This window comes from Rhodococcus sp. YL-1 (assembly GCF_001942025.1).
GTDB lineage: Bacteria > Actinomycetota > Actinomycetes > Mycobacteriales > Mycobacteriaceae > Rhodococcus_F > Rhodococcus_F qingshengii.
This window is the reverse complement of record NZ_CP017299.1, coordinates 518,458-576,128: the sequence shown is the minus strand read 5'-3', so window position 1 is coordinate 576,128 and position 57,671 is coordinate 518,458. Positions and strand designations below refer to the sequence as shown.

56 protein-coding genes and 1 tRNA gene (2 of these 57 only partly in view) are annotated in these 57,671 nt (G+C 62.8%); 27 read left to right on the top strand and 30 right to left on the bottom strand.

Annotated elements, in window-relative coordinates; all coding sequences use genetic code 11:
* Together BH682_RS02730 and ssd are read right to left on the bottom strand one after the other, a co-directional pair.
* Nucleotides 1-254, bottom strand: partial view of a TadA family conjugal transfer-associated ATPase gene (locus tag BH682_RS02730; RefSeq protein ID WP_075831975.1) — the 5' portion only. It extends 928 nt beyond the left edge of the window; 254 of the gene's 1,182 nt are visible here — the first part of the coding sequence; its start codon is at nt 252-254; the stop codon falls past the left edge of the window.
* Nucleotides 251-1,345 carry a septum site-determining protein Ssd gene (ssd, locus tag BH682_RS02725; protein WP_042446709.1) on the bottom strand — a complete coding sequence of 365 codons (1,095 nt, stop codon included), beginning with the start codon at nt 1,343-1,345 and terminating at the stop codon, nt 251-253. The genes BH682_RS02730 and ssd overlap by 4 nt, the downstream gene beginning before the upstream one ends.
* A gap of 312 nt (nt 1,346-1,657) precedes the next feature.
* On the opposite strand from ssd, the gene BH682_RS02720 reads away from it, so the two are divergent.
* Nucleotides 1,658-2,476 (top strand): HAD-IB family hydrolase, encoded by an 819-nt coding sequence (locus tag BH682_RS02720; RefSeq protein WP_003946123.1) that lies wholly within the window; start codon nt 1,658-1,660, stop codon nt 2,474-2,476.
* A gap of 391 nt (nt 2,477-2,867) precedes the next feature.
* Here the strand turns inward: BH682_RS02720 and BH682_RS02715 are convergent, their stop codons facing one another.
* From BH682_RS02715 to BH682_RS02695, 5 genes are all read right to left on the bottom strand, one after another.
* Nucleotides 2,868-3,617: a hypothetical protein gene (locus BH682_RS02715; protein ID WP_003946100.1), complete on the bottom strand. Its 750-nt coding sequence runs from the start codon at nt 3,615-3,617 to the stop codon at nt 2,868-2,870.
* 56 nt (nt 3,618-3,673) lie between these two features.
* A complete protein-coding gene (locus BH682_RS02710) occupies nt 3,674-5,398 on the bottom strand; it encodes a dipeptide ABC transporter ATP-binding protein (protein WP_087503825.1) in 1,725 nt (574 codons plus the stop codon).
* Nucleotides 5,399-5,403: 5 nt separating this feature from the next.
* Nucleotides 5,404-6,360, bottom strand: a complete 957-nt coding sequence (locus BH682_RS02705) for an ABC transporter permease (protein WP_019746638.1) — start codon at nt 6,358-6,360, stop codon at nt 5,404-5,406.
* Complete coding sequence (locus BH682_RS02700; RefSeq protein WP_003946101.1) at nt 6,353-7,279, bottom strand: ABC transporter permease; 927 nt, start codon at nt 7,277-7,279, stop codon at nt 6,353-6,355. Before BH682_RS02700 ends, BH682_RS02705 begins: the two co-directional genes overlap by 8 nt.
* Nucleotides 7,280-7,404: 125 nt before the next feature.
* Nucleotides 7,405-9,021 carry a peptide ABC transporter substrate-binding protein gene (locus BH682_RS02695; RefSeq protein WP_037132624.1) on the bottom strand — a complete coding sequence of 539 codons (1,617 nt, stop codon included), beginning with the start codon at nt 9,019-9,021 and terminating at the stop codon, nt 7,405-7,407.
* Nucleotides 9,022-9,385: 364 nt separating this feature from the next.
* Here BH682_RS02695 and acs point away from each other — a divergent pair, with 364 nt between their 5' ends.
* Entirely contained in the window at nt 9,386-11,317 is a 1,932-nt protein-coding gene (acs, locus tag BH682_RS02690; RefSeq protein WP_075831973.1) for an acetate--CoA ligase, read from the top strand.
* Nucleotides 11,318-11,354: 37 nt separating this feature from the next.
* Here acs and BH682_RS02685 read toward each other — a convergent pair whose 3' ends face one another.
* Nucleotides 11,355-11,780: a MarR family transcriptional regulator gene (locus BH682_RS02685; RefSeq protein WP_042446697.1), complete on the bottom strand. Its 426-nt coding sequence runs from the start codon at nt 11,778-11,780 to the stop codon at nt 11,355-11,357.
* Nucleotides 11,781-11,887: 107 nt separating this feature from the next.
* Here BH682_RS02685 and BH682_RS02680 point away from each other — a divergent pair, with 107 nt between their 5' ends.
* From BH682_RS02680 to BH682_RS02660, 5 genes are all read left to right on the top strand, one after another.
* Nucleotides 11,888-12,967: a substrate-binding domain-containing protein gene (locus tag BH682_RS02680; protein ID WP_075831971.1), complete on the top strand. Its 1,080-nt coding sequence runs from the start codon at nt 11,888-11,890 to the stop codon at nt 12,965-12,967.
* A gap of 122 nt (nt 12,968-13,089) precedes the next feature.
* The gene (locus BH682_RS02675; protein WP_003946099.1) at nt 13,090-13,710 is read left to right on the top strand and encodes an AmiS/UreI family transporter; all 621 of its coding nucleotides are present in this window, start codon (nt 13,090-13,092) and stop codon (nt 13,708-13,710) included.
* A 26-nt stretch (nt 13,711-13,736) separates the two neighbouring features.
* Entirely contained in the window at nt 13,737-14,774 is a 1,038-nt protein-coding gene (locus BH682_RS02670; RefSeq protein WP_003946093.1) for an aliphatic amidase, read from the top strand.
* Nucleotides 14,775-14,784: 10 nt separating this feature from the next.
* Nucleotides 14,785-15,837, top strand: a complete 1,053-nt coding sequence (locus tag BH682_RS02665; protein ID WP_075831969.1) for an AAA family ATPase — start codon at nt 14,785-14,787, stop codon at nt 15,835-15,837.
* 135 nt (nt 15,838-15,972) lie between these two features.
* Nucleotides 15,973-17,658, top strand: coding sequence for a purine-cytosine permease family protein (locus BH682_RS02660; RefSeq protein WP_003946122.1), 1,686 nt, complete (start codon nt 15,973-15,975; stop codon nt 17,656-17,658).
* A gap of 55 nt (nt 17,659-17,713) precedes the next feature.
* On the opposite strand, the gene BH682_RS02655 is transcribed toward BH682_RS02660, so the two are convergent.
* The gene (locus tag BH682_RS02655; protein ID WP_075835112.1) at nt 17,714-19,105 is read right to left on the bottom strand and encodes an MFS transporter; all 1,392 of its coding nucleotides are present in this window, start codon (nt 19,103-19,105) and stop codon (nt 17,714-17,716) included.
* Nucleotides 19,106-19,278: 173 nt separating this feature from the next.
* Here BH682_RS02655 and nhaA point away from each other — a divergent pair, with 173 nt between their 5' ends.
* From nhaA to BH682_RS02640, 3 genes are read left to right on the top strand one after another with little or no spacing between them, the layout of a single operon-like run.
* Entirely contained in the window at nt 19,279-20,613 is a 1,335-nt protein-coding gene (gene nhaA / locus BH682_RS02650) for a Na+/H+ antiporter NhaA (protein ID WP_007732414.1), read from the top strand.
* Nucleotides 20,610-21,119 (top strand): phage holin family protein, encoded by a 510-nt coding sequence (locus BH682_RS02645; RefSeq protein WP_007732413.1) that lies wholly within the window; start codon nt 20,610-20,612, stop codon nt 21,117-21,119. The genes nhaA and BH682_RS02645 overlap by 4 nt, the downstream gene beginning before the upstream one ends.
* A 15-nt stretch (nt 21,120-21,134) precedes the next feature.
* Nucleotides 21,135-22,070 (top strand): alpha/beta fold hydrolase, encoded by a 936-nt coding sequence (locus BH682_RS02640; protein WP_042922851.1) that lies wholly within the window; start codon nt 21,135-21,137, stop codon nt 22,068-22,070.
* 3 nt (nt 22,071-22,073) lie between these two features.
* Here BH682_RS02640 and BH682_RS02635 read toward each other — a convergent pair whose 3' ends face one another.
* Genes BH682_RS02635 through nth form a run of 4 tightly spaced genes read right to left on the bottom strand, consistent with a single transcriptional unit; the run spans nt 22,074 to nt 25,422 of the window.
* Nucleotides 22,074-23,264, bottom strand: coding sequence for a MarP family serine protease (locus BH682_RS02635; RefSeq protein ID WP_003946095.1), 1,191 nt, complete (start codon nt 23,262-23,264; stop codon nt 22,074-22,076).
* Complete coding sequence (locus BH682_RS02630; protein ID WP_058038253.1) at nt 23,261-23,980, bottom strand: NUDIX hydrolase; 720 nt, start codon at nt 23,978-23,980, stop codon at nt 23,261-23,263. The genes BH682_RS02635 and BH682_RS02630 overlap by 4 nt, the downstream gene beginning before the upstream one ends.
* Nucleotides 23,977-24,630, bottom strand: coding sequence for a TlpA family protein disulfide reductase (locus BH682_RS02625; protein ID WP_003943500.1), 654 nt, complete (start codon nt 24,628-24,630; stop codon nt 23,977-23,979). The genes BH682_RS02630 and BH682_RS02625 overlap by 4 nt, the downstream gene beginning before the upstream one ends.
* Nucleotides 24,631-24,636: 6 nt before the next feature.
* Complete coding sequence (gene nth / locus BH682_RS02620; RefSeq protein ID WP_003943471.1) at nt 24,637-25,422, bottom strand: endonuclease III; 786 nt, start codon at nt 25,420-25,422, stop codon at nt 24,637-24,639.
* A gap of 80 nt (nt 25,423-25,502) precedes the next feature.
* Here nth and BH682_RS02615 point away from each other — a divergent pair, with 80 nt between their 5' ends.
* The 6 genes from BH682_RS02615 (at nt 25,503) to BH682_RS02590 (ending at nt 30,237) form a co-directional block, all read left to right on the top strand.
* Nucleotides 25,503-25,775 carry a hypothetical protein gene (locus BH682_RS02615; RefSeq protein ID WP_019746620.1) on the top strand — a complete coding sequence of 91 codons (273 nt, stop codon included), beginning with the start codon at nt 25,503-25,505 and terminating at the stop codon, nt 25,773-25,775.
* Between the two features lie 255 nt (nt 25,776-26,030).
* Entirely contained in the window at nt 26,031-26,705 is a 675-nt protein-coding gene (locus BH682_RS02610) for a Crp/Fnr family transcriptional regulator (RefSeq protein ID WP_003943506.1), read from the top strand.
* Nucleotides 26,706-26,835: 130 nt separating this feature from the next.
* A complete protein-coding gene (locus BH682_RS02605) occupies nt 26,836-27,306 on the top strand; it encodes a nuclear transport factor 2 family protein (RefSeq protein WP_054827457.1) in 471 nt (156 codons plus the stop codon).
* A 15-nt stretch (nt 27,307-27,321) separates the two neighbouring features.
* Complete coding sequence (locus BH682_RS02600; RefSeq protein WP_075831967.1) at nt 27,322-27,882, top strand: TetR/AcrR family transcriptional regulator; 561 nt, start codon at nt 27,322-27,324, stop codon at nt 27,880-27,882.
* A gap of 85 nt (nt 27,883-27,967) precedes the next feature.
* Nucleotides 27,968-29,260 carry a carboxylesterase family protein gene (locus BH682_RS02595; protein WP_075831965.1) on the top strand — a complete coding sequence of 431 codons (1,293 nt, stop codon included), beginning with the start codon at nt 27,968-27,970 and terminating at the stop codon, nt 29,258-29,260.
* Between the two features lie 50 nt (nt 29,261-29,310).
* Nucleotides 29,311-30,237 carry a LysR substrate-binding domain-containing protein gene (locus BH682_RS02590; protein ID WP_003943516.1) on the top strand — a complete coding sequence of 309 codons (927 nt, stop codon included), beginning with the start codon at nt 29,311-29,313 and terminating at the stop codon, nt 30,235-30,237.
* 58 nt (nt 30,238-30,295) lie between these two features.
* On the opposite strand, the gene BH682_RS02585 is transcribed toward BH682_RS02590, so the two are convergent.
* From BH682_RS02585 to BH682_RS36275, 9 genes are all read right to left on the bottom strand, one after another.
* Nucleotides 30,296-31,654: an MFS transporter gene (locus BH682_RS02585; protein ID WP_042446679.1), complete on the bottom strand. Its 1,359-nt coding sequence runs from the start codon at nt 31,652-31,654 to the stop codon at nt 30,296-30,298.
* Nucleotides 31,655-31,838: 184 nt separating this feature from the next.
* Entirely contained in the window at nt 31,839-32,834 is a 996-nt protein-coding gene (locus BH682_RS02580) for an amidohydrolase family protein (protein WP_042922846.1), read from the bottom strand.
* Nucleotides 32,835-32,837: 3 nt separating this feature from the next.
* Nucleotides 32,838-33,359 carry a 3-hydroxyanthranilate 3,4-dioxygenase gene (locus BH682_RS02575; RefSeq protein WP_042446673.1) on the bottom strand — a complete coding sequence of 174 codons (522 nt, stop codon included), beginning with the start codon at nt 33,357-33,359 and terminating at the stop codon, nt 32,838-32,840.
* On the bottom strand, nt 33,356-33,808 hold the full coding sequence (locus tag BH682_RS02570; RefSeq protein WP_003943520.1) for a RidA family protein: 453 nt from the start codon (nt 33,806-33,808) through the stop codon (nt 33,356-33,358). Before BH682_RS02570 ends, BH682_RS02575 begins: the two co-directional genes overlap by 4 nt.
* Nucleotides 33,805-34,578: a 2-keto-4-pentenoate hydratase gene (locus BH682_RS02565; RefSeq protein ID WP_042446669.1), complete on the bottom strand. Its 774-nt coding sequence runs from the start codon at nt 34,576-34,578 to the stop codon at nt 33,805-33,807. The genes BH682_RS02570 and BH682_RS02565 overlap by 4 nt, the downstream gene beginning before the upstream one ends.
* Before the next feature lie 42 nt (nt 34,579-34,620).
* On the bottom strand, nt 34,621-36,096 hold the full coding sequence (locus BH682_RS02560) for a 2-hydroxymuconic semialdehyde dehydrogenase (protein WP_042446666.1): 1,476 nt from the start codon (nt 36,094-36,096) through the stop codon (nt 34,621-34,623).
* Between the two features lie 126 nt (nt 36,097-36,222).
* Nucleotides 36,223-37,008 (bottom strand): MBL fold metallo-hydrolase, encoded by a 786-nt coding sequence (locus tag BH682_RS02555; RefSeq protein ID WP_007732381.1) that lies wholly within the window; start codon nt 37,006-37,008, stop codon nt 36,223-36,225.
* Complete coding sequence (locus BH682_RS02550; protein ID WP_003943508.1) at nt 37,008-37,478, bottom strand: RidA family protein; 471 nt, start codon at nt 37,476-37,478, stop codon at nt 37,008-37,010. The genes BH682_RS02555 and BH682_RS02550 overlap by 1 nt, the downstream gene beginning before the upstream one ends.
* Before the next feature lie 5 nt (nt 37,479-37,483).
* Complete coding sequence (locus BH682_RS36275) at nt 37,484-37,648, bottom strand: hypothetical protein (protein WP_003943454.1); 165 nt, start codon at nt 37,646-37,648, stop codon at nt 37,484-37,486.
* Between the two features lie 53 nt (nt 37,649-37,701).
* Here BH682_RS36275 and BH682_RS02545 point away from each other — a divergent pair, with 53 nt between their 5' ends.
* Together BH682_RS02545 and BH682_RS02540 are read left to right on the top strand one after the other, a co-directional pair.
* Nucleotides 37,702-38,715 carry an ArsA family ATPase gene (locus tag BH682_RS02545; protein ID WP_037130910.1) on the top strand — a complete coding sequence of 338 codons (1,014 nt, stop codon included), beginning with the start codon at nt 37,702-37,704 and terminating at the stop codon, nt 38,713-38,715.
* The gene (locus BH682_RS02540; RefSeq protein ID WP_007732380.1) at nt 38,715-39,893 is read left to right on the top strand and encodes an ArsA family ATPase; all 1,179 of its coding nucleotides are present in this window, start codon (nt 38,715-38,717) and stop codon (nt 39,891-39,893) included. The genes BH682_RS02545 and BH682_RS02540 overlap by 1 nt, the downstream gene beginning before the upstream one ends.
* 18 nt (nt 39,894-39,911) lie before the next feature.
* Here BH682_RS02540 and BH682_RS02535 read toward each other — a convergent pair whose 3' ends face one another.
* A complete protein-coding gene (locus tag BH682_RS02535) occupies nt 39,912-40,235 on the bottom strand; it encodes a WhiB family transcriptional regulator (protein WP_007732375.1) in 324 nt (107 codons plus the stop codon).
* Between the two features lie 291 nt (nt 40,236-40,526).
* Here BH682_RS02535 and BH682_RS02530 point away from each other — a divergent pair, with 291 nt between their 5' ends.
* The gene (locus tag BH682_RS02530; RefSeq protein ID WP_075831963.1) at nt 40,527-42,896 is read left to right on the top strand and encodes a penicillin-binding protein; all 2,370 of its coding nucleotides are present in this window, start codon (nt 40,527-40,529) and stop codon (nt 42,894-42,896) included.
* A 95-nt stretch (nt 42,897-42,991) separates the two neighbouring features.
* Here the strand turns inward: BH682_RS02530 and BH682_RS02525 are convergent, their stop codons facing one another.
* Nucleotides 42,992-43,468, bottom strand: coding sequence for a GatB/YqeY domain-containing protein (locus BH682_RS02525; RefSeq protein ID WP_003943491.1), 477 nt, complete (start codon nt 43,466-43,468; stop codon nt 42,992-42,994).
* A 132-nt stretch (nt 43,469-43,600) separates the two neighbouring features.
* Between BH682_RS02525 and BH682_RS02520 the strand changes: the two genes are divergently transcribed.
* From BH682_RS02520 to BH682_RS02510, 3 genes are all read left to right on the top strand, one after another.
* On the top strand, nt 43,601-44,569 hold the full coding sequence (locus BH682_RS02520; protein ID WP_075831961.1) for a metallophosphoesterase: 969 nt from the start codon (nt 43,601-43,603) through the stop codon (nt 44,567-44,569).
* Between the two features lie 54 nt (nt 44,570-44,623).
* Nucleotides 44,624-44,697 (top strand) — tRNA-Pro (locus BH682_RS02515).
* A 74-nt stretch (nt 44,698-44,771) separates the two neighbouring features.
* Nucleotides 44,772-45,095, top strand: coding sequence for a hypothetical protein (locus tag BH682_RS02510; protein WP_075831959.1), 324 nt, complete (start codon nt 44,772-44,774; stop codon nt 45,093-45,095).
* Nucleotides 45,096-45,152: 57 nt separating this feature from the next.
* Here BH682_RS02510 and BH682_RS02505 read toward each other — a convergent pair whose 3' ends face one another.
* Together BH682_RS02505 and BH682_RS02500 are read right to left on the bottom strand one after the other, a co-directional pair.
* Complete coding sequence (locus tag BH682_RS02505; RefSeq protein ID WP_143542548.1) at nt 45,153-46,544, bottom strand: SIR2 family protein; 1,392 nt, start codon at nt 46,542-46,544, stop codon at nt 45,153-45,155.
* A 224-nt stretch (nt 46,545-46,768) separates the two neighbouring features.
* Nucleotides 46,769-48,325, bottom strand: coding sequence for an acyl-CoA synthetase (locus tag BH682_RS02500; protein ID WP_075831955.1), 1,557 nt, complete (start codon nt 48,323-48,325; stop codon nt 46,769-46,771).
* Nucleotides 48,326-48,514: 189 nt separating this feature from the next.
* Here BH682_RS02500 and BH682_RS02495 point away from each other — a divergent pair, with 189 nt between their 5' ends.
* Entirely contained in the window at nt 48,515-49,546 is a 1,032-nt protein-coding gene (locus tag BH682_RS02495; RefSeq protein ID WP_075831953.1) for an ABC transporter substrate-binding protein, read from the top strand.
* 57 nt (nt 49,547-49,603) lie between these two features.
* Here BH682_RS02495 and BH682_RS02490 read toward each other — a convergent pair whose 3' ends face one another.
* Nucleotides 49,604-50,080 (bottom strand): MarR family winged helix-turn-helix transcriptional regulator, encoded by a 477-nt coding sequence (locus BH682_RS02490; RefSeq protein WP_003943458.1) that lies wholly within the window; start codon nt 50,078-50,080, stop codon nt 49,604-49,606.
* 120 nt (nt 50,081-50,200) lie between these two features.
* Between BH682_RS02490 and BH682_RS02485 the strand changes: the two genes are divergently transcribed.
* Both BH682_RS02485 and BH682_RS02480 read left to right on the top strand, forming a co-directional pair.
* Entirely contained in the window at nt 50,201-51,817 is a 1,617-nt protein-coding gene (locus BH682_RS02485) for a DHA2 family efflux MFS transporter permease subunit (RefSeq protein ID WP_042446649.1), read from the top strand.
* Between the two features lie 89 nt (nt 51,818-51,906).
* Nucleotides 51,907-52,575, top strand: a complete 669-nt coding sequence (locus tag BH682_RS02480; protein ID WP_063315195.1) for a DUF6891 domain-containing protein — start codon at nt 51,907-51,909, stop codon at nt 52,573-52,575.
* Between the two features lie 5 nt (nt 52,576-52,580).
* On the opposite strand, the gene BH682_RS02475 is transcribed toward BH682_RS02480, so the two are convergent.
* The 3 genes from BH682_RS02475 to BH682_RS02465 all read right to left on the bottom strand — a co-directional run bounded on the left by BH682_RS02475 (nt 52,581) and on the right by BH682_RS02465 (nt 55,933).
* The gene (locus tag BH682_RS02475; RefSeq protein WP_058038264.1) at nt 52,581-54,326 is read right to left on the bottom strand and encodes a cholesterol oxidase substrate-binding domain-containing protein; all 1,746 of its coding nucleotides are present in this window, start codon (nt 54,324-54,326) and stop codon (nt 52,581-52,583) included.
* Nucleotides 54,327-54,444: 118 nt separating this feature from the next.
* Nucleotides 54,445-55,248: a metal-dependent hydrolase gene (locus BH682_RS02470; protein ID WP_075831951.1), complete on the bottom strand. Its 804-nt coding sequence runs from the start codon at nt 55,246-55,248 to the stop codon at nt 54,445-54,447.
* Between the two features lie 220 nt (nt 55,249-55,468).
* The gene (locus BH682_RS02465; protein WP_003943487.1) at nt 55,469-55,933 is read right to left on the bottom strand and encodes a hypothetical protein; all 465 of its coding nucleotides are present in this window, start codon (nt 55,931-55,933) and stop codon (nt 55,469-55,471) included.
* A gap of 167 nt (nt 55,934-56,100) precedes the next feature.
* Here BH682_RS02465 and BH682_RS02460 point away from each other — a divergent pair, with 167 nt between their 5' ends.
* Both BH682_RS02460 and BH682_RS02455 read left to right on the top strand, forming a co-directional pair.
* Nucleotides 56,101-56,805: a response regulator transcription factor gene (locus tag BH682_RS02460; RefSeq protein ID WP_003943475.1), complete on the top strand. Its 705-nt coding sequence runs from the start codon at nt 56,101-56,103 to the stop codon at nt 56,803-56,805.
* Nucleotides 56,802-57,671, top strand: the 5' portion of a protein-coding gene (locus BH682_RS02455) for a sensor histidine kinase (protein ID WP_075831949.1). Its footprint extends 510 nt past the window's final position; the window shows 870 of its 1,380 coding nt (coding positions 1-870); the start codon lies at nt 56,802-56,804; its stop codon lies off the right edge, out of view. Before BH682_RS02460 ends, BH682_RS02455 begins: the two co-directional genes overlap by 4 nt.

Below are 57,671 nucleotides of genomic sequence, written 5' to 3'. Positions count from 1 at the left end.
CAGACCTGATCCGGCGCGGTCACCAGTACATCGGCGACCCCGGGTTCGTGCAGTAGAGGTTCGAGCGGCCCCGCGCCTGTCAGTTCCGTCTGGAGCACTCTGACGACCTCCAACAGATCCGTGTCCGCCAGAACGCCCGAGGACTCGGCTCGCACAGCATCGGCAACGGTGGCCGCCGTCGGCTCGGCGACCGACGACGCCGTCAATCGCTCGCGAACTCGGTCGAGCAGTTCGGCCGTGACCAACGCACTCATGCCGCAGCCCTGCGCGGGCGTGCGCCGGATTCGACGGCGTCGAGTACCGCTGTTGCCGCCACACTCAACGGACAACCGCGGGTCAATTCGAGGCCACCACGCTCGAGCATCGGCGCCAGCGATCGGTGGCCGCGCATCACGGCCGTCAGGGGCAGGCCGAGCATGTCTGCCACATCGGCGCCGCGTAGGCCTCCCGGTGCCGGCCCACGCACGACGAGCCCGACGTTGGAGTTGTGTCGCACCACCCAGGCTCCGACCTTCTCGGCCGCGACGCATGCGGCCACGGTGGCCGGAACCACCACGAGCACCGAATCCGACATCTCCAACACGGCCTGACCTACCTCGCTGGGATGACGTGGCACGTCGCAGACCACGAGCCCGCCGGAACTGCGACCTGCGTCCAGCACGGCGCGAACGGCGGTCACTGTCGGACCGTCGATCTCCCGGCGACTGCTCGCCAGAACCCTCAGAAACTTTCCCTTCGCCGGCAGTGCATCGCGCAGCGCCTCCGGGGACAACCGCCCGCCCTCGACGGTCAGTGCACCCCAACGTAATCCGGGAGCAGTCTCGATACCCAACAGCACGTCGGCGCCGGAACCGAGTGCGTCGACGTCCACCAACAGCGTCGGGACGTGACGTGCCGCCGACGTCAACGCGACAGCCGCAGCAGTTGCCGAGGCTCCGCCGCCGCCACAACCACCCACCACGCTCACGACGGTGCCGTCACCACTGACGTCGACGTGATCGGCCAGAACTGCGACCAGCGCGTTCTCTTCCTCGGGCAAGGACAGAACGCTGTCGGCTCCGATCGCGGTGGCGCTCTTCCAATCGTCGACGGTCGGTGTGCCGTCGCATACGAGGAACACTCGCGTTCGCTTGGGGGAACGAGCCAGAGCATCTCGCGCCGCCGACGCGTCCAGTACCACCGCCGAGGCCCGGTTCCACTGTTGCCGGGACACGGGATGTTCGGCCTCGTCCAGCCGGCGGTCCACCGCGGCAGCGACGCGTCGCACGCTCGCGAGGATTTTCGCGTCGTCGACGAGAACCAGAATGGGAGCCCCGGTTTCCTGAGAGCTGATCGTCGTGTTCATGACTGCAGAGCCTGAACGAGCACCGGCACCGAAAACAGTGGGCCGAACAACCCTGTGGACAACTGGGAGGTTGGGGAGAAACAGGCCTGAGACAGAGGACGACCCCCGCCAATGGGGGGAGGAGGCGGGGGCCGTCTGAGTTCAGCCCCGGGGGGTCGGGCTGAACAAGTTCGAACGAATCGAACAGCAACGATCTTACACCCGCCATCGGCGAGAAATGCAAGCCTGAGCTGCACTGAACTGCTGTTTTTCGCCGAAAGAGGACGCTTGCCGAAGAGCACACGAACCGCCTGTCGGACTATCCTCAATCCTGTGACCGACAAGCCTGCGAACGGACTGAATACCGGGCGGACAGCCGCTTTCTTCGATTTGGACAAAACGATCATCGCGAAGTCGAGCACCCTGGCGTTCAGCAAGCCATTCTTCGCACAGGGTCTGATCAATCGACGCTCGGTTCTCAAGAGCAGCTATGCGCAATTCCTGTTTCTACTGTCCGGCGCCGATCACGATCAGATGGAGCGCATGCGCGAGCATCTGACGGCGATGTGTGCGGGCTGGGACGTGGAACAGGTGAAGGCCGTCGTCGCGGAGACTCTGCACGACATCGTCGATCCACTCGTCTTCGCCGAGGCGGCCGATCTGATCGCAGATCACAAGCTGCGTGGACACGACGTCATCGTCGTGTCTGCTTCGGGTGAAGAGATCGTCGCACCGATCGCCCGCGCCCTCGGCGCCACCCATTCCGTCGCGACGTCGATGAGGGAGGAAGACGGCCACTACACCGGCGAGGTGGACTTCTACTGCTACGGCCCCGGCAAGGTCGAAGCCATGGAAAAACTCGCCGCGGAGTACGGTTACGACCTCGCCGCCAGTTACGCCTACTCCGACTCGGTGACGGATTTACCCATGCTCGAGGCTGTCGGACATCCGACCGCAGTCAACCCCGATCGAGCGTTGCGCAAGGAAGCGGCCGTAAACGGTTGGCCCATACTGACTTTCTCGAATCCGGTCTCACTTCGTGCCCGATTGTCGGCCCAGTCCACGACCACGGTGGCTACTACCGCTGCGGTGGGAATCGCAGCTCTGGTGGCCGGCGCCATGACCTTCGGGCTACTGCGCCGGAAACGCTGAAATCCAAGGCCCACAAACAAAAATTGGTACTTGCTGTGAGCCCGGACACAGGGTACAAAGGAGTTACGGAAGAACGGAAGGCCAGGAACGGCTCGGAAGAGAAGGACCGTTTCCCCAACCGAAATTCCTAGCACGGGCACTAGGGCACCCACGCGGAGCACAAGCCACTATAAGGGCAGAAGCGTTGTGGGCCTGCGAGATTCGTTCAATTTGAGCGAGGACCCCGCACAGGTTGCGGGGACGACCTCAGAAAGCGCGATCCCTCGCCGAGGCCACCCACACAACCCACCGAGCACGCTTGGTAACGAGTAGTCCGTGCTGACGGGCGGCGAAGTCGATTTATCGGCAGCGCCGCCCGTTCGTTATGTTCCGACAGGCGCAATTTGCCGGACTATCCGGTAGCGGCGTCGGCAATCGAAGTCGCCTCTCGCGCACCGGCTTCGAGAGCACCACAGCACAGAATCACCCAGCTGCCGACGCCCGCCGGATTTCCCGAAGCGAATCCTGCCGCGCCGTCCGTGTACGCCTGTGGCCGCCGAAGCCAACTGACCTCGGGGACCCCGAGATTGTGCGGATCCAGTCCCGACGAGACCGCAACCAGACGCGAGGCCGCGCGGGCGACGATGCCGTCAGCGGTGCCGAACGGGCTCAGCGCCAAGAGTTCTCCGTGTACGACGGCCGCCAGAACAGGTGCCGGTGCACTGGTTCCGCCTGTAACGAGTTGGGCGAGAGCGTCCAACCGCTCCCCCACTCCGCGATCCGACCGTGGCCGCCCCAGTTGATCTGCGTCCTCGACGAGATCCGCCGCGGCCAACAGGTGCAGCCGGGCCAGAGCCTGAAGTGGGGCGCGCTTCCACGTCGACTCCATGAGCGGAAGGCTGTCGCCGTCGAGAGCCTGAGCCACGCGCAGAGCACCCGCGAGAATCGGATCACCGGCCATGCCCTCGGTCGGCAATTCGGTGGTGCCACCGGCGAGCGATGCGGAAGCGCGCGCGGCACGAACCGCGGCTTCGGCGGCAGTGGTGGGCCAACCGCGACGGTTGGTCTTGTGCCGATGAACCTCACCCAGAGCATCGCGCGCATGATCGGCGGCGGCGCGTACGCCTGGAAGATCGACGAGGGGCTGCAAGGGGTCCGTCACGATCAACGACGGTACCCTTGCAGCCCCTCTGCGGACTTGCCTACCTACCTGTTGCGTCAGCTTCCCAGCTTGATGGACCCACCGGGAATCGCGTCGAGCAACTTGCGGGTGTAGTCCTGTTGCGGATTACCGAACACGTCGTCGATCGGTGCCGATTCGACGATCGAGCCACGCGACATCACCAACACGTTGTCCGCGATCTGACGAACCACGGCCAGGTCGTGCGTGATGAAGAGGTACGTCAACCCGAACTCTGCCTGCAGGTCGTTGAGCAGGGTCAAGATCTGATCCTGCACGAGCACGTCGAGAGCGGAGACCGCCTCGTCGCAGATCACGACCTCCGGTTGCAGTGCCAACGCTCGCGCAATTGCGACGCGCTGACGCTGTCCGCCGGAGAGCTCGTTCGGGAACCGTCGCATGACCGACTGGGGCAGACCGACCTTGTCGAGAAGTTCGCGGACGCGAGCCTCCCGTTCGGCTTTGGTCCCGACCTTGTGGGTACGCAGCGGCTCTTCGATCGTGCGGTAGATCGAGTACATCGGGTCGAGCGTGCCGTAAGGGTTCTGGAAGATCGGCTGCACTCGACGACGGAACGCAAATGTTTCCTTCGCACCGAGTTTCGACACGTCCTGACCGTCGAAGACCACGTTGCCTGCAGTGGGCTCGAGCAGACCGAGGACCATCTGTGCGACCGTCGACTTACCAGAACCCGATTCGCCGACGATTGCAGTCGTGGTTCCGCGGCGGACCTTGAAGGACACGTCGTTCACGGCTGTGAAGTCGGTGGTCTTGCGGAAACCCTTGCGCAGCTTGAACACCTTGGTCAGATGATCGACGACAAGAACGTCGTCGGTCACCTTGCCGAAGGACTCTGCCGCACTTTCCTCGGCCTTGACCGCTTCGGCGACCTCTTCTGCCTGTTCGCGAATCTCGGCGCGCGCCACCGACGAGCTGAGCCGCTTCGACGCCAACGACGGCGCAGCCGCGACCAGCTTCTGCGTGTACGGATGCTGCGGGCGCTTCAGAATCTCCAGTGCCGGACCGGATTCGACGATACGACCCTTGCTCATCACGATCAGATGCTCGGCGCGCTCGGCGGCCAGGCCAAGATCGTGAGTGATGAGCAGAACGGCGGTGCCGAGTTCCGTAGTCAGACCGTCGAGGTGGTCGAGGATCTGACGCTGGACGGTGACGTCGAGCGCCGACGTCGGCTCGTCCGCGATCAGGAGCTTCGGACGAGCGGACAACCCGATCGCGATGAGTGCGCGCTGACGCATACCGCCCGAGAACTCGTGCGGGTACTGCCCCAACCGGCTCTCGGCTTCGGCGAGTCCTGCCTCCTCGAGCAGTTCGGCGGCCCGAACCTTGGCTGCCTTGCCCTTGGCGATCCCGTTGGCGGCCAGTGCTTCCTCGATCTGGAAGCCCACTTTCCACACGGGATTCAGATTCGACATCGGGTCCTGCGGAACCAAACCGATCTGGCTTCCCCGGATGTGGACGAAGTCCTTCTCCGAGACCTTCGAGATGTCCTTGCCGTCGAAGATGATCTCGCCTGCCGTCACCTTGCCGGTGCCGGGAAGCAGATTGATGATCGAGTGGGCGGTGGTGGACTTACCCGAACCCGATTCGCCGACGATCGCGACCGTCTGACCCGGGTAGACGGTCAGGCTGACGCCTCGAACTGCCGGAACCGGACCGGAATTGGACTGGAAAGACACCTCGAGATCACGAATCTCGAGCAACGGAGTTTCCTCCGAGGTGAGAGTTTCCTTGGTGGTCATCGTGCTCACCGCTTCCGCGACTTGGGATCGAGGGCGTCGCGCAGAGCGTCACCCATCATGATGAATCCGAGAACGGTGATCGCCAAAGCCGTTGCCGGGTAGAACAGAATGGTCGAACCCTGACGCAGCGTCACCTGAGCGTTGCTGATGTCGCCGCCCCACGAAACCTCGGTGGACGGAAGACCGATACCGAGGAAGGACAGCGTCGCCTCGGCAACGATGTACGTACCGAGCGAGATGGTGGCGACCACGATGATGGGCGCCAACGAGTTCGGGATGACGTGGCGGATCAGTGTCTTGAGCTTCGAGACACCCAACGCTTCCGAGGCCATGACGTAATCGTTGTTCTTCGCCGAGATCACCGCGCCTCGAGCGATTCTTGCCATCTGCGGCCAGCCGAAGAGCGCCAGCACGCCGACGACGGTCCAGATGGTGCGATCGGTGAACAGCTGCATCAGGACGATGGCAGCCAGGATCAGCGGGATGCCGAAGAAGATGTCGGCGACACGGGAGAGGATCGAATCGGTCCATCCGCCGTAGAAACCGGACAGCGCACCGAAGATCACGCCGATCACCAGCACCGACGCCGTGACGCCGACGCCCACGAGTACGGATGCGCGAGCACCGTAGATGGTGCGCGAGTACACGTCACAGCCCTGGCGGTCGAAACCGAACCAGTGCCCTGAGGTCGGCCCCTGCATGCTGTAGGTCAGGTCGCAGAACCGCGGATCGGTGCTCGTGAACAAGCTCGGAAACGCTGCGATGACGATGACCGCGAGGATGATGATCGTCGAGATGATGAACAGGGGGCGCTTGCGTAGGTCGCGCCACGCATCGGTCCACATGCTGGTCGGCGCCTGATCGAGTTTGACGGCGTCCGTCTCCCCGGGTGCCGCAACTTCGGGCGGTGCCACGAAATGACTTTGCCGGACGGCGCGTCCGGTCTTCACGGTCTCAGACATAGCGGATCCTCGGGTCGAGCGCGGCGTACAAGAGGTCGACGAGCAGATTTGCGATCAGGTAGATCACGATGAGAATGGTGACGAACGAAACCACCGTCGGCGCTTCACCTCTGGTCACAGCCTGGTAGATCGTGCCGCCGACGCCGTTGATGTTGAAGATGCCCTCGGTGACGATGGCGCCGCCCATCAATGTTGCGAGGTCGGCGCCCAGGAACGTGACCACGGGGATCAGCGAGTTGCGCAACACGTGCACGCGAACCACTCGTCCACGGGAAAGTCCCTTGGCGGTGGCAGTGCGCACGTAGTCGGCACTCAGGTTCTCCGCCACGGATGTTCGGGTCAGTCGCAGGACGTACGCGAACGAGACCGAACCCAGAACCAGGGCGGGGAGCAGGAGATTCTTGAAGCTGGTGTTGCCACCGACCGTCGGCGGGACGATGCCCCATTTGACGCCGATGAAGAACTGAGCCAGGAAGCCGATCACGAAGATCGGGATGGCGATGAGAACGAGGCTGAACAGCAGGACGGTGCTGTCGAAGAATCCGCCCTTACGCAGGCCGGCGATGAGGCCGAAGCCGACACCGAAGACGGTCTCGACGATCAGTGCCATGAAGGCAAGTTTCATCGTGATCGGAAATGCCTGTGCCAGAACTTCACTGACAGGTCGTCCGGAGAACGACGTGCCGAAGTCCAGCGTGAAGATGCCCTTCAGGTACAGCAGGTACTGCTGATAGAAGGGGAGATCGAGGTGGTAGCGCTCCCGAAGCTGTGCTGCCACAGCCGGACTGAGCGCCTTGTCGCCCGCCAACGCGGCAATCGGATCACCGGGAAGCAGGAAGACCATGGCGTAGATCAGAAGAGTGGCCCCGAGAAAAACCGGGATCATTTGAAGCACTCGGCGACCGATGTACCAGAGCATCGGATCACCTCCTTGTCGATGATCGTGTACGTCAGCGGACAGTCCGGTGTGAACACGAGTTCGGGACGGCAGGCAGGGCGCCTGCCGCCCCGAACTCACGTTTCAGATGCGGATCGTTCTACGCGTCAGTTCTTTTCGATGTCTTCGTAGACCGGAATGCCGTTCCAGCTGATGGTCACGTTGGAAACGTTCTCCGACCATCCACTGGCTGCGTTGCGGTACCACGTCGGAATTGCAGGCAGGTCCTTGAGCAGCACTTCCTGAGCCTGATCGAGCAGTTCCTGAGCCTTCGCCTTGTCCGTCTGGCCGGCCGATTCGCGCAGGAGGCGGTCGAACTCGGGGTTGGAGTACTCACCGTCGTTGGAGCTGCCGCCGGTCTGGTAGTTCTGCGCCAGGAAGCCGTACTGCTGCGGGTAGTCACCCTGCCAGCCGGAGCGGAACGCGCTCTGGATGGTGCGGTCGGTGGCTTCGGTGCGGATCTGCGCAAAGGTGGCGTACTGCTTGCCCTTTGCGTCGATGCCGAGCGTGTTGCGGATGCTGTTCGCCGTGGCGTCGACCCATTCCTGGTGTCCGCCGTCGGAGTTGTATCCGATCTCGAAGCTGCCGGACCACGGAGCGATGGCGTCGGCCTTGGCCCAAGCGGCCTTGGCTGCCTCGGGGTCGAACTTCAGGTTGCCGTTACCGGTCAGCGAGTCGTTCCAACCCTCGATTGCGGGGCTGGTGAAGTCGAGTGCAGGCGTCCTGGTCTTGTTGAAGATCTGCTGCGTGATCTGATCGCGGTTGATCGCCATCGAGATCGCCTGACGGCGGAGCATGCCCTCTTCACCACTGAAGTGCGCCAGGCGCCCCGGGATCGTGAACGTCTCGATGGTTGCCGACGGCTGGTTGACCGTGCGACCGGCAAGATCCGACTCGAAGGTCGTGACCGCGCTCGGCGGGACCTGGTCGAGAACGTCGACGTTGTTGGCGAGGAGATCCGTGTACGCCGTGTCGAGGCTGTTGTACATGATGAAGTCGACGCCGGCGTTCTTCGGCTTGCGGTTGCCGTTGTAGTCCGGGTTCACGACCGTGTCGATGCGGACGTTGTGCTGCCACGCGCCGGCGCCGTCGAGCTTGTACGGGCCGTTGCCGACCGGGTTCTCGCCGAATGCGGTCATGTCCTTGAACGCGACCTCGGGCAGCGGGTAGTACGCCGTGAAACCGAGGCGATCGGGGAACGCCGACTCGGGCTGCTTGAGTTCGATGGTGAAGGTGGAGTCGTCCACAACCTTCAGACCCGACATCGTCTGAGCCGTCGGAACCTCGGCGGCCACTTCGTCGTAGCCCTTGATCGGATCGAAGAACGATGCCTGGATCTGAGCGTTGGTGGAGAGGGCTCCGAAGTTCCACGCGTCGACGAACGACTTCGCGGTGACGGGGGTGCCGTCCGTGAAGGTCCAACCGTCCTTGAGCTTGACGGTGAAGTTCTGACCGTCGGTGCTCTCGATGGACTCGGCAACCTCGTTCTCCGTGCCACCGTCGGCGGTGTACGAAACGAGACCGGCGAACAGGGAGTCGAGGACGCGGCCGCCCTGGTTCTCACTCGTGTTCGTGGGAATCAACGGGTTCTGGGGCTCGCCCGCCCAGGCGTTGACGACACCGCTGGACGATCCGCCCGACGAATCGCCGGACGAACATGCCGTGATCAGCACTGCCGTCATTCCGAGCGCGACCGCGCCGGTCGCTATGCGTGAGATACGCAAAGGAATTCCTTCCACATCTAAGTGACCCCGAGCATGCTCGCGGCCTGCCGACAGCCGTAACTGCCGGCGTCGTGTCGCCTACAACTGAAAGTGAACGTGACTTCGAGTTGTGGTCGAATAATGGTTTGACAATAGACACATCCGACGCGGGGCGCGCATCGCACCCATTGTCCGCAATTCCGAGGGAAATCTGTCCGCGCCCATTCACTCGTCGGCGGAAGCGACCACCCGTCGCATCAATTCGACCGATCATCGCAGGACAACGGGTTGCAACGTGATGCAACGGTGCGTTTACGCGAGCTTGTGACTACCCTCACACGGAGTCAGAAAAGTGTCGATCAAAGTGGAAAGAAGGCCGTCAGCCATGACAAGCGCAGCCGAAACAGACGTCCCCCAGGCATATCCGCCGAGCGCAGAGTTCGCTGCGGCCGCCAACGCGGGACCGGAGTTGCAGGCTGCCGCAGATACCGACCGCCTCGCTTTCTGGGCGAATCAGGCTGAGCGCCTTCACTGGCACGAGAAATGGACCGACGTCCTCGACTGGACCGACGCCCCCGTCGCCAAGTGGTTCGTCGGCGGAAAACTCAACGTCGCCTACAACTGCGTCGACCGCCACGTCCTCGCCGGCAACGGCGACCGCATCGCCATCCACTTCGAAGGCGAACCAGGCGATTCCCGCGACCTGACCTACAACGACCTCCTCGCCGAAGTCAGCCGCGCCGCAAATACTTTCACCGACCTCGGCCTCGTCGCCGGTGACCGCGTAGCGATCTACATGCCGATGATCCCCGAAGCGATCGTCACCATGCTCGCCTGCGCCCGCCTCGGCCTGACCCACTCGGTCGTCTTCGCCGGATTCTCCGCCACCGCCCTACGCTCACGCATCGACGACGCCCAAGCCAAACTCGTCGTCACCGTCGACGGGCAGTGGCGACGCGGCGCAGCAGCACCCATCAAAACAGCGGTCGACGAATCCGTCGCCGGCGCCGACTCCGTCCAGAACGTGTTGGTGGTCAACCGGACCGGCATCGACGTCGACTGGACCGACGGCCGCGACCTGTGGTGGCACGAAACCGTCGCACAGGCTTCACCCGAGCACGAGGCGCAGGCCTTCGACGCCGAACATCCCCTGTTCATTCTCTACACCTCCGGCACCACCGGAAAGCCCAAGGGCATCATCCACACCTCCGGCGGCTACCTCACCCAGGCCTCGTACACCCACCACAACGTCTTCGATCACAAAGCGGGACAAGACGTCTACTGGTGCACCGCCGACATCGGCTGGGTCACCGGACACTCCTACATCGTCTACGGACCCCTCTCGAACGGCGTCACCCAGGTCGTCTACGAAGGCACCCCCAACTCCCCGAACGAGCACCGCCACTTCGACATCATCGAGAAGTACGGCGTCTCCATCTACTACACCGCACCCACCCTCGTGCGGACGTTCATGAAGTGGGGCCGCGAGATCCCCGACGCCCACGACCTGTCCTCGATCCGCCTCCTCGGATCTGTGGGCGAGCCCATCAACCCCGAAGCGTGGCGCTGGTTCCGAGAGGTCATCGGCGGCAACAAAGCCCCCATCGTCGACACCTGGTGGCAGACCGAGACCGGCGCGATCATGATCTCCCCACTCCCCGGTATCACCGCCACCAAACCCGGATCCGCCATGGCACCACTGCCCGGCATCTCCGCCAAGATCGTCGACGACGACGCCAAGCCCCTCGGCCCCGGCGGCAACGGCTACCTCGTCCTCGACGAGCCGTGGCCGGCGATGCTCCGCGGCATCTGGGGCGACATGGACCGCTACCGCGACACCTACTGGTCCCGCTACGCCGAAGAAGGCTGGTACTTCGCCGGTGACGGCGCCAAGTACGACGACGACGGCGCACTCTGGGTCCTCGGCCGCGTCGACGACGTCATGAACGTCTCCGGTCACCGCATCTCCACCTCCGAAGTGGAATCAGCACTGGTGAACCATCACGGAGTCGCCGAAGCCGCCGTCGTCGGTGCCGCCGACGAGACCACCGGACAGGGCATCGTCGCGTTCGTCATCCTCCGTGAAGGCGTCGAGAACACCGGCGACGTCCTCATCGCCGAACTCAAGGCTCAGGTCTCCACCGACATCAGCCCCATCGCCAAACCGCGTCAGATCACGATCGTGCCGGAACTGCCGAAGACCCGGTCCGGCAAGATCATGCGCCGCCTCCTGCGCGACGTCGCCGAAGGCCGCGACCTCGGAGACACCTCGACCCTGGTCGACCCCAAGGTATTCGACGCCATCCGCGGCAAGTAGGGCCTTCGGCCCCTGTGCGCCTTTTTGGTAGTCCCCACTACCGGAAAGGCACACAGGGGCGAAGCCCCTCTCGCAACTTCACTTCCTCTTTCGACGTCAGCCAGGACTCCTCGGCTACGCGGATGTCTGCGGCAACCCTCTTGTGCAAGGACTTTCCGCGCGAGGAGAGAAACACGCGTACCTTCCGACGGTCGTCCTCACCGACCTCGCGGTAGATAAGCGCCAGCGAGACCAACTTGTCCGCAACTCGCGTCAGCGTCGGAGCCGGTGTTCCCGTTCGATCGCGCAGCTCAGCCATCGTCAGCCCCTCGGTCGACGCCAGGGCTTCGAGCGTCATCCAGTGATCAAGAGTGAGATTCTCTGCCGCCAGCGCCTTCTCCGCCGCTGCCGCGGCCATTCGAGCTGCTCGGACCAGCGCAGTCGTCAGCGACGCATCAAGAATTCCGGAGTCACTTTTTCCCACTGATCGCTCCCCCGCTGTTGCGCAGTTCACACTTCTCGGGCAATACTTTCAAATGAAATGATAGTAACCCAGGCCAGGCCGCTGACTCCCGATTCCGGCGGCGACGCATGAGCGCTACCGGCGCGCTCGAACGCGCGCGTAGCGCGGTGTGGCGCCTGGGCATGGTGGTTCCCCTTCAGGGGCCGGCCGGACTGTTCGGCCCCTCCTGCGAAGCAATCAGCGAGTTGGCCGCCCGCGACCTCAACAACTCCGGTGGCGTGCTGGGACGCGAAGTCCAGATCGAAGTGATCGACGGCGGCGCTTCGCCGAGCGTCGTCGCCGCCAGCGTGGGACAACTACTCGACGCCGGCGACATCGACGCCGTCAGCGGTTGGCACATCTCCTCTGTCCGCCACGCTCTTGCACCCGTGGTCGCGGACCGCATTCCGTACTCGTACACCTCGCTCTACGAGGGCGGCGAGGTCAGGTCCGGCATCTACTGCTCCGGCGAAACACCACGGCAGCAGATCGCGCCGGCGCTGAAGTGGCTGCGCGACAACGTCGGAGCGCGTAAGTGGTTTGTCGTCGGGGACGACTACATCTGGCCGCACAGCTCTCTCGGAGCCGTGAGGCAATTCGCCACCGAACTCGATCTCAGCCTTGTCGGCGGTTCGTTTGTCGACCTGGGGCGCGGCAACATGAAACAACTGGTCGAGACCGTCTCGAACTCCGGTTGCGACGGCGTGATCATGCTCCTCGTCGGCCAGGACGCCGTCGATTTCAACCGCGCCTTCGCCCGCCGCGGCCTCGACGAGTCGATGATCCGGTTCAGCCCGTTGATGGAAGAGAACATGCTGCTCGCGAGCGGGCCGAGGGCAACCCGCAACCTGTTTGCCTCCGCCGCGTACTTCCGTTCGATGGTCGACGGCAACTCCATGGATCTTCTCGGGCGCTACGTTGCACTGCACGGCGCGCACGCTCCGGCGCTGAACAATGCCGCCGAATCGTGTTACGAAGGGATACATACCCTTTCGGCCCTGGTGCGGCGCGCCGACAGCACTCATCCGCGTGACCTGGACGCCGTCGTCGAGGGTGCCGCGTACGACGGGCCTCGCGGAACCGTCGAGTTTCGTGATCGTGTTGCACGGCAGAAGATTCAGCTCGCCGTCGCCGACGGACTCGACTTCTCGATCATCGCAACGCTCTGAGATTTTCCCTGAGATCTCCCTCTTGACTTCTGTGGCGCGCATCACTTAGTTTCATTTGGAATCATTTCATTTGAAAGTAACCCGTTCCGAAGTAACCGTCCCGAAGTAACCGGAGGTGCCCGATGGGCAGTGTTGGTTTGCTTTACGTGGGAGCCGTCCTCTTCGTCAACGGACTGATGCTGCTCGGCACAGTTCCCGTTCGATCCGCCTCGGTCCTCAACCTCTTCGTCGGCGCACTTCAATGCGTCGTCCCCACCGTCATGTTGATTCAGGCTCAGGGAGATTCGAGCGCTGTCCTGGCGGCCTCAGGGCTCTATCTGTTCGGATTCACCTATCTCTACGTGGGCATCAGCAATCTCGCCGGCTTCGAACCGGAAGGAATCGGGTGGTTCTCACTGTTCGTCGCGTGCGCCGCGCTCGTGTACTCCTTCCTCTCTTTCACAGTGAGCAACGACCCCGTCTTCGGGGTCATCTGGCTCGCATGGGCAGCACTGTGGACGCTGTTCTTCCTGGTACTCGGGCTCGGCCGCGAGAATCTCAGTCGCTTCACCGGCTGGGCAGCGGTCCTCCTGAGCCAGCCCACGTGCACGGTCCCCGCATTTCTGATCCTGACCGACAACTTCCACACCACACCCGCCGTCGCGGCCGGTTGGGCCGGAGCACTTCTGGTTCTCCTGGGCCTGGCCAAGATCCTCGCTGCACCCAAAACCGCAGTACCCCAATCCCGTCCAGTCTTCAACTGATCGACACAACCAAGGAGTGAAAGACAATGCGACACGGTGACATCTCCTCGAGCAACGACACGGTCGGCGTAGCAGTGGTCAACTACAAGATGCCCCGCCTGCACGATCGCGCCGGTGTCCTCGAGAACGCGCGCAAGATCGCCGACATGATGATCGGCATGAAGACCGGCCTCCCCGGAATGGATCTGGTGGTCTTCCCCGAATACTCCACGCAGGGAATCATGTACAACGAGGAGGAGATGTACGCGACAGCAGCCACCATCCCGGGCGACGAGACCGCGATCTTCTCCGCAGCGTGCCGCGAAGCCGACACGTGGGGAATCTTCTCCATCACCGGCGAACAGCACGAAGACCACCCGAACAAGCCCCCGTACAACACGTTGATCCTCATCGACAACAAGGGCGAGATCGTTCAGAGGTACCGAAAGATCCTGCCCTGGTGCCCCATCGAAGGGTGGTACCCGGGAGACACGACGTATGTCACCGAAGGCCCGAAGGGGCTGAAGATCTCGCTCATCATCTGCGACGACGGCAACTACCCGGAGATCTGGCGCGACTGCGCGATGAAGGGTGCAGAACTGATCGTCCGTTGCCAGGGATACATGTACCCCGCCAAGGACCAGCAGGTGATGATGTCCAAGGCAATGGCCTGGGCCAACAATTGTTATGTGGCAGTTGCCAATGCGGCCGGATTCGACGGCGTCTACTCCTACTTCGGACACTCCGCGATCATCGGATTCGACGGCCGGACGCTGGGTGAAACCGGCGAAGAAGAATACGGAATCCAGTACGCGCAGCTTTCCGTCTCAGCCATTCGCGACGCACGCGAGAACGATCAGTCCCAGAACCACATCTTCAAACTCCTCCATCGCGGCTACTCCGGTGTCCACGCAGCAGGTGACGGAGACAAGGGCGTCGCGGACTGCCCGTTCGAGTTCTACAAGCTGTGGGTCACCGACGCCCAGAAGGCTCAGGAACGCGTCGAGGCCATCACCCGAGACACAGTGGGTGTAGCGGATTGTCGCGTCGGAAACCTGCCGGTCGAGAAGACAATCGAAGCGTAAGGATCTCACTGTGCCTTACATCACCGACATGCTCCATGACCGGAACAGTGCAGCACCACCGGCCGAGGAACGAACCGAACCCGTACCGGTCGGGGCCTTCGACGCTCGCAAGCTCTCGAAAGCCCTGAGTTCCAAGATCGTCGGACAACAGGCCGCCGTCGACGCAGTGGTTCGTGCGATTTCGATCGCGCATGTCGGTGCCACGGATCCGACGCGTCCGCTCGCAAACATCCTTCTCGTTGGCCCGACCGGCGTCGGCAAGACGGAATTGGTGCGGCGCGTGGCCGCAGAACTACGGTCAGGACCCGATGATCTGTGCCGCATCGACATGAATGCTCTTGCGCAAGAGCATTATGCGGCGTCGTTCTCCGGGGCTCCACCTGGATATGCCGGTAGCAAGGAGTCCTTCACGCTGTTCGACAAGAACACCGTCGAGGGCGATCCGTACACCCCCGGAATCGTCCTGTTCGACGAAGTGGAGAAGGCCGACCCCACCGTGCTGCGTGCGCTCCTGCAGGTCCTCGACAACGGCGAACTCCGGTTGGCGAACGGTCAGCAGAAGATCTCGTTCCGCAACAGCTACGTGTTCCTGACCTCGAATCTCGGCTCTGCTGCGGTGGCAGAACGTCGGCGATCTCACCTGCGGCAGCTCGCCGATCGCGTCCGGATCGATCGACCGCGCCATGGTCATCATCTGGTGCAACGCGCGTTGGAGAAGTTCTTCGACCCCGAATTCTTCAACCGCATCGACGAAACCGTGATCCTCGACGAGTTCGACGAACAGACCGCGGAACAAGTGACCCGTCTCGAGATCGAACTGATCACGACTCGGTTGGCCAGGAGAGGCATCGACGTCGAGGTGGAGGACAGCGCCGTCGCCCTGTTGCAACGGCGCGGGTCCGACCCGGTGTACGGAGCACGTGGCCTGCGCCGGACCATCCGGAACGTCTTGGCCGACCCGGTGGCCGCCGCCGTTCTCGACCTTCGGCCGGTCGGGACGCAACCACTCGCCTTGCAGGCGCGGGCAGTTGGTGATCAGATACAGGTAAAGAAAGTCCCATGAGTGCTCGCTCACGTTGCGGATCGAATCCGCAACGTGGGCGACACATTTCAAACATGTCCGCGTAACGCCACCTCCCTAGGTTGGGTGCCTGCACCACAAAGTGCACATGCACAGGCACCCAGGGGAAGTGACGTCATGACAGCAGTGAACGAGCAGGTGTCCGCCGGCGCACCGGACAGGGCAGATCTCGGTGAGAACGCCGCACTGAAGGAGACGCTGGAGGACTACACCCTCCGATTTGCGCCACGCAGCTACCGCAAATGGGGAACCGGCGTCGTCGCGACCTCCGCGCTCGGCGGAATCGCGTATCTCGCAGACTTCTCGATCGGCGCCAACATCGGCATCTCGTACGGCACCGGTAACGCACTTCTGGGCATCGCCGTGTTTGCCGTCGTCATCATGGCGACCGGCTTCCCACTCGCCTACTATGCCGCGCGATACAATATCGACCTCGATTTGATCACTCGCGGAAGCGGTTTCGGCTACTACGGCTCGGTGGTCACCAACGTCATCTTCGCGACGTTCACCTTCATCTTCTTCGCGCTCGAAGGTTCCATCATGGCCCAGGGTTTGAAACTGGGGCTCGGAATCCCACTCTCGATCGGGTACGCGGTTTCGACACTGATGGTCATCCCACTGGTCATTTACGGCATGAAGGCCCTGGCAAAGCTCCAGGTGTGGACGACGCCCTTGTGGCTCGTCATGATGGTGCTGCCGTTCCTGTATCTGCTGTTCAAGCACCCTGATTCGGTGAGCGCGTTCTTCGCCTTCGGCGGCGAGGACGGCGCAAACGGCAAGGGCGTCAACTTCGGTTCGGTGATGTTGGCCGCGGGTGTCTGCCTGTCGCTGATCGCGCAGATCGCCGAGCAGATCGACTACTTGCGCTTCATGCCGCCCAAGACGCCGGAGAACACCCGTCGTTGGTGGGCTGCAGTAATTCTCGCCGGCCCCGGCTGGGTCATCTTCGGTGCGTTCAAGCAGATCGTCGGACTGTTCCTCGCCGTGTACATCATCGCGAACGTCGTCGACGGATCTTCGATCGCCAACCAACCCGTGCACCAGTTCCTCGAGATCTACCAGGACATGATGCCGCACTGGCTGGCCATGACGCTGGCCGTGATCCTCGTGGTCATCAGCCAGATCAAGATCAACGTCACCAACGCGTACTCCGGCTCACTGGCCTGGACCAACTCGTACACCCGCGTCACCAAGACCTACCCCGGACGCATGGTCTTCGTTCTGGTCAACCTGGCGATCGCACTGATCTTGATGGAAGCCAACATGTTCGACTTCCTCAACACGATCCTGGGCTTCTACGCCAACTGCGGTATCGCCTGGGTCGTGGTCGTCGCCTCGGACATCGCGATCAACAAGTACTGGTTGAAGCTCTCCCCGAAAGTCCCCGAGTTCCGACGCGGGATGCTCTACGACGTCAACCCCGTCGGCTTCGTGTCGATGCTGCTGGCCGCGGGAGTGTCGATCCTGGTGTTCTTCGGCGCTTTCGGTTCGACGATCAAACCGTTCTCCCCGATCGTCGCGATCGTCATCGCACTGGTGATGCCGCCGGTCCTGGCCGTCGCCACCAAGGGAAAGTACTACCTACGACGCACCGACGACGGCATCGATCTGCCGATGTTCGACGAGTACGGGAACCCCTCCGGTGAAACGCTTCTGTGCTGCGTCAGCGGAATCGAATTCGAGCGTCCCGACATGCTCGCGTCGAACGTGCCCGGCCCGAACGGCGAGAAGCAGTACATCAGCTCCCTGGCCTTGAGCACCGACAAGACCGGTGAGCACGTCCTGCCTGCTCAGCTTCCCTGACAACTGCTGTGCGCCTTTATTAACCGCCGGGGGTTAATAAAGGCGCACAGCAGGGTTATGCCCCTACCTCGTCGAGCGACTCACCCTTCGTCTCACGCATGACCAGCAGCGCGACAAAAGTCAGCGTCGCCGCTACGAGAAGATAGATGCCGACCCAACCGACGCCGTAGTTCTTCGCGAGGTAGACGGCGATGAACGGCGCCACCGCTGCGCCCAGAATACTGGCCGTGTTGTACGCGATTCCCGAGCCCGTGTAGCGGACGTTGGTCGGGAAGAGTTCCGGGAGAACGGCACTCATCGGGCCGAAGGTCAGGCCCATGAGCAGCATGCCCACGATGAGGAACGCCAACATGCGACCGTCGTTCATTCCGTCCGGTTCGAGGAAGACACCGAAGGTCAAGCCGAACACCATGATCAGACCGGTGATGATCAGCAAGGTGATACGACGCCCGTAACGGTCGGCGAGCCAACCCGAGACCGGCACGGCGGCAGCGAAGAACACGACTGCGATCAACTGCAGGACAAGGAAATCGGTGTACTTGAAGCCCGCACCGGTTCCGCCGTCGGCCGCCGTCTTGCCGGTTCCGTGGCTGAGAACCCAGGTGGTCATGATGTAGAAGAGCGTGTACGTCGCGAGCATCACGAACGTACCGATGATCAGCTGACGCCAACTGGTCTTGAACACCTCGGCCACCGGGGTCTTGACCTTCTCGCCGCGCTCGACTGCACGCGCGAACACCGGGGTTTCCTCGAGCTTGAGCCGGACGTACAGGCCGATCATCACCATGATTGCGCTGAGCAGGAACGGAATTCGCCATCCCCAACTCAGGAAGGCACCCTCGAGGTCCGGGCTGGAATTGTCGTGGTTCATGAACAACGTGATGATCAGGAACAGTCCGTTGGCCATGAAGAAGCCGATGGGCGCACCGAGTTGCGGCCACATCGCCGCCCAGGCCCGCTTGCCTTCCTTGGCTGTCTCGGTCGCGAGCAGCGCCGCACCCGACCATTCGCCGCCGAGTCCGAGGCCCTGGCAGAAACGCATGAGCGCCAACAGCGCCGGGGCCAGTAGACCGATCTGGTGATAGGTGGGCAGCAGTCCGATGAGGAAGGTCGCGATACCCATCGTCAGCAGCGAGCCGACCAGAGTTGCCTTGCGTCCGACGCGGTCACCGAAGTGCCCGAAGAGAATCGAGCCGAGGGGACGGGCGACAAACGCGAGTCCGAACGTCGCCAACGACGCGAGAAGCGCGGTGGTGTCGTTGCCCTTCGGGAAGAACAGGTGCGGGAACACCGATACTGCCGCTGTTGCATAGATGTAGAAGTCGTAGAACTCGATGGACGTACCCACCATGCTGGCAACCACGATTCGGCTGCGCGGCACTCCGGCGACGGTATCTGCGTCGCCGCCCTCCGGCTTGGGTGGATTCTCACTGACTGACGTGCTCAAAACATGCTCCTGCGCCGTTATACGAAAGATGTCCAATTGGTGGGATAGTGTCCCAATCAGTAGGAATTGAACACCCGCGGGGTTTTCCGACGCAAATTCGGTTCGCGAATTCGGCTCAGCGGGCAATCCGCGATAAAATTCCGTAAAGGTGAGCCGGGAAGTCTGGTCGGCACGTGCATTCGATGCGTCACAACGTCGATCACGTTCATGTCTGTTGCATCCGAATTCGGTTGCACGAACAAAGGTCGTCCCCACGCGTGATCTCCACCCTGCGTTCCGAACTGTCCCGCTACCTCCGCACCGAAACGGTGGGCGGATCGATCCTCCTGATCGCTGCCGCCCTCGCTCTGATCTGGGTGAACTCTCCTTTCGGTGAGAGTTACATCGCACTACGTGACTTCCAGATCGGTCCGTCCGCACTCCATCTCGACCTCAGCTTGGGCACGTGGGCGCAGGACGGACTGCTTGCCGTCTTCTTCTTCGTCGCCGGCCTCGAACTCAAACGTGAACTGGTGGTCGGCGAACTCGCGGACCGCAAAGCCGCGATGCTCCCGATCATCGCGGCGTGCGGCGGCGTCCTGGTTCCCGCGATCATCGCGGCGTCCATCGGTTTCGGCACGCCCGGCATGGACAAGGGCTGGGCCATTCCCGTCGCGACGGACATCGCTTTTGCCCTCGGCGTGCTCGCGCTGACCGGCTCGAAGATCCCGGCGAGCGCCCGAGTTTTCCTGCTCAGCCTGGCCGTCGTCGACGATCTGCTCGCGATCATCCTCATCGCCGTACTGTTCACCGGTTCCCTCGCGATGTTGTGGCTGCTGACCGCGGCCGCAGCCCTGGCTGCCTACGCCTACGCCCAACACAAACGCATCACGACGCCGTTCCTCTACGTCCCGCTGGCACTACTGACCTGGTACGCGATGCACGAAGCGGGGATACACGCCACACTCGCGGGCGTCGCGCTCGGCTTACTCACCCGGGTGAGGCGCGATCCGGACGAGGAGTACGCGCCCGGTAGCCGTCTCGAGCACCGCATTCAGCCTTACTCCGCAGGCTTCTGTGTCCCCGTCTTCGCACTGTTCGCCTCCGGTGTTCCGATCAACGCGGCGGTACTCGGCGACATTTTCACCGACCCAGTAGGGCAATCGGTCGTCGTCGGTCTTCTGGTCGGCAAAACCGTCGGAATCTTCGGAATTTCCCTGCTCGCGATCAAATTGGGGATAGCAACCAAACCCAAGACACTGGAATTGAGAGACATGTTTGCCCTCTCAGTTCTCGGTGGCATCGGGTTCACCGTTAGCCTGCTTGTAGCAGACCTCGCATTGGACGGGGTCGGCGATGGCAGCGAGGCCGAGATAGCGAAGGCCGCAGTTCTCGTGACATCGTTGGTGGCATCGCTGATCGGATCAGCGCTGCTGTGGCGACGTGGACGAGTTCATGCGGCTCGAGACGACGCTTCCACCGCCATTGCCACGGACGCGAGAGAACTACCTGGAGAGGTCGACAAGTGAGCTTGACCAACGGAGAGAGCCAGCGCTTCACCGGAGATGGAGTACCGAACACGGTCTCTTCCATCCCTCTCACCGATGTGGACGCCCGCACGCCGGGCGAGGCCACCATCGGGGCCCTCGTCAAGGACGCGACCGCACAGGTCTCCACCCTCGTGCGCGCCGAGGTCGAACTTGCCAAGGCCGAGGTGACGGGCGAGGTCAAGAAGGGTCTGCAGGGCAGCGTCTTCTTCATCCTGGCCTTCACGGTTCTGCTGTTCAGCTCGTTCTTCTTCTTTTTCTTCCTGGCCGAGATGCTCGACACCTGGGTGCCGCGCTGGCTGGCGTTCCTCATCGTCTTCCTGATCATGGTGGTGACCACCGCGATTCTGGCGCTGCTCGGTTATCTGCGCGTGCGCAAGTTGAGGGCTCCGGAGAAGACGATCGAATCGCTCAAGCAGGCCAAGAACGTCATCCCCGGCAGCCATGACGACGCAAAGCCGTCTGTCGATTTCAACGCGCGCCGGTAGCGAGTCTGATCGAAAGTGGCAGCCCCAGATCCATCCACCGTCAGGTTCGACGGCCCCTGGATTCACCGGGACATTCACGCCAACGGCATCCGGTTTCACGTCGTCGAGGTAGGCGACGCGGAGCCGGATGCTCCGTTGGTGGTCCTGTTGCACGGATTCGCCGATTTCTGGTGGTCCTGGCGCCATCAGTTGACGGCACTGTCGGAGCAGGGATTCCGCGTCGTCGCCATGGATCTTCGTGGGTACGGCGATTCCGACAAGCCCCCTCGTGGCTACGACGGTTGGACGCTCGCCGGTGACGTAGCCGGCCTCATTCGTGCGATGGGTTACGGCAAGGCCACGCTGATCGGTCATGCCGACGGCGGGTTGGTGTGCTGGGCGACCGCGCTCCTGCATCCACGCCTGGTGCGGTCGATAGCGCTGATCTCGTCTCCACACCCGATGGCGCTCAAGAAAGCAGTCGTCCGCGACCCCTATCAGCGCCGCGCGCTTTTGCCCTCGTTCCTGGCCTATCAGGTACCGCTACGCCCGGAACGTCGGTTGACGGCCGACAACGGCGCCGAAGTGGAGCGTCTGGTTCGCTCGCGGTCCGGCCCCACCTGGCCGCAGCAACCCGAATTCGCGGACGTGATGACCAAGATGCGGGCCGCGATCCGGATCCCGGGCGTCGCGCATTCCACGTTGGAGTACCAGCGTTGGGCCTTCCGCAGCCAGCTCCGCCCCGAGGGTCGACGTTTCATGCGTTTGATGGATCAGGTTCTTCGCATTCCGATCGTCCAGATTCACGGCGAACTCGACCCGTACGTGCTCACCCGTACCGTGCGTCGCGACAAGCACTGGGCTCCCGGCGAGAAACTGCGCACCATTGCCGGAGTCGGTCATTACGCGCATCAGGAAGCCCCCGAGCGCGTCAATCGCGAACTCGGGGACTTCCTCCTTACGGAGAAGTGACCGCTACAGGATGCACGCGCCCGTCGGTACGGGCGTCGATGCCGAGGCAGCCGCGTTCAACTGGCGCGAGACTTCCTGCGCGGTGAGGACGAATCCGGTGTCACTGTCGTCGACGGCAGCGCCGAACACGACGCCGAGGACCCGCCCCTGATCGTCGACCATTGGTCCACCCGAGTTGCCCTGCCGGATGGATCCGCGGACGGTGTAGACCTCACGCTGGGTGGTTCCGGCCTTGTAGATGTCCGGCCCGTTCAGGTTGAGGACCTCACGAACGCGGGCTGCGCTGGCCGTGTACGGACCACCGCCGGGGTAACCGAGCACCAACGCGTTGTCACCGGTCCGAGCCTGCTCCGGAGCGAACGGCAGCACCGGCGCGTCCAATCCGGGAACCGCCAGAATCGCGATGTCCACGGCGGAGTCGAAGAGAACCACCTGCGCGGGCAGTGCGCCTTCCATGGTGTCCACGGTGATGCTCTCGGTTCCGGCAACCACGTGGGCGTTGGTCATGACGCGTTCGGGGGCGACGATGAATCCGGATCCCTCGAGCGCGCGCTGGCAACTCGGTGCGACGCCGTTGATGCGGAGAACACTCGGACGCAACTGCGCCGCCAACGGACTGGCGAGAACGCTCGCGTCGGGTGCTTCGACCTCGGTGATGGGCGTGCGCCCGAACGGGCCGATGACGTCAGGCAGGCCGGAGGTGTCGAGCAGCGCCGAGAACTCGGTCGGGATGCGGCGCAGCCACTGCGGCGCCACTTCGTCCACGCTGGCGAGAACGTCCGAACCACGAACAGCGGCGGCAATATTCGGCTGCGACGAGGAAGTGAGCGGAATCGCGAGCAACCACGCCGCGACCACGACAGCCACCGCCTGTAGACCCGCACCGATGACGCTGTCGACGGATCGCGCCGTCGGACTGTGCATTCCGCTGCGCGCCGCGCGTCCGAGCACCATGCCGGCGACCTCGCCGATGATGACCAACACGACGATCAGCGAGATGCCCGCGAGGATGCGCAGCTTGCCTTCGGTGACGTGCACAAGCAGGTGCGGCGCCAACAGAATCCCGGCGACGGCACCGAGGATCACGCCGACGAACGCCAGCGCCGACGCCACCGCTCCCTGACGCCATCCGGACGTGGCCGCGATGAGGGCGACCAGAACGATCGCGATGTCCACCCAACGAGAACCTGTCATCGCGGCACCGCCGAATCCTCGACACCTTCACCGAACTCGGACAGCGCTGTGTCCAGGTCTCTCACGTCCTCGTAGTTCCACGGAATCTCCCAGCCCGACACCGTGAACAGCGCCGCGAGGATTCCTGCTGTGAACCCCCAGACCAGCATGCCGTCGGCGCGGAACGCCGGGCCCTGGTACCCGAGGGGATGTCGAACCTGAAACCGGTTGTCTGGGTCGAGCAACGTGCGCAGCGGCACCCTGGCCACCCGTCCGACCTCGCCCTCGTCCTGAATGCCCACCGTCGTCGGCTGCTCCCAGTAGCCGAGCACCGGCGTCACGTCGAAACCCGACGGCGGGATGAAGATCTCCGGCAGCACGGTGAGCGGCTGAACTCCGCTCGGATCGAGCCCGGTCTCCTCCTGCGCTTCACGCAGCGCGGTGCCGATGGGGCCGTCGTCGCCCGGATCGGCGGCACCGCCGGGGAATGCGACCTGTCCGCTGTGCTGACGCATCGTCGACGCCCGTTGGGTCAGCAGGACGTCTGCGCCCTCCGGCAAGCCGCCGACGGCGAGAGGGTCTGCCTCACGCGGTCCGCCGAAGAGCACGAGCACCGCGGCCGGACGCGTCACGGTGCCGCGCGGCGCGCGACGCTCGAGGACTGGGTTGATCCGATGGGGATCGGTGGGCTGGGTGCTGGCGACAGCGCGCAACCACTCGGGAACCGGTGTACTCATACGACGACTCCCAGATATTGCGCCGCAGCGGCGGCGATCTCGTCCGCACTGCGGAAGGGTTGGGGCAAGACCTTGGCGACTGTTCCATCCGCGCGCACGAGCACCGACACCGGCAGCACCGGCGGTGCGCCCACTGCGATCCGTACCTTGCCGTCACCGTCCTGGACGCCGGGCAAACGCACCGAGTAGTCGATGAGTCGCGTCAAAGCGTTCTCCTGATTCGGATCCGAATGCACGGTCAACACGTTGATGCTGCCGTCGGCGCGCTCCGCGAATTCCTGAAGGTACGGAAGCTCTTCGGCGCATGGCGCGCACCAGTACGCCCACAGATTGAGCAGAGTCGGCTTTCCGCCCACCGCTGCGGCAAGGTCGACGGGCGCTCCGTCGGAGACGCAGTCGAGGGTGATTCCGGCGAGAGCCGAGCCGGCAGGCGCTTCGCCGGTCGGAGTCGGGCAGGAGGCCAGAGCCGCCTGGCTACGGAGTTGATCGAGCGATTCCGACGACGGAGTGAACGTCGGCGGCTGATACGCGGACGAGGACGGGCCCGTCGAGGTGGGCGTCGTGTCGTCTCCCCCGCGCGGCCAGATCGCCACGACGAGAGCCGCGACGACCACGAGCGCAGCGAGAGACCATCTTCCGGCACTTGTCATCGGCGATCACAACCCTGCCAGGGCGAGCAGATGATCGGTCTCGGGGCCTTTCACCAGGGCCGCGGCCTCGGTTTTGTCGGTCGGGCCGAGACCGTACGACGGGCAGTCCTTGGCCAGAACACACACACCGCACGCGGGCTTGCGCGCGTGGCAGACCCGTCGGCCGTGAAAGATCACGCGATGCGAGAGCAGAGTCCATTCCTTACGTTCGATCAGTGCCCCGACGGCGTGTTCCACTTTGACGGCATCTTCTTCCTCGGTCCACTTCCACCGACGCACGAGCCGACCGAAGTGGGTGTCGACGGTGATTCCCGGAATGTCGAAGGCATTGCCCAGCACGACGTTCGCGGTCTTACGTCCGATGCCTGGGAGTTTCACCAGATCTTCGAGCTTGTTCGGGACCTGCCCGTCGTGGCGTTCGAGTAGCGCCTGACCGAGTCCGATCAGCGACGTCGTCTTGTTCCGGTAGAAGCCGGTGGAGCGGATGTACTCCTCGAGTTCGGTCCGATCGGCTTCCGCGTATGCCTTTGCGTCGGGATAACGGGCGAAGAGTGCCGGCGTGACCATGTTGACGCGGACGTCGGTGCATTGCGCCGACAGGATTGTCGCCACTGCCAGTTCCAACGGAGTCGTGAAGTCGAGTTCGCAGTACACGTGTGGGAAAGCCACAGCGAGCTCACGATTCATCCGACGCGCCCGGCGTACCAATCCGAGGTGTGATTCTTCCTTCCGCGCACCCCCCGAACGCGGTTTCTTCCGCTGCTCTGAACTGCCTGTCGGGGTGGTCTGCACTCAGACAACTGTACGGATACGACATGAGTGGAGACTCCGTCGTGTCGATTCTGAGACCTTCGACGTGTTTACTTCCCCCTATGCAAGGACTCGCAGTAATTCTCTTTCCGCTACTGCTTATGCTCTTTGCCCTGGCGATGGAACGAGTCGAAGGGCGATTGCGTCGGCTCTCGGTCCAAGAGCATGAAGTAGAAGACTTCCTCGACCAGGCAAGTCACGACGACGTCGCCCGCCTGGCAAGCGATGGGTTTCCCCATGCGTTCGCCCGCTTCCACCGGAAGCGTAAGGGCCGTCAGTCGGAGGCTCCCGAGAGCGCCAGCCTGGGCGAAATCCGGACACAACGGGCAAGTTGACGGCCATACAAAGTAGTCACCGCAGCGGATTCCGGAAGAATTTTCGGCTCTTACGTGGCATCAATCACTCGTCGCGAGCTAACGGGACGTAGACTTCGATGCCGTACCTGTTGCATTGAACACAGATTGCATTGGACACAGTGTCTCACTCATGAGGGCTGAGCCTGTGTACGACGGTTTGTGCGCAGCGCGGGTACAAAGATAGATAGCGCAAAAATGACACCACAAACGAACAAATCCCAACAAGGAGCGCACGTGGACGACGTCCTGGCAAGAGCCGGCATCTTCCAAGGAGTCGAGCCCTCAGCGGTAGCGGCGCTGACAAAGCAGCTGCAGCCCGTCGACTTCCCCCGTGGACATGTCATCTTCAACGAAGGTGAACCCGGTGACCGCCTGTACATCATCGTGTCCGGCAAGGTGAAGATCGGTCGACGCTCACCCGACGGTCGCGAGAACCTGCTGACGATCATGGGCCCGTCCGACATGTTCGGCGAACTGTCCATCTTCGACCCCGGCCCCCGCACCTCGACGGCTACGACCGTCACCGAGGTTCGCGCCGTGAGCATGGACCGCGACGCTCTCAAGGCATGGATCCAGCAGCGCCCCGAGATCGCCGAGCAGCTTCTGCGCGTTCTCGCCCGCCGTCTGCGTCGTACCAACAACACCCTGGCCGACCTGATCTTCACGGACGTTCCCGGCCGTGTCGCCAAGGCGCTCCTGCAGCTCGCGCAGCGCTTCGGCACTCAGGAAGGTGGCGCCCTGCGCGTCACTCACGACCTCACGCAGGAAGAGATCGCCCAGCTCGTCGGCGCTTCCCGCGAGACCGTCAACAAGGCGCTCGCTGATTTCGCACACCGCGGATGGCTTCGCCTCGAAGGCAAGAGCGTCCTGATCTCGGATTCCGAGCGTCTCGCTCGTCGCGCGCGCTAGTTTCTTCCTGTTCGACTCTTTCGGCCGCTCCCGCTTCGGTGGGGGCGGCCGAAGTCGTTCACTGGACTCTTGTTGTACCTACCGGTAAAGTTTGTACCGATAGGTACAAATCTGATCGAGAGGCCCCGCAATGACCGTCCGAGCACCGATTCCGCCCTTCACTCACGAAGCTGCCGTCCAGAAGGTCCGCCTCGCCGAGGACGGATGGAACTCACGCGATCCACACAAGGTGTCGCTGGCCTACACGCCGGACAGTTGGTGGCGTAATCGGTCGACGTTCGTCACCGGCCGATCCGAGATCGTCGAACTTCTGACCGAGAAGTGGACCCGCGAACTGGACTACCGGTTGATCAAAGAGTTGTGGGCACACAGCGACGACCGCATCGCAGTGCGATTCGCGTACGAGTGGCACGATCACGACGGGCAGTGGTTCCGCTCCTACGGCAACGAGAACTGGGAATTCGACGCCGACGGACTCATGCACCACCGTCATGCCAGCATCAACGACGTTCCCATCGAGGAGTCCGAGCGAAAGTTCTTCTGGGATCCGACCGGACCACGCCCGCACGATCATCCGGGCCTGAGCGAGTTGGGTCTGTGATGAAAGGATGAATCCATGGCCAGACAGGTAGCTGAACGCTCGGACACGATTCCCGCTCTCGCGAACGTGTTTCGAACCTACGGGTTCGACGGAGCAAGCCTGGCCGTGATCACCGAACACACCGGTTTGGGCAAAGGCAGTCTCTACAACTTCTTTCCGCGCGGGAAGGAAGAGATGGCCGAGGCGGTGCTCGACGAGGTCGACAGATGGTTTCGCGCCGAAGTCTTCGAACCTCTTCGAGCAGAATCGGTTCCACCGAGGCAGCGCATCCAGAGCATGTTCGCTACCGCGGGCGACTACTTTCGGTCAGGGCAACGCATTTGCCTGTTCGGCGCATTTGCACTCGGTGAAGAGCGAAACCGCTTCGGCGCCAGGGTCCGAACATACTTCGACGAATGGACAGCGGCTCTCGAGGCGGCACTCGTCGGTGCCGAAGATTCCGTCGGACTCGCCGAAGAAGCCGTGGCCGGGATCCAAGGGGCGATCGTGATGTCCCGGGCACTGGACGACGGTTCCGTATACAGCCGAGTGACGACGCGACTCGAAGATCGACTGGTACAGGCACTCACGCCGTAACGCATACCGCACGACCACAAAGGCATTTGTGCCGCGGCATCCACCTGGCATGCTCGAAAAAGCATGCACAAGAAGAAAGGAACCCATGCCCTCGTTCGAGACGGTGATCGCATCCACCCCTTCGGGGAAGGTCCGCGGCCGAAAGCGTGACGGTTCCTACTACTTCGGTGCGATCCCCTACGCCAGCGCACCGCGCTTCGAGAAGCCTCGACCGGTGGAACCGTTCTCCGACGTCTTCGACGCCACAGCGCTTGGAACGGTCTTCCCCCAACCACCTTCACGACTCGAACGCATCATGGGGCCACCGCTCCCCGAACCGGAGCACAGCGAGGACAGCTTCACCGTCACCGTCACAACCCCGTCGCTGACCGGTCATCGCCCGGTGATGGTGTGGCTTCACGGTGGCGGGTACTCCAGTGGCGGCGGCTCACTCCCCTGGTACGACGGCGGCGCTTTGTCAGCCGAGGGCGACGTCGTCGTGGTGTCGGTCAACTATCGCGTCGGCGTGCTCGGATACCTCCTCCTCGACGGCGTCAGCGAAGGCAATCTCGGGGTACACGATCAGATCGCGGCGCTCGAGTGGGTGCGCGAGAACATCGAGGCATTCGGCGGCGACCCAGACTCGGTCACCGTATTCGGGCAGTCGGCAGGCGCCCATTCCATTGTGAATCTGTTGAGCAGTAACAACTCTCGAACCCTGTTCCATCGAGCAATTCTGCAGAGCACCCCACGGCCGGACCTCAACTTCACGCAGGCTCCCGCGATCGAGAACGGGGAGACGTTTGCCCGACTGCTCGACGGAGATCCTAGGACCGCGCCGCTCTCCCACATTCTCGACGCATTCCGCGGCACGGCTGTCGAGTTCAGCCGGCGGTCCCCCAATGTCGTGCAACCGCCCTTCGCGCCGATCTCCGAACTGGAACCGGTGATCCGAACTTTCGAAACAGCGCCTGACGTCATCGTGGGATACACCCGAGACGAGGGATCTGCTTTCGTGCGCGACCTAGCGGGAGTACCCGATCCCGAACACGTCGCCGAAAAGGCACTGACACAGAACATGTTTGCCGAACCGGCAATGGAGCTGGCCGAGACCTTCACAGCGGCCGGCGCGTCGGTGTACACGTACCGCTTCGACTGGGCACCGACGGACGACGTCTTCGGGGCCACTCACTGCATCGAACTACCCTTCGTGTTGGGAACCGAGCAGTCCTGGCAGGGCTCACCGATGCTGGGCAGCAGCGACTGGCAGAGCATCGACGCACTGGGCCGTCGGATACGCCGGCACTGGACGTCGTTTGCGCACACGGGAAGTCCGGACAGCAGCGAAACCTGGGAGAAGTACACCTCGTCCCAATCGATCGGAATCACCTTCTCCTGAGCAACTTCGGGCGCCTACCCACCCGGCGCAATCCCGTCTAGGATTGCTCCATGGACATGCCCAAGCTCCTCGACGGGCGACTCAAACTCCGCCATCTCCTGCTCGTCGACGCATTGAGCCGTCAGGGCAGTGTGGTCGGCGCCGCTGCCGCACTTCACATCACGCAACCCGTCGCGACCCGCAGTCTGCACGACATCGAGTCCATTCTCGGCGTCTCGCTCTTCGACCGCGGCCCACGCGGCATCACCCCGACCATTTTCGGCGAGGCCTTCACAACTCATGCACGGGCCGTGATCGCGCAGCTGACCGAAGCCGGGCGACACGTCGTCGAACTTGCCGACGCCAATCGCGGAACCGTCATCGTGGGAACACATCTCGCCGGATCCAACGTGCTGCTTCCCGGCGCTATCGCGCGCCTGAAGGTTCACCACCCGTTGCTCACCGTCGTCGTGCGCGAAGGTACGCCAGAGCAGTTGCTCACCGATCTGGAAGCGGGCCGAATCGACCTGATCGTCGGCCGGCTCACCTCACCTACCGATGACACCGCGACAAGACGGAACCTCTACGCGGAGTCCGTCGAACTCGTCACCCGCGTAGATCACCCGCTCGCTCACCGCGAGGACGTCCAACTCGAAGAACTACGCGGCTTCCCCTGGATCCTTCCTGGGGTCGAGACAGTGCTCCGACGCGAACTCGAGGAGTTCTTCGCCCGGAACGGCTTGCCGTTGCCCGAAAATCGGGTCGAGGCAACCTCTTTCCTCACCGTGCGTCAGCTACTGGTCGAGACCGACATGATCGCGGTACTACCGAGCCTCATCCCCCGCGACGACGCGCGCTTGACCACCCTGTCCATCACACTCGATCCGATCGGGCACAGCGTCGGCATCACCTCGTCGGCGACTCGCACGTCGAGTCCGTCCGCGCAGGCCCTGATCGCGACGCTGGAGTCCTTTGCAACTGAGCTCATGCGACCGTGAAACGCCGATCGGCCCGTTCCCTCCAGAGGGAACGGGCCGATGTCGGATCGACCAGGACTCAGGCGTTTTCGGAGACGCGAATCTCCTCGTGCTCCAAGCCCCGCGACGAATCGGGGACAATCTTGAACAGTGCGATGGCGCCGACCAGGCTGATCGTGCACACCCCGGCGAGATACCAGGTCACACCGACCGAAGATCCGGTGGCGTCGAGCAGAGCCGTGGCGATCATCGGTGCCAGTCCACCGCCGAGAATCGCGCCGCTCTGGAGGATCAGAGACGAGCCGGAATAGCGGACCTTGGCCGGGAAGGTATCGGCGATGATGCTGCCCTGGACACAATGTGTGACCGGAACGATCAGGCCCATGCCCAGGAACGCGATGACGGCGACCATTTTGTTCTCGGTGTTGAGGAGCGGGAAGAACACGATGCACCACAACAGGATTGCAGCTGATCCGCCGATGAACATGTGCCGACGCCCGTACTTGTCGGCGATCTTTGTCCAGAACGGGATGGAAAGGAACCACAGGACTGCTGCCGCGGTCACGCTGAGCACCAGGAATTGCTTGTCGTAGCCCAGATGTTGAGTTCCGTACGACAGGGTGAACACCATGAAGGCGTACGCCACGGCGGAGTTCGCCAAGCACGCGGCAAGCGTGAGAGACAAACGGGGGAAGCCGACCTTGAGCGACTCACGCAGCGGGAAGCGGACTATTTCGCCCTTCTCCATGATCCCGGCGAATGACGGCGACTCGGTGACGCGCAGGCGAATCACCAGACCGATCGCCACCAGAACGAAGCTGAGCAGGAACGGGATTCGCCAACCCCACGAAGCGAATGCCGAGTCCGACATCACGGCGTTGGTCGTCAGGAAGATGCCGTTGGCGAGAACCAGTCCGGCGGGTGTGCCCATCTGAGGGAAACCTGCATAGAGATTCTTCTGCCCCGCCGGCGCGTGCTCCATCGACATGAGTGTCGCGCCGGCGCCTTCACCGCCCAGACCGATGCCCTGAACGACGCGCATCGCCACCAGGAGGACGGGCGCCCAGAAACCGATGGAGTCGTAGTTCGGGATGAGGCCGATGAGTGTGGACCCGATGCCCATCATCACCAATGAGACCACGAGCGTGGCCTTGCGCCCGATCCGGTCACCGAAGTGCCCGAACACGAGTCCACCCACCGGCCGTGCAATGAACCCGACGGCGAAGGTGCTGAAGGCAGCCAGCGTGCCGGCCGTGGGGCTCAGGCTCGGGAAGAATTGTTTGTTGAAGATCAACGCGGCGGCTGTGCCGTAGAGGAAGAAGTCGTACCATTCGAGAGTTGTGCCGGCCAGGGTTGCCATGGCAACTCGGCTACGGGCCGCTTTCTCCGGCAACGGCTTTCCGTCGCTCGTAGTGCTGTTGGATATCTTGTCTGACATCGCGGAACCTATCGATTGGATGGGGCAGGCGGACGATGAAGTCTGTAGTCACCGACCCCGTCTTCGGGATTGTCGGTATCACGAGCGTCGTCGATCGTTGTGTTTGGAATTGTGCTCGCTCGAGACATGACTCACAAATGCCGAATTCACCGTCCGCCATACCGGAAAAGGTATAGCCGGGGCCTCAGACGAGACCCAGGAAGCGTTCGGCATTCCCCCGCGAAATCAGTTGGCGCGCAGTATCGTCCAAGAACTCACTCTTGCGAACCACCTCACCGACCGGACGCTCCCCCAAGGGGTACGGGTAATCACTACCCACCATCACACGGTCCACCCCCACCGTGTCCACCAACAGTCGCAGCGCACGCTCGTCGAAGACGACGGAATCCACGTAGAACCTTCCCAGGTAGTGCGACGGCGGGAACTGCGACGTACCGATGATGTCGTTGCGGCCGTGCCAGGCGTTTTCCATCCGTCCCAACCAGAACGCGAAAGATCCACCACCGTGCGCAAATCCGATCTTGAGACGATCGTCGATCTTGTCGAACACCCCACCGAGAATCAGTGCGAGTATCGACAGGTGCGTTTCGGCCGGCATCGCAGTGAGCCACTGCGCCATCCAGCGATCGAGGCGCGGAGAGTTGGCCATGTCCCACGGGTGCACGAATACCGGCACGTCCAGCGACGCGCAGTGCTGCAGGAACGTCACCACGCCCTCGCTGTCGAGGTCCAGATCGCCGACATGATTGCCGATCTCGACACCGCGGTGCCCGTTCGCGATGCACCGCTCCAACTCACGGCACGCTGCGTCGGTGTCTTGCAGAGGCACCTGGCAGAAGGGAATCAAACGATCCTTCGCCGGCTCCACGATCTCGAGTGCGAGGTCGTTGAAGATCCGTGCAATGCGACTTGCCTGCTCACCGCTCCGGCCGTAGTTGAAGAACGCCGGAGTAGGTGAGACGACCTGCGTCTGCACGCCGTCGGCATCCATGTCCCGAAGCCGCACCTCGGCGTCCCAGGCATCGGACTGGATGCGGCGGAACTCCTTGGTGCCCATCATGATCATTGCTTCGGTTTCCGACTCGACCTTCAGCCACGGCGCTTGCGGCCCCGCGTCTTCGGTCAGATCCGGCCACCCGTTGGGCACGTAGTGGGTGTGGATGTCGATCAGGTTGCTCATAGCTCAGCCCTTGCCGGGATGGAGCGTGCCGCACTTGTCACACGTGCGGGCTTCTTCGCTCTCGTAGAACTTGACGAACACCGGCGGAAGGTCGGCCACGATGTCGCGCACCTGAAGTTCGACCTCGTGAATCTTGTGATCGCATTCGAGGCAGTACCACTGGAACTTCTCGAGCGTGCCTTCCTTGCGGACGCGTTCGATGACCAGGCCGATCGAGCCCGCGGTGGGACGCTGCGGCGAATGCGGAATGTCTCCTGGCAGCAACCAAGTTTCACCCTCGCGAATGTCGACGCGATGAGGACCGTCTTCGGTCATGACATTGACGTGGATGTCGCCTTCGAGCTGGTAGAACCACTCCTCGTACGGATCGAGGTGGTAGTCGGTCCGCTGGTTGGGGCCGCCGACGACCTGCACGATGAAATCGTCTCCGAGCGCCATCGTCTGATTGTTGACGGGCGGCTGCAGGAGGTGGCGGTTGTCGTCGATCCACTTCTTGAAGTCGATGACGGGAGGAATCGTGGTCATGATGCATTCTCCGTATCTTCGGACGCCGAGCGTCGGGAGGCGGGCACGTACGCCACGCCGGAAATTTCGATGAGCAGGTGAGGGTGGGGCAGCTGGTGAACAGCCACAGTCGTTCTCGTCGGACCGTTTTCGTCGAACAGTTCGGCGTACACCTCGTTGTATCCACCGAAGTCGTTCATCGACACCAGGTAGGAGGTGACCTGAACCAGATCACTGAGTTCTCCACCCACTTCGGCGAGGATTGCCGCGATGTTCTCGATGACGGCACGCGTCTGCGCCCGAATGTCGAGCGCCGTCGTCCCCATCTCATCGACCTCGACGCCGACAAACGTGTTGTCGGGTCGACGCGAACTGGTCCCGGAGACATAGACGAAATCGCCGACCACCTTGACGTGGGGGAACTTTCCGCGCGGCTTCGCCAGCTTCTCGATGACCTGCGCCCCACTCATCGCTTCACACCTTTCACCGTGACGGTTCCGAGTCCGTCGATCGTGCACTGTGCGACGCCCTCGTCGAGTCGCACAGCTGCTGTGGCGGCACCGGCCAGAATTACCTGACCGGCGCGCAACGGAATTCGGCGTCGGCGGGCGATGTCGAGCAGTGCATGCAAAGCGCGCGCCGGATCGCCGAGAATGGCCGACGTGGAACCGACTACCGTCTCACCGCCGACTTCCATACGTACGGAACGGTCTTCGACGTTCTGTAGCGGCAGCCACCGCCCGATCACGTATCCGGCAGCGCTGGTGTTGTCAGCGACGACGTCGGTGTAGGTGAAGCGGAAGTCGCGGTACCGCGAGTCGATGATCTCCATTGCGGGAGCCAGTGCGTCGACGCAGGTTTCGATGTCGACGTTCGGATCGTCGAGATCGACGTCCTTCGACAGGCGGTATGCCACTTCGGGTTCGATCTTGGGATGAATGAACGTCCTCAGGTCGACTTCGCCGCCGTTGCTCACGCACATCGCGTCGGTCAACTGACCGACGATCACTTCGGAGACACCCATCTGCGCCATCTTCGCTTTGCTCGTGAAGCCGAGCTTGATGCCCACAATCGATTCACCACGACTGGTGCGCCGTTCGAGGAGTTCGTTCTGGATCCGGTAGGCCTGGTCGATGTCGATGGTGTGTTCGTCGGCGAGGCTCGGGGTGTCGGTGCGCGTCTGCGCAGCGTCGTCGAGGCGACGCGCGAGCGCGGATACGGTGTCTTCGGGGGCTGTCATCACGCCTCGCTCATTTCTGGAAAACTTTTGCGGTTTCGATGTTCACAGTTGCACACATACATTCGTCGGTTCGGTGTAGAAGTGCAGCGAGGACTCGCCGCCCTCACGTCCGATGCCGGACAGGCCCATGCCGCCGAAGGGAGACCGCAGTTCGCGGGTGAACCACGTGTTGACCCAGGAGATTCCGACGTTCATCTTCTGCGCGACGCGGTGTCCGCGGCGCAGGTCGTTGGTCCACACGGAGGCAGCAAGGCCGTACTCGGTGTCGTTTGCGAGGGCGATCGCTTCGGCTTCGGTCTCGAACGGAATGAGTGCCGCGACGGGTCCGAAGATCTCCTCACGTACGGCGCGATCCTTGTTGGTCAAGCCAGTCCACAGGGTGGGTTCGATCCAGGATCCGCCCGACAGTTCCTGTCCGAGGTCCGGAATACCGCCGCCGGTCAGCACTTTCGCGCCTTCCTGCTCGGCGATCTCGAAGTAGTCGAGTACCTTCTTCCGGTGTGCCTGCGAAATGAGCGGTCCGGTCGTCGTTGCATCGAGCGTCGGGTCGCCCAGACGCAGTCCTGCTGCCCGCTCGACGAGTCCACCGGCGATGTCGTCGAAAATGCTGCGGTGCACGTACACCCGCTCGGTGCACAGGCAGACCTGGCCGGTGTTGGTGAACACCGACTTGGTCAGACCCGTCAGAGCCTCGTCGATGTCGACGTCGTCGAACACGATCGCGGCGTTCTTGCCGCCGAGCTCGAACGAGACCGGACGGACCCGCGGGGCAACGGTTTTCATGACATGCGAACCCGTTGCCGAAGATCCGGTGAAGGTGACGCCGTCGATACCGGGGTGCGTGGTGAGGAACTCGCCGGCCGAGTTCGCACCGAATCCATGGACGACGTTGTAGACGCCGGCAGGCAGGCCGACCTCTTCGAGCACCTCGGCCAGCAACGACGCAGTCGCCGGGGTCTCCTCGGAAGGTTTGACCACCACGGAGTTTCCGCACGCGAGCGCGGGCGCAACCTTCCAGGTCAGGAGAAGCAGCGGCAGGTTCCACGGAACGATCACGGCGACGACGCCGAGCGGCTTGCGGATCGCGTAGTTCAGCGCCTGCTTGCCGCCCGCGAGATCCGTGACAAACGATTCCTGTCCCGCCGCGGCGACGATGTCGGCGAAGGTGCGGAAGTTCGTCAGGGCGCGCGCGACGTCGAGTTCGCGTGCCTGCGTGATCGGCTTGCCGGTGTCCGCCATCTCTGCGGCGACGAACTCTTCGAATCGCTCCTCGATCCGGTCGGCAGCGCGTCGCAGCAGAGCCGTCCGCTCTCGAACCGGCGTATCGGCCCAACCGTTGTCCAGAGCACGTCTGGCAGAGGTCACGGCCCGATCGACCAGGGCCTTGTCGGCCTCGTGGACCCGGGCGAGAACACGGCCCGTTGCTGGGTCGACCTGATCGAAGCTCGACGACTCGTCGGGTTCGACATAGGAGCCGTCCACGTAATTGCGGATCCATCCGTCGCATTGTGAGGTCATGAACTAACTATTGGCCCGTGACCCATATCAAACAAATGCAAAAACTGCCGCCAGCTATACCTCGATCGGCATAGATGGCGGCAGTTCGGCCACACAACTCAGCTCTTCGTGTCGGCGCCGAGCGCCTCAGCGTCGCAGATACGCCAACTGCACGTTGACGGATTTCTCCGCGACCGGCCACAGCTTCGGGTCGACGTCGGAGTAGACGTGCTCGACTACGTCGCGCACCGAGGCCGACTCGCCCAACGTCGACAGAGCAGCCCGCACCTGATCCAGACGCTCCTCGCGGTGGGCGAGGTACTGCTGCGAAATCGCCTGCAGATCGGGTAGGTCCGGACCGTGCCCGGGAAGAACCGTCAGTCCTTCGCCGAGTGCGGCCAGCGATCGCAGCGAGGTGAGGTAGTCCCCCAGATCGCCGTCGGAGTCGTCGAGAACTGCCGTGCCGCGGCCGAGAATGGTGTCGCCCGTCAGCACGCTCGCATCGTTCTCGATGACTATCGACACCGAATCCGCGGTATGGCCCGGCGTCGCGAGGATCCGCAACTTCAGGCCCGCTACCTCGATCACTTCACCGTCGACAAGCGCCGAAGCGCCCCCGCGAAGAAAAGTTGGGTCGACGGAACGCACTGGAGCCGAAGTCAATTCGTGGAAACGGTCCACCCCGCCGGTGTGGTCGTAGTGCCGGTGCGTGATCAAGGTCAGCGCTACCGGACCGATACCAGCGACACGTTGCAGGTGTTCCTCGTCGTTGTCGCCTGGATCGACGACAACACACTCGACGCTGCCCGGAGCGTGCAGAATCCAAGTGTTCGTACCGTCCAGCGTCATCATGCCCGGGTTGTTCTCGAGCAAGACCGAAGCGATGTCGGTGACGCGGCGAAGCTGCGCGTAGGCGGGATGGACAGTCGACATCAGCGAACTTCGACGATCAGTTCCACCTCGACCGGAGAGCCGAGGGGAAGTTCTGCCACGCCGACTGCCGAACGGGCGTGGATACCGGCGTCGCCGAGCACCTCACCGAGGAACTCGGATGCGCCGTTGATCACGCCGGGCTGACCGGTGAATCCTTCGGCGGATGCCACGAAGCCGACAACCTTGACGACACGGACGACGTTGTCGATGCCGACCAGGGCGTCGATGGCAGCGAGAGCGTTGAGCGCGCAGGTGCGAGCCGCGGCCTTGGCGTCCTCATCCGACACGCCCGCGCCGAGCTTGCCGGTCAGCGCCAGTTTTCCGTCGACGAACGGGAGCTGACCCGACGTGTACACGTGGTTGCCGCTGCGAACCGCGGGAACGTAAGCAGCGACGGGTGCCGCGACGGCGGGAAGTGCAATGCCCAGTTCGGCGAGACGCTCCGACCAGGTCTGTGTTGCCTCTGCCATGTGATTCAGCCCTTCGGACGCTTCATGTACGCGACGTGCTGCTCGCCCGACGCGCTCGGCAGGACGGCGACGAGTTCCCAGCCGTCGACACCCCAGTTGTCGAGAATTGCCTTCGGATTGTGGACCAGCAACGGAGTCACGGTGTATTCCCAGGAAGTTATTTCGCTCATGCGGTGAGCCTATCCCGCGTACATCTTCGGCCCCAGACTTATAGGCTCGCGGTGTGGTTGCATCCCAAGATGAGCTGAGCAGGACCTGGCCCGAGTCTGCGACGAAGGCCCGCCTGCACTTTGTGTCAGGTAAAGGCGGAACCGGTAAGTCCACGGTTGCCGCCGCGTTGGCGCTCGCGTTGGCCGAAGGCGGCAAGCGCGTTCTCCTCGTGGAGGTCGAGGGCCGCCAGGGAATCGCGCAGCTCTTCGACGTACCACCGCTTCCACCGCAGGAGACCAAGGTCGCGGCCGCCGAAGGTGGCGGTGAAGTGATGGCTCTGGCCGTCGACATCGAGACCGCGTTCCTCGAATACCTCGAAATGTTCTACAACCTCGGCTTCGCCGGCCGGGCGATGCGTAAGTTCGGCGCCATCGAATTCGCCACCACAATCGCTCCAGGCCTTCGCGACGTTCTGCTCACCGGCAAGATCAAGGAGTGCGTCATCCGCACCGATCGAACCGGCAAACGCGTGTACGACGCCGTTGTCGTCGATGCTCCCCCGACCGGGCGGATCGGCAGCTTCCTCGACGTCACCAAGGCGATGGCCGACCTCGCCAAGGGCGGCCCGGTGCATTCTCAGAGTGAAGGCGTCGTTCGGCTGCTGCACTCGCCGGAGACCGTCGTACATCTTGTTGCGCTTCTCGAAGCGCTGCCCGTTCAGGAAACCGCCGACGCCGCCGCAGAACTGGCGCGTGACGACCTCAACCTCGGTGCCATCATCGTCAACCGCGCCAGCCCGAGGTTCTTGCCCGAAGACCAACTCTCCGGTGCTGCAGCCGGCAACATCGATGCAGCTTCGATCCGGTCGACGCTCTCCGATGTCGGCATCGATCTGTCCGACGACGACTTCGCCGGCCTGCTCACCGAGACGATCGAGCACGCGTCGGTGCTCGAAGCTCAAGAATCCAGTGCGGAGAAGCTCCGCGAGATCGACGGCGCGCGGGTGCAACTTCCCGCACTCGCCGACGGCGTCGATCTCGGTGGGCTCTACGAGCTGGCCGAATACCTCACGGAACAGGGCGTGTGATGACCGAGACCACCGAGAACGTGACGGTCGGCAGTTCCAGGACCGGCCGACGCGCAGCTCCTGCCCTCGATATTTCGGCGATCATCAAGGACCCGACGGCCCGGATCGTGGTGTGTTGCGGCGCAGGTGGCGTCGGCAAGACCACGACGGCTGCGTCGCTGGCGTTGCGGGCAGCCGAAGAGGGCCGACGCGTAGTCGTCCTCACCATCGATCCGGCCCGTCGCCTCGCACAGGCCTTGGGTGTGGCCGAACTCGACAACACTCCGCAGCCGGTGAAGCTGGGTCCCGAGGCCACGGGCGAACTCCACGCGATGATGCTGAACATGCGTCGGACTTTCGACGAGATGGTCATCGAGCATTCGAGCCCTGAGAAGGCCGAGCAGATCCTGGCGAATCCCTTTTACCAAACCGTTGCCACATCGTTCTCCGGAACGCAGGAGTACATGGCGATGGAGAAGTTGGGGCAGCTGGCGTCGAACGACGCGTGGGATCTGGTGATCGTCGATACCCCGCCGTCGCGCAATGCGCTCGACTTCCTCGACGCTCCACAGAGGCTCGGAACATTCCTCGACGGACGGATGATCCGGCTGCTCTCGGCACCCGGCCGTGGCCTGACCAGGCTCGTGGCCGGCGCGATGGGATTGGCCCTGAAGGGTGTCTCGACCATCGTGGGAAGCCAAATGCTTTCGGATGCATCGGCATTCGTGCAGTCGCTCGACTCGATGTTCGGCGGTTTCCGTGAACGCGCCACGAAGACCTACGAGTTGCTGCGTCAGCCGGGGACTCATTTCCTGGTGATCGCAGCGGCCGAGCCCGACGCTCTCCGTGAGGCGGCGTTCTTCGTCGATCGCCTTGCGGGTGACTCGATGCCGTTGGCCGGTCTGGTTCTCAACCGCACTCACCCGACGTTGACGGCTCTGCCTGCCGATCATGCGGTGACCGCCGCCGACAAACTGGAAGCGAAGGAAAATGCGACCGAGGCCGAGGCCCTCACCGCAGCCGTTCTCCGCATCCATGCCCATCGGGCAGTGATCGCGAAGCGAGAAATCGCCTTGCTGAGTCGATTCACCGCAGCTCACCCGAGGGTGCCGCTGATCGGTGTTCCGTCGCTACCGTTCGAGGTCTCGGACCTCGAGGCGCTGCGCGCGGTGGGAGATCAGCTCACTCGTAAGGGCTGATCCCCCGATCGACCTGGATCAGACTGCTGAGTGATGCTGGCGCTGGTCTTCGAAGAACTCGGACCAGGAGTCGACGTCGGGGTGCTGCTTGAGCAGTGCACGGCGCTGACGTTCGGTCATTCCGCCCCACACACCGAACTCGACACGGTTGTCGAGAGCATCTGCTCCGCACTGCATGAGGACCGGGCAGTGACGGCAGATGGTGGCTGCCTTGCGCTGTGCGGCGCCACGAACAAAAAGTTGGTCGGGATCGACCTCGCGGCATCGCGCCTGAGTTACCCAGGCAATTCGTGCCTCGGCCTGCTCGATGTCCAAACGGCTACTCGGGGTGGCTGTGTACATTCTGGGTCCCCTCTACAAAGTCTGACCGTCGCCATGAGGCGAGCAGCGCACCATCTCAGCCGTCTCGCGGTAGCACGTGAAAGCTGAGACACATTCGTGATCGAGTGTTACGTCGATCACACTGATCACAATTTAGGTAAAGAACGCCCCTAACGCAAGACGGTCGGGAGCATTTTTTGGTACGGCAGTACAAAGCGCGTGTTCAGGAGGTTTTGAACACCCGCAAAACACTGAAACCGGTTCCAATGGGTGGGCACACGTACTCTGTAGATCGTGTCGATTGCAAAAACAGTGGCGAAGCTCGCCGGAAGCTCCGCATTGGCGGGTGTCCTGGTCGCAGGGGTGATGTTCCCGGTGGCCGGCGGATTCGGATTCGCGTCCAATCGCGCTGCCGATACCGTCGACAACGTCTCGGCCGAACTGGTCGAAGGCACGGTCCCCGCGGTGTCCACCATGGTCGATGCGGCAGGCAATCCCATTGCCTGGCTGTACGACCAACGACGCTTCGAAGTCCCGAGCGAGAAGATCTCCAACAACATGAAGTTGGCGATCGTCTCCATCGAGGACCGCCGGTTCCCCGACCACAAGGGCGTCGACTGGCAGGGAACGCTGCGCGCCTTCCTCACCAACACGACGACCGGTGAAGTGCAGCAGGGCGCGTCGACACTCGATCAGCAGTATGTGAAGAACTACCAACTGTTGGTCGTGGCCAAGACGGATGCCGAGCGCCGCGCTGCCATCGAGACCACCCCGGCCCGAAAGATCCGCGAGATCCGGATGGCGCTGACGCTGGACAAGGAACTCACGAAAGACGAGATCCTCACCCGGTACCTCAACCTCGTACCGTTCGGCAACGGATCCTTCGGCATTCAGGACGCGGCTCAGACCTACTTCGGCGTCGACGCCGCAGATCTGACCGTTCCGCAGTCCGCGATGCTGGCCGGCATGGTTCAGTCCAGCTCCGCGCTGAACCCGTACACGAACGTCGAGGGCGTGACCGAGCGTCGTAACACCGTGCTCGACACCATGATCACGAACATTCCGGATCGTGCCGACGAGTTCCGTGCAGCCAAGGAAGAGCCCCTCGGCGTCCTCGAAACCCCCAACAACTTGCCGCGCGGCTGCATCGCTGCAGGCGATCGCGGATTCTTCTGTGATTACGCACTGAAGTACCTCTCGGATGCCGGAATCACCCGCGACCAGATCAACGAGGGTGGTTACCTCATCAAGACCACTCTCGATCCGCAGGTCCAGGCGTCCACCAAGGCCGGACTGAACGCGAACGCGAGCGCCAACCTCGACGGCATCGCGAACGTGATGAACGTGATCAGGCCGGGCCAGGATTCACACAAGGTCATCGCGATGGCCAGCAGTCGCACGTACGGACTCAATGCCGACGCCGACGAAACCGTCCAGGCGCAGCCGTACTCCCTTGCCGGTGACGGTGCGGGTTCCGTCTTCAAGATCTTCACGACCGCTGCGGCGATGGAGAAGGGCCTCGGCATCAACGCGACCCTCGACGTGCCCAAGCGCTTCGAAGCCAAGGGCATGGGTAGCGGTGGTGCGGCAGGCTGCCCGGTCTCGACGTACTGCGTGGAGAACGCCGGCAACTATCCGCCGACGCTGTCCGTGACCGACGCCCTGGCACAGTCCCCAAACACCGCTTTCGTCAAGCTCATCGAGGCGACCGGCGTCACGCCGACCGTCGACATGGCTGTCCGTCTCGGCATGCGCTCGTACGCCGATCCCAACACCTCGGGCTTCGACGAGCGCAGCATGGCCGACTTCCAGAAGGAACAGAACCTCGGTTCGTTCACCCTCGGCCCCACCTGGATCAACCCGCTCGAACTCTCCAACGTCGCGGCCACTCTCGCCTCGCACGGCAAGTGGTGCCCGCCGAGTCCCATCGATTCGGTCTTCGACCGCTACGGCAAGCCGGTGGCCGTCACCGAGCAGGGCTGTGAGCAGGTCGTCGAGCCCGGCTTGGCAGACACACTCGCCAACGCCATGAGCCGTGACGACGTCGGCGCCGGTACGTCTGCCGGTGCCGCGAGCAGCGCCGGATGGAGCCTGCCGATGTCGGGCAAGACGGGTACCACCGAGACCCACAAGTCCTCGGCGTTCCTCGGTTTCACCAACAACCTCGCTGCGGCCGTCTACATCTTCGGCGACTCCCCGACGCCCGGCGAGATCTGCTCGAGCCCGCTACGCCCCTGCTACAGCGGCAACCTGTACGGCGGTACCGAACCGGCGAGATCCTGGTTCGCGGCAATGAACCCGGTCGCCAACAACTTCGGGCCCACCTCACTGCCTCCGATCGACGAGAAGTACGCACGGGGATCACAGAACGGCCAGGTTCCCGAGGTTGTCGGCCTGAGCCAGTCGGCGGCGACGTCGAGGTTGCAGGCGTCCGGCTTCACGGTCAATTCCGTGACCACGGCATCCGGAGCACGGGCGGGAACGGTCACCGGAGTTTCGCCGTCCGGGTCCGCGATCCCGGGTTCGACCGTCACGATCTACATCAGTGACGGGTCCGTAAGGGCTCCGGCAGCACCCGCATCCCCGGCAGCTCCAGCAGCTCCGGCACCGGGCGCGACTCCCCCGGATGCGACTCCGCCGGGAGGCGAACCCGTACCGCCTGCGGGGACCCCACCGAACTGACGGCCCTGAAAACTGACGGCCCTGAAAACAAGAACGGCCGCGATCTCCGAGTGACTCGAAGTTCGCGGCCGTTTTCGGTTTCCGGTGGCGCGCTTCTACAGGCGGGACTTCACTGCTGCAGAGATACGGGCGCCATCGGCCTTGCCCTTGGCCAGCGCGCTGGCGGCCTTGATGACCTGGCCCATCTGACGCATACCCGGACGCTCACCGAGCTCCTCGGACACCTGAGCGAGGGCGGTGTCGACGACGTCGACGAGTTCGGCGTCGGTCAACGGCGTCGGCAGGTACTCGTCGATGATCTGAGCTTCGGCGCGCTCTTTCGCGGCAAGTTCACCGCGGCCGTTCTCGGTGTAGATCTCGGCCGATTCGCCGCGCTTCTTCGATTCCTTTGCAAGGACTTTGATGATTTCTTCGTCGGTGAGGACCCGTGCTTCCTTACCGGCAACCTCTTCGGTCTGGATGGCTGCCATGAGCATCCGAAGGGTGGCTGTACGTAGCGGATCCTTCGCCTTCATGGATGCAACCATGTCGGTTCGGAGGGTGGCTTTGAGCGATGGTGTCGTGTCGGACATGGTGGAAACGCTACGCGCTCGGCGTTTCGAGCGTGCCGATAGTTACCTCCGCCCGGACACAATTCTCTGTGGAATAGCTGTAAAAGGCAGCGAGAGCGACGCAGAAGAACGCCACACCCGTATCCTTGAGAGGTGTCTTCCCAGTTCCGCACCAATCTGACCCGCACCGCACTTGGTGCCGCGGGCGCCGCTGCACTAGGGATCGGGTACGCATCCGGCATCGAACGCAATGCATTTGCACTGCGTGAGGTGACGATGCCAGTCCTGGCGCCCGGTTCGTCGTCGCTGCGGGTCCTTCATCTCAGCGACCTGCACATGATGCCGAACCAACGGTTGAAACAGAATTGGTTGCGTGAGCTCGAAGGCCTCGACCCCGACCTCGTGGTCAACACCGGAGACAACTTGTCGCATCAGCGCAGCGTCCCGGCAGTGGTCCAGGCGCTCGGCGATCTGTTGGCTCGGCCGGGTCTGTTCGTCTTCGGCAGCAACGACTACTTCGCTCCGAAACCGAAGAATCCACTGAGCTACATCTTCAACAAGGACAAGCGCATCACCGGCGATCCCCTCCCCTGGGGCGATCTGCGGGCCGCTTTCACCGAACGTGGATGGCTCGACATGACCCACGTGCGCCGCGAACTCGAAGTGGCCGGTATTCGCATTGCTGCCGCCGGCGTCGACGATCCGCACCTGAAGCGCGATCGCTACGACACCGTCGCCGGAACACCCAATCCCGTCGCCCAGGTCAAGCTCGGCCTGACGCACTCGCCCGAACCTCGAGTTCTCGACCGGTTCGCCGACGACGGCTACGACCTGGTGCTCGCCGGCCACACGCACGGTGGTCAGCTGTGCCTTCCGTTCTACGGCGCGCTGGTCACCAACTGCCAGATCGACCGATCCCGGGTCAAGGGACCGTCGAAGTGGGGCGCACACACCCAGCTGCACGTCTCAGCAGGCATCGGCACTTCGCCGTGGGCTCCGGCACGCTTCTGCTGCCGCCCCGAGGCAACTCTGCTGACTTTGGTTCCGGCGACCAGGCGCGAACCGGAGCATGTCTCCGCACACAGTTCCGCAGAGTCTCCAGCGTCGGTTCTACGCAACTGACCTGCGGATTTAATGTCAGTCGACTCGGTAATGTAAGCTAACCGAGGTTCGACACGGGGTGTGGCGCAGCTTGGTAGCGCGCTTCGTTCGGGACGAAGAGGTCGTGGGTTCAAATCCCGCCACCCCGACAGTGAAGAACAGAAATCGAGGCCCTTCCGCTTACGCGGGAGGGCCTCGATTTCGTTGACGATAAGGTGAAGCCGTGGCATCCGAACCAGACTTCGCGCACAACGACATGGCGAGCCGTAGCCGACGTGAGAAAGCTGTCGGTCTTGCCAAGTTCGCCTGGGGTCGCGATATCAGTAGTGCAGAGTTGCTCGACATGCCCGACGATCGGCTGCGCAAGCTTGCGCGGGCCGCGGGCGCCAATCCGCCGAGCACGCGGGAGACCTGGACGATCGCGGCCGGACTGCTCGACGAGAAAGCCGTGTGGGCAGCAGCCAACCCAGACCGTCCCGAAGCTCGGCGTGAGCATCCGGACGAGAAGATCATGTGGGTGAAGAAGCCGATCGAGCCCTGGCTGTGACAGCCGAATCCAGCGCAGCTGTGACAGCCGAATCCAGCGGAGCTGTGACAGCCGAATTCAACGTCGTTGAGACCGCGATCGGGAAACCCTCTGATCTCCCTCTGTAGATGGCGACCACGGAGTAGCACCTAGTTCGTCGAAAACTGCTTCCAGGCTGCTCCATCGCTCTCGGTGCTCGTGCGGCAAAGATCTGATGGCGTCGGCGGCCGCCCGCAAATTTTCTGCCAAATCGATTTCTCCCCCTTCGAGCAACCCCTTGTATCTTGTATCCAACAAATATGGAGCGTCGACACTGGTCAAGGTCGCGAGCTTGTCCAGGAAGATCTCCAGGTCGCGTGCAGCCACACGCTGATCGAAAGAATCTGAAACAGCAACGTAATCGAAGTCGTTCTTCCACAGAGCAGTTCGAATCTCGTCTCGCTGCAGCGTGATGACGGTACCCAAAATTCGTGGGCGCTTGTTCCGTGCATCGAGCGCCAATACTTCATGCGCAAGACGAAGCACATTGTCATCTGTCATAGATGCTCCGACAACGATGAGATGTCCGGTTGCCATGAGAGACTGAACGATCGAGCCCAACGGACGTCGTTCTGCGTCGTATCTGACGAAATCCCGGCGACTCAAGACGATGCTGGCCGAGTCAGCCACATCTCCGTGCAGTTTCAGTACCCATGGAACCCCCGCGCGAGCTTCTTCTCTCGGCAATACAGCGACCGAGTTTTCGCCGTGCGCTGATTCAAATGCGCGTTCGTACAACGAATCATAGTTGGTCGTAACAACTTTCGTGACTCGCAGAGACGCCAGAAGACAATGCGACAGCGTTGGTTTGATATCGGAGCCAGTCAGCTGAACAACACGTTCGCCGAGTTCGTTCGATCCGTCGTCCTCCGTTTGCAACTCCTTCGACAGAAGTTGTGCACGGTCGAGGACATTGAGCTCAGCGAATTCCGCGCTGCTCACACCCGGAAGTTCCTTCTGCCGTATTGCCTCGAGCAGACTGTCCCACGACGGCAATCCGGCGGGGATGCTGACTCCCGCACCCAACAACAAGGAGGCTTCACCAGCTTGCAGCCTATCTGCCAATTGCTGGACCTGTGGAGGGATACCAGCGCTCGATAAATGTCCCCGCCGAATCGATTGATACGCGGCGTAATCGGCAGCATTGGCAACTACGAATGCGATGTCGAAGTCGTATTTGTCGGCACATTCCACCGCAGCCTCGATCAACGCCTTGATGACGTGGCCACGAACCATCCCCTGCCCACCTAGACCGACTCCGAAGGTCGGCAAAGCGATGAGTGGTTTGACTCGACGGCCTCCAGGCTGAATATAGGCAGATGCAATCGCGTCGAGGACCTCGTACACGCCGTCCACCAGCCAGGACACTGATATCCGAGAAGCGACGTTCAACAGCCACGCCGGCCGCCCCTCCTTCGGGAAAGAGCGCACCCGGTTGCCCCCTGCCGGTGCACTTTCCACTGGACTCGTTAGGCCGAGCACCGGCCACCAATGCTCACGCGGCACGAAGCTGCCGCTCGTCGATACGACAGCCGCATCCCAGTCCACTGATTCGAGACGTCCTCGGACGACAAAAACATGCCCAGAACCTGCATCATTCCCAGTCACGCATACTCCCCACTAGTACCAATACAGGTTTCGGAACCACTACCTGCTCACACTCCCGCTACGGTTTCGCGAGCCCAACGGTAGTCGGCCTTACCGCTGGGCGAGCGGAGGATGGTTGGTACGAGCACGATCGAGCGGGGGATCTTGTACCCGGCGACGTGGGTGCGGCAATGCTCCGACAATGATTCCGTCGCAACATCTTCGAATCCCGGTCGAACCTGCACCACCGCGGCGACCTTCTCGCCGAATCGTGCGTCGGGCGCGCCCGCTACCAAGGCGTCGAAAACTGCCGGGTGAGTTTTGAGTGCCTGCTCCACTTCTTCGGGGTAGACCTTCTCGCCGCCGGAGTTGATGCACATCGAACCGCGCCCGAGCAGCACGATGGTTCCGTCGGCTTCCATCGTGCCCATGTCCCCGAGCACCGCCAGACGAACCCCGTCGACGACGGGAAAAGTTGCAGCAGTCTTGGCCGGGTCGCCGAAGTAGGCAACGGGAACATGGCCGGCCCGGGCGATGAAACCGACTGTGTCCGAGCCTGGTTCGATGCGACGGAATTCGTCGTCGACAAGAATCATGTTGGGGTTGGATCGAATTCGCTTGGAACCGTCCTCACCGAATTCGACGACGCCGTCGTTGCCGGATTCCGAAGCACCGAATGCATCCTTGATCACCAACCCCGGTAGTCGGGTTGTCAGTTCTGCCTTCAGGTTCGGGGAGAACAACGCGCCACCAGACCCGATCAGTTGGAGAGTCGAAAGGTCGTAGCGCCGTTCGCTTGCGGTGATGGCGTCGGCGATCGGCCGAGCAATCGCGTCGCCGACGACGGTGATTCCGGTGATCTTCTCGGCCTCGACCAGTCGCAGCACTTCCATCGGATCGAAGCTGCGGGTCAGTACTCGGGGCGCTCCCATGAGGAATGCCGTGAGCAGTGAATAGATTGCGGCTCCATGCATGAGCGGCGGGATGAGTAGCAGCACAGTTGGATTGGTGTTCGCTACAGCTGCATGCACAACCTCTTCGAGACTCCGACGCGGCGGCCCGCTGAGGTTCGCTCCGGACAGCGCGGCGAAGAAGAAGTCCTCGTGCCGCCACACCACACCCTTGGGCATTCCGGTTGTGCCGCCGGTGTAGATGATGAAATGGTCGTCGTTGCTGCGAGGGCCGAAGTCGCGGGTATCAGTCTGCGCGGCAAGGGCGTTCTCGTAGTCTTCGCCGACGATCAGCACGTGGGTGATCTCCGGACACTGCGGAACCACGGCCAATGCCGTCGGCGCGAATTCCTCTTCGACCAGCAGTGCCATCATTTGAGAGTTGGTGTAGATGTACAGGAGTTCTGCATCGGTATAGCGGAAGTTGACGTTGATCGGTACCGCTCTGATCTTCAAGCAAGCCAGGAGCGCTTCGACGTACTCGACGCAGTTACGCATGTGAATACCGACGTGCTGCCCAGGCTCGACGCCCACCGACTGCAGGTGATGAGCGAGTCGGTTCGATCGCAGTTCGAGTTCGGCGTAGCTCAATCGCACGTCTTCCAGAATCAAGGGAACTCGATCGGGGATCGCATCGGCAACGGCCTCGAACAGATCGGCAATGTTCAGGGTCATCGAAATCCTCACTACACGCGTCTTCGCTTACCAGTACAGGTCTTTCGCGAAGCTAACACGTTGGTCGCACCCTGTAGTCCGAATTGCGTAGCGGTCCCGCTGAGCGAGACCTGACGCGCCGCTCACCTGGCATCAACGGTGCGGATACCTCCCTGACCAAGCCCGATAGCCGAAAGGTAGGGTAGCCTAATGCACTCACGCACCACTCTCCGGAGCCGCACGTCGGTTCGGGTCGCCATGGTTGCCCTGGCGACTGTTTTTGCCGCTACGGCCTGCGGCTCTTCCGACGCCGGCGGCAACGCAAACGGCAACACCGATGTCGCGACCGGCGGCAAGCTGTTCAGCACCGCCGACACGGAAACCGCGAAGCTCGGCAGCGATGCCGCGCCAGGCGAGTTCCCTCGCACCATCACCCATGCCCTGGGCGAGACCACCCTCGAGGCCAAGCCGACCCGCGTCGTCGTCCTCGACAGCGGTGAACTCGACGAGGTTCTCTCGCTCGGGATCACCCCGGTCGGCATCGCCAGCCCGGAAAGCGCCGCCGGTCAGCCGTCGTACCTGGCGGACAAGTTGGTCGGTGTCCCCGACGTCGGCACGACCAACAACCTCAACCTCGAGGCGATCACCGCACTGCAGCCCGATCTGATCCTCGGCAGCAAGCTGCGCCAGGACAAGCTTTACCCGCAACTCGCGGCAATCGCTCCGACGGTCTTCAGCATCCGCCCCGGCTTTCCGTGGAAGGAGAACTTCCTCCTTGCCGGTGACGCACTCGGCGAGGAGACCAAGGCTGAGCAGGTTCTCAACGACTACCAAGAGCACGCCGACAAGGTACGTGAGTCGATCGACGGCTCCCCGACCGTTTCACTGGTTCGTTTCATGTCCGGGAAGCTGCGCCTGTACGGCAATTTGTCGTTCATCGGCGTCATCTTGAAGGACGTCGGTCTGCCCCGCCCGACGATCCAGGACATCGACGAACTGGCCGTCGAGGTCAGCCCCGAAACGATCACCGAGGCGGAGGGTGACCGAATCTTCTACTCCAGCTACGGAAATCCCGCCGACACGGGCCAGACCACGGTTGTTGCCGGACCGCTGTGGGCCAGCATGGACGCAGTCAAGGAAGGACGCGCCACCGAGGTGAGCGACGAGACCTGGTTCCTGGGCCTCGGCCCGACAGGTGCCGGCCTGGTTCTCGACGACCTGCAGGCCAAGCTCGGCAAGTAGCCGTCACCGGCACAAAGAACGCCGCCCGACTCTCCGGAGTCGAGCGGCGTTCTTTGTTCAGCGGTTGTCCTGCTCGAGGTGTTCGTTCATCGTCGAGTGAAGGTCGACGAGAAATTCCTCGAATCGACTGAGCAGTTCGGGCGGGTACTTCGCCATCATGGCGTCGAGTCGCACGGCAAGGGGCCCGAAGAACTCGTCCGCCAGGTCCTGCACATGCGCACTGCTGTGCAGCGTGACCACTCGCCGGTCGGCATTCTCTCGGGTCCGGACGATATGTCCCGCCTTCTCCAGGCGGTTGAGCAACGCGGTGGTTGCACCCGACGTCAGCGAGATCCGCTCTCCGAGGCGGGCGGGTGAGAGCGGCGTCCCCTTCTCCTCGGCAGCGGTGATTTCCATCAAGGCAGTCGCGTCGGTGGAATGCAGGCCGAGCCACGACGCGAATCGATGGCTGAATTCGGTGAACGTGCCACCGTACGCGCGGAATTCGTCCATCAGCCGCTCCCGCTCCACGGAGATGTCGCGCGGTGCCTCCACCTCGGTGATCCCACCTTTCCTGTGCCAGACGGCGGCCGGTCGAACCCAGCGCGCACGTTGACAACTTACCGCCTCAAATATACCTTCATAATAAAGTTACTTCACAATGGAGGTTTATTCGTGAACATCTCACCCACCACCCGCAAGTGGTTGGGCCTGATCGCCATTGCACTCGGTGTGGCACTGATCGTCGTCGACACCACGATCGTCAACGTCATAGTTCCCTCGATCATCGAAGATCTCGGGATCAATTCCGTTCAGGCTCAATGGATCCAAGAGTCCTACGCAATCGTGTTCGCGGCACTCCTGCTTCTGGTCGGCAGAGTTGCCGACCTGGTCGGCGCCCGTCGTATCTTCATCGCCGGTGTCGTCGTGTTCGGCGCAACGAGCCTGCTGGCCGGACTGGCGCCGAACGGCGGTCTGCTCATCCTGGCGCGCTTCCTGCAGGGCGCCGGCGCGGCCATGATCCTGCCCACGTCACTGTCGCTTCTGAACGCGATGTTCACCGGAAAGGCGCGCGGCCAGGCCTTCGCGGTCTGGGGCTCCACCATCGGCGCTGCATCCGCCCTCGGCCCATTGCTCGGCGGCTGGCTTGCCGAACATGCCTCATGGCGTTGGGCATTCGGGATCAACATTCCGCTTGCTGCGCTCATTCTGATCGGCGCAGTGCTGTTCATCGCGCCCTCACCCCGCACCGCTGGGCGCATCGACGCCACCGGAGCAGCACTGTCCATCGCCGGGCTCGGCCTGCTGGCCTTCGGCCTCGTCGAGGGACGAACGTACGGGTGGCTGACGACGAAGGAACCCTTCGATCTGTTCGGTCTTTCATGGTCCAGCGGACCGTCGCCGGTTCTGGTGGCGCTGGTTCTCGCCGTTCTGTCGCTCGGTGCGTTCGCCTACCGTCAAACCATGCTCACCCGCAGCGCCGATCCGTCGCGGGCACTGATGGACGTACGGTTGTTCTCCATCTCGTCGTTCCGCAACGGCAACATCGCGACGCTGATCATCGGACTCGGCGAGTTCGGAATCGTTGCGGTGCTTCCTCTCTGGCTCCAGTTCACGCTCGGATACAGCGCCCTCCAGGCAGGGCTCGCGCTGGTTCCCATTGCCATCGGCAGCTTTGTCGCCAGTGGTGCGAGCTTCGGGCTGGCATCGAAGGTCTCGCCGTTGGGCTTGGTCCGTATCGGCCTGGCTCTCGAAGCGCTCGGTCTCGCCGGCCTCGGATTCATCGCTGCGACAGACAGCCCCTGGTGGACTATCGCCGCAGTGCTGTTCTTCTACGGAATCGGCGTCGGTTTTGCGACTGCCCAGGTGACCAACGTGGTGCTCGAGGAGATTCCCGAGCAGAGCGCCGGTCAAGGCTCCGGCATTCAGAGCGCGTTCCGCCAACTCGGATCCGCACTGGGCATCGCTGTCCTCACCACGGTCTTCTTCAGCACTCTCAATTCGACGCTGAACAACGACCTCACCGGATCCGGTGTCGACCAAGCTCAGGCTGATCAGTTGACGCGGGCAGTCACCGACAGCGCAGGCGCCGCCATCGACTCGCTGGCCGGTTCACCGAACACTGCCTTCGTCGCCGACGCTGCCCAATCTGCGATGACTCACGGCATCACACTCGGCGGATACCTTGCGGCCGGATTTGTCGTGGTGGGCCTGATCGCCACGGCGCTCATCCCGAACAAGCCGGCCCCGTCAAACGAGGAGGAAACGAAAGCAGCAGCCGACGTCGCCTGACGGTCGGATCGGTGCAGTACGGTGCCGGTATGCGATTGCCCTGGTCACGGTCAGCACAGTCACGGTCAGCACAGTCACGGTCAGCACCGGTGCTCAGTGAGGCCGACATCGTCGCCGTACGTGAGCAAGCACGCGAACTGGTAGTCCCAGGTTTCGCTACGTTCGACGAAATCTGCGAAGCCGCCCGAGACTGTGTCGAGGGCGGCTTCGAGAACGACGAACTCGGCAGACAGATCGACGCAGTAGTGCGTGAGGTCTGGGACCGAAGAGTCGAGGAGCAGACCCAGTGGACGGCTCCCGGAGACTTCGAGCGCCTCTCCGCAGCCTTCGCCGAACTCGAACGCAACGGCATCGTGGCCCGGATGAACTTCACCTGCTGCATGCAGTGCGGCACTACCGAAATCGACGACGAACGCACGCCGTCCGAACCCGACGAGAACGGGTATCCCTTTGCTCAGTGGGCGTACACGTTCTTCCACATGCAAGATGCGGAGCGTCTCGGCGACGAGCCGTCCGATCTCTACTTGTCCTACAGTGCGTTCCGTCCGGCCCACGATCTCGATCCCGCGCTGGTCGCCGCTGCCTTCGGCGGCGACGAAACCGCCAAGGCACACATGATCGCGCACACCGATCAGACCGTCGGGCGCCAGGTAGCCGACGCACTCCGAACTCAGGGGCTGAGCGTCGATTGGAACGGTGACAACAATCAGCGTATCCGTGTCACCGACGTATGTTGGCGCAAACCGCTTCCGCAGTAGGAGATTCAGCTGGGTGGCAATACGCGGTCGAGGAACGTATTGCTGAATACGCGGTGCGGGTCGTGTTCGTCGAGAGTGGCGAGAGCGAAGTCCCAATTCCCGTCGCCACCGGCACGAAAGGTGGCAGGCACTGTGCTGGTGAGGAATTCGTCGTCCTGGTACGCCGCCTGATCGGTGAATGCCCACCCCTTGGACCACTCCGGACGGAAGGTCGCGTAATCGCCGGAGTAGTTCGCGACCATCCACCGTTCCATTTCGCGAAGGAACGCAGGCAATCCCGCGGTGCCGGGAATCGAGACCACGTTCATCCAGATCGCTGTGTCCCAGTCCTGACGATCCGCCCGCGGCCGCACCGCTGACAGGTCCGGCACTCCGGCGCTGTCGACCAACACCTCGCCGTCATCGTCGACACCGCAGAGACGCACTTCGAACGGCATGTTGACGGGATACTGCCCCAACGACGCGTAGTGCGTCATTCGTTCGTTCAGCCAACTCGTCATCTCGTGGACCACTCGGCCGATGTTGGACCGCTTGGTGATCACGGCTCCGCCCCCGGCTACGACGCGCAAGGTCGTATGCCGGAGGTAGAACAGAACGTCTTTCGACCAGCCCCAGAGATCGTCGGTGTCGGTCAGCACCAATCCTGCTGCTACAGCGCCGAACTGAGAGGCGCCGAACAGCGGTGTCGCACCTTGGAGACCCTGTGCCACCATCCCCAACGGGGTGGTGACTTCTTCGGGAATCGCGTCGGAGAAGAAGTAGTTGTACGGCCCGCTCACCTCTCGGGACTCCGGCGGTTTGACCGGGGTCGGTGTCCAGACCTTGAGCCACGGTGTTTGCGTGAACGGGAACCAGATTGCTTCCACCCGTCCGGATTTCTCGACGAAACTCTCGTAGGTACGCCCTGGCGACCCGGGAGCAGCAAAGAGTTCTTGCCACGGAATGTCGGTGAAACTCTGGCACCGCAGCCGATAATTCTCCCCGGCTTGCAGCGTCACGGAGGTGACGAAGGTTCGACCCAGATGGGTCAGGAAGGCGGTGCTCTCGACGTCCGATCGGTGAAATGTCTTCAGTGCGTACCGATTGATGCCTTCGTCCCACGCCACCACCGTGATCTCGGTGATCAGGTTGCTCAGCGAACCATACGATTGACCAGGGGTGATCGTCTCCCCCACCGCCGGATAGGTTGCCCCGTGAGCACCGATCGCCAGCGCGCCGGCGATGGACAGCTCACCGATCGCCGGAGAGTTGGCCCAGCCGAGCCCTTCTCGCTCGAGCGCTGTCAGAATCGCTTCGATACTGGCGCCGGCGCCCGCCGTGACCGTTGCGGGCGTGCCGTGCTGCACCACAACCGAATTCAAGTTGGCCATCGTATCGACCAGCAGAACTCGATCCGAAGGCGCGCCGGGCACCACCGTCAACGGGCTCCACCCGTGCATCGTTCCCTTCGCACGCACTGTGTACCCGTTGTCGAACGCCCAGTTGGCGAGGGTGACGACGTCGTCGCTGTGACGTGCCGTGGCCGTCCACACGCTGTCGAGCATGATTTCTCGCGACCAGTTCGCGTACGCCGACTGTGACAACGGAATGTCCGACGGATATCCGGGCGGTGGCGCGATGGTCGATGCCGAGCCCCAGGGAACTGCTCCTGCCGGTGCCCAGGAAATGCCCGCGAGAGCAGCTGCGCCGGCACTCGCTGCGAGAAATCCGCGCCGGCTCACACCGTCTTCGCTCGAGCTGTGCTCTGCCATGCGCTCTGCTTGATGCACCACTGCTCACTCCGTCAGCCGACTCGGTTCATGTCAGGGACGAACGTAGAACAAATATGATTACGATGCCAGTGGTTCCGTAATAAAAGTTTTCCGAAGCTCACTGCACCATCGGAGCGAAGACCGCGTAGATCGCTTCCGGGGCACCGTCGAACGCACTGATGATCAACCAGGCAGTCAGAACCGTCAACGCCGGCCCGATCAGGATCTTCTCGAGGTTCCCACCTGCACGGATGGACAGGAATGACGGCAGCCGTTGTTCCCACCATCGTTTGCCGCCGAGCGGAATCAGGGGCGCGAGAAACGGCACCCCTTCCTTGGTGATCGCATCGCCGAGACAGTGCGTGGCGCAGCCCAAGGCCACCGCAACACCTAGCCCCGTGGATCCAGCCTCACTCGGATACCACTGCCAGGTGAGGGCAGAGAGCACCAACGCAACGGCGGAGACCGCGAGCCAACCCTTCTCCTTGGCCAATTCACCCGCCAATCCACGGATGGCCAACCCGAGGCAGAAGAACAGGGTGATGATGATGGCTGGCTTCTCGAACTGAACAACCAGCGCCGAGACCCCGGCACCCAACCCGGCGGCGAACAGCGCGGTGTGCGTGAGCGTCCGATGCCCACCACGACGCTTGCCGTCCTTCTTGCCTTTGGTGATGCGGTAGAAGGTCACCGAAATTGCGTCGATGCCTTTGGCCAGAGCCTTGCTGAGCGGACCGAATGATCGCGAAACCGTCGACTGACCGGTATCGAGGTCGGGAAGCAAGGCGGCTCCGGCACACACTCCGGCAAAGGTCAAAGTTTCCGCAGTGGATGTGGGCCCTCCCCAGTCGAGAGGCAACAACTCCGCAACCACCAACCCCACAGCAGCACCGGACATCGCGTGGGTGGGGCCCATGACCATGAAACACAACACCTTTCGAAACGCGCCCCGCATCAGGCCGTACCGCACCCTCTGCAAGACACCACACACATGACGCCGTCGGCGACGGCCCCGGCATGCTCGCCGAGACCGCCCCGAACGTAGCAAGTGCTACCGACAGGCTTGACCAACCTCCAGACCCAGTTGAGTACGGCCGTACCGTTCCAGGTCAAAGCGGTTCATGCGGAGCTTTTTTCGCTCGTCAGCCCGCGGCAACCGTGCATGACAGGGCAACGCCTTCCTCCAGCGGAGCGACACCGGCCATGTCGAGCACCTCTGCCGGAACACCTTCGGTCGTCGGAGCCCACTCGACGGTCGGCAACGCCGGCACCCCTTCACGCGCAACGAATGTCGCAGCTTCGCTCGGCACTTCGATAGTGACTGCGGCCGTACCGGCCTCCTCCGCGCGCACGACCTTCCCCTCGTCGATGAGCTTCTGCAGCTCCTCGTCGGAAATCGGCGCCGCGACACCACACGCTACTTCGGGAGCCACACCCAACTCGGCTGGAGCGGTCGCGATCGACCGCACCGCCACCGGTGACCCGTCGGAAATCGGGTTGGAAGCCCAGGCGATTCCCGGCGCCACTGCCATACCGAGGACCGCCACGGACGCCACCACCACACCGGTCCGGCGGGCCCGCTTGCCGTTCACTTTCAATCGCGTCATCGTAGTTCTCCTTGATCGAACGTTCTCGAGTTCTCGGCGCGGTCGCATCCGAGAAACCCGAGGTTATGAAGCCAACACTGCAGATCTGTTGTCGGTTTCTTAGGAGTTGATGAGAATGCGACGGCCCTCGCTCCGAGCGAGGCCCCAGGCCTTGATCCGATGGCACCATGGCTGGGGTGAGTACACGCGAGCGCATCCTGATCGTTGACGACGACGCGAAGGTTCTGAATTCGCTCGAACGTGGACTCCGATTGTCGGGCTTCGACACGGCAACTGCCGTCGACGGACGATCGGCCTTGTCATCGGTGAACAAGCAATGCCCGGCCGCGCTCGTTCTCGACGTCAACATGCCCGGCCTCGACGGCGTCGGGGTGGTGACCGCCCTGCGCGCGATCGGCAACGAGGTTCCGATCTGCGTGCTCAGCGCCCGAAGTTCCGTGGGTGATCGCATCGCGGGGCTGGAGGCGGGCGCCGACGACTACCTCACCAAGCCCTTCGAGTTGGCCGAGCTCGTCGCCAGACTCCGCGCATTGCTTCGACGCACGACGCGAGCCACCCCGTCGGTCGACCATCCGATCACGGTGGGACCGCTGACGGTCGATCTCCGTGGCCATCGAGCGCACATCGACGGTAGGCGAATCGAACTCACCAAAAGAGAATTCGACCTGTTGTCGGTACTCGCCGAGCACGCCGGTGTCGTACTCAGTCGCGCACAACTCCTGCGACTCGTCTGGGGTTACGACTTCGCCGCCGACACCAATGTCGTCGACGTCTTTGTCACCTACCTACGCAAGAAACTCGAAGTCGACGGAGCGCCCCGCGTGATCCACACAGTGCGTGGGGTGGGCTTCGTCCTGAGGGCCGAACGATGAAGCGGCCGCTGTCACTTCAGACTCGCGTAGCCATCGCCTCGGGCCTGGCCGCCGGAATCGTGATTGCCGCGATCGGAATTGCGTTCGCGGTCTTTCTGCGTGTCAACGGATCCGAACAACTCGAACGCACTCTCGATTCCGTCACCCTGGGCGTCGCGGCGAGTGCGCCGAGCCCGCTATTCATCGAGACACCAACTGCAACAACAGAACCATCCGTGGTCAGCCCCGGATTCAACGCCGCGACCGTCAGCGCCTTGGCTACCACCGATGTTCGCAGTCGTGATGTTCTGGTGCCCGGCGACAGCGGCGCCACACTGGCCGTCAGCATCCCCGAAGACCCACTGACCCAGGCAATCCGCGAGCAGCAGTTCCAAGTGGCCGCTGCAGCAGTGGTCGCCATCCTTGCCGCGGCCGGGCTCGGTTGGTTCCTCACCGGCCGAGCCGTCCGGCCACTACAGCAATTGACCGAGACCACCAGTTCGATCGGCAACAACCTCGACGTCGACGGACTCTCGCGCCGGGCACCGTCGGTACGTGGAACGCGAGAAGCCGAAGAACTGTCGGAGGCAATCCACAGCATGCTCAGTCGCATCGAAAGCGATCGAAGCCGCACCGAGGAGGCGTTGGAGTCGGCACGCGATTTCGCTCGCGTCTCCGCCCACGAACTGCGCACACCTCTCACGTCGATGCGTACCGATCTCGAAGTTCTCGCAACACTCGATCTCACGGAAAGCCAACGGCGCGAACTGTCCGGCGAATTGTTGGAGGCGCAGCGCCAGATCGAGCGCACCCTGACCGACCTCGAGACTCTAGCCCTGGGTGACGTGGCCGATCCCGAGGATTGTGCCGACGTCGATCTCGTGGAG

Coding starts and splice junctions, on each gene's coding strand:
- BH682_RS02565 (WP_042446669.1), bottom strand. CDS start 34,578: ATGACAGCCCCCGAAGACACCGTATCCGCGCTCGCGCGTCGCCTCGAC.
- BH682_RS02615 (WP_019746620.1), top strand. CDS start 25,503: ATGCAAGGACTCGCAGTAATTCTCTTTCCGCTACTGCTTATGCTCTTT.
- BH682_RS02555 (WP_007732381.1), bottom strand. CDS start 37,008: ATGTCGACTGTCCATCCCGCCTACGCGCAGCTTCGCCGCGTCACCGAC.
- BH682_RS02680 (WP_075831971.1), top strand. CDS start 11,888: ATGAGCGCTACCGGCGCGCTCGAACGCGCGCGTAGCGCGGTGTGGCGC.
- BH682_RS02670 (WP_003946093.1), top strand. CDS start 13,737: ATGCGACACGGTGACATCTCCTCGAGCAACGACACGGTCGGCGTAGCA.
- BH682_RS02710 (WP_087503825.1), bottom strand. CDS start 5,398: ATGACCACCAAGGAAACTCTCACCTCGGAGGAAACTCCGTTGCTCGAG.
- ssd (WP_042446709.1), bottom strand. CDS start 1,345: ATGAACACGACGATCAGCTCTCAGGAAACCGGGGCTCCCATTCTGGTT.
- BH682_RS02580 (WP_042922846.1), bottom strand. CDS start 32,834: ATGAGCAACCTGATCGACATCCACACCCACTACGTGCCCAACGGGTGG.
- BH682_RS02535 (WP_007732375.1), bottom strand. CDS start 40,235: ATGTACACAGCCACCCCGAGTAGCCGTTTGGACATCGAGCAGGCCGAG.
- BH682_RS02540 (WP_007732380.1), top strand. CDS start 38,715: ATGACCGAGACCACCGAGAACGTGACGGTCGGCAGTTCCAGGACCGGC.
- BH682_RS02465 (WP_003943487.1), bottom strand. CDS start 55,933: ATGACGCGATTGAAAGTGAACGGCAAGCGGGCCCGCCGGACCGGTGTG.
- BH682_RS02595 (WP_075831965.1), top strand. CDS start 27,968: ATGCCCTCGTTCGAGACGGTGATCGCATCCACCCCTTCGGGGAAGGTC.
- BH682_RS02575 (WP_042446673.1), bottom strand. CDS start 33,359: ATGACCACGATTCCTCCCGTCATCGACTTCAAGAAGTGGATCGACGAC.
- BH682_RS02675 (WP_003946099.1), top strand. CDS start 13,090: ATGGGCAGTGTTGGTTTGCTTTACGTGGGAGCCGTCCTCTTCGTCAAC.
- BH682_RS02660 (WP_003946122.1), top strand. CDS start 15,973: ATGACAGCAGTGAACGAGCAGGTGTCCGCCGGCGCACCGGACAGGGCA.
- BH682_RS02585 (WP_042446679.1), bottom strand. CDS start 31,654: ATGTCAGACAAGATATCCAACAGCACTACGAGCGACGGAAAGCCGTTG.
- BH682_RS02460 (WP_003943475.1), top strand. CDS start 56,101: ATGGCTGGGGTGAGTACACGCGAGCGCATCCTGATCGTTGACGACGAC.
- BH682_RS02570 (WP_003943520.1), bottom strand. CDS start 33,808: ATGAGTGGGGCGCAGGTCATCGAGAAGCTGGCGAAGCCGCGCGGAAAG.
- BH682_RS02475 (WP_058038264.1), bottom strand. CDS start 54,326: ATGGCAGAGCACAGCTCGAGCGAAGACGGTGTGAGCCGGCGCGGATTT.
- BH682_RS02550 (WP_003943508.1), bottom strand. CDS start 37,478: ATGGCAGAGGCAACACAGACCTGGTCGGAGCGTCTCGCCGAACTGGGC.
- BH682_RS02590 (WP_003943516.1), top strand. CDS start 29,311: ATGGACATGCCCAAGCTCCTCGACGGGCGACTCAAACTCCGCCATCTC.
- BH682_RS02470 (WP_075831951.1), bottom strand. CDS start 55,248: ATGGTCATGGGCCCCACCCACGCGATGTCCGGTGCTGCTGTGGGGTTG.
- BH682_RS36275 (WP_003943454.1), bottom strand. CDS start 37,648: ATGAGCGAAATAACTTCCTGGGAATACACCGTGACTCCGTTGCTGGTC.
- BH682_RS02635 (WP_003946095.1), bottom strand. CDS start 23,264: ATGACAGGTTCTCGTTGGGTGGACATCGCGATCGTTCTGGTCGCCCTC.
- BH682_RS02605 (WP_054827457.1), top strand. CDS start 26,836: ATGACCGTCCGAGCACCGATTCCGCCCTTCACTCACGAAGCTGCCGTC.
- BH682_RS02700 (WP_003946101.1), bottom strand. CDS start 7,279: ATGCTCTGGTACATCGGTCGCCGAGTGCTTCAAATGATCCCGGTTTTT.
- BH682_RS02630 (WP_058038253.1), bottom strand. CDS start 23,980: ATGAGTACACCGGTTCCCGAGTGGTTGCGCGCTGTCGCCAGCACCCAG.
- BH682_RS02500 (WP_075831955.1), bottom strand. CDS start 48,325: ATGACCCTGAACATTGCCGATCTGTTCGAGGCCGTTGCCGATGCGATC.
- acs (WP_075831973.1), top strand. CDS start 9,386: ATGACAAGCGCAGCCGAAACAGACGTCCCCCAGGCATATCCGCCGAGC.
- BH682_RS02600 (WP_075831967.1), top strand. CDS start 27,322: ATGGCCAGACAGGTAGCTGAACGCTCGGACACGATTCCCGCTCTCGCG.
- BH682_RS02705 (WP_019746638.1), bottom strand. CDS start 6,360: ATGTCTGAGACCGTGAAGACCGGACGCGCCGTCCGGCAAAGTCATTTC.
- BH682_RS02560 (WP_042446666.1), bottom strand. CDS start 36,096: ATGACCTCACAATGCGACGGATGGATCCGCAATTACGTGGACGGCTCC.
- BH682_RS02525 (WP_003943491.1), bottom strand. CDS start 43,468: ATGTCCGACACGACACCATCGCTCAAAGCCACCCTCCGAACCGACATG.
- BH682_RS02495 (WP_075831953.1), top strand. CDS start 48,515: ATGCACTCACGCACCACTCTCCGGAGCCGCACGTCGGTTCGGGTCGCC.
- BH682_RS02625 (WP_003943500.1), bottom strand. CDS start 24,630: ATGACAAGTGCCGGAAGATGGTCTCTCGCTGCGCTCGTGGTCGTCGCG.